The organism is Paenibacillus sp. NPDC093718, assembly GCF_050279985.1.
Classification (GTDB): domain Bacteria; phylum Bacillota; class Bacilli; order Paenibacillales; family Paenibacillaceae; genus Paenibacillus_AQ.
In genome coordinates this window covers 1-43,970 of sequence record NZ_JBNNUS010000021.1, presented here as the reverse complement: position 1 = coordinate 43,970, position 43,970 = coordinate 1, and the positions used below count along the sequence as shown (strand labels likewise).

The window sequence follows — 43,970 nt, the reverse complement described above, 5'->3', positions numbered from 1 at the left end:
CATCGCAACCATGACAGGGATCGAACTTACCCCTTGTATTAGAAGTATGTGGAATTTATATTTAGATGGCTTTTTGCTCTTCAGAAGGTAAAAAAACAAGCAGTATATGCCTATAGTCAATACGTGGTTATTCCCAGCCTAAATAGAATCATTCATAACGTATATGGCATGGCATAACGACGCAATATATTCAACTAAAGAGTAACGATAGCTCAATAAAAGCAAGAAGCAGCCGATTAACTTGGATCGGCTGCTCTTGTTCAACTAACGGGCAGATTACCGTAAAAGATAAGCCTTTAACAGCAGGTTTTTGTATCTGACCGATGACTATATCTTATAAACATTAAAGTAATCCCCTGGAGGTGATAAGTGCAAATATGAAAAAAGTCACCGAAATGACAATGATCTTGTACAATTAGACATCGACTCAACAAAAAGACGTGACTAGACTGAACGTTCATAGTGATCAGGGGATTCCACTACACGTCTCATGCCTTAATAAAATCCATCTTTGTCGAATCTAAAATTTAAGATGTATATAAAGAATTTGATTATCATTATTAGTCCAAAGAAATGATCTTCTCGAATGATGTACCAAGAAGCTAAGAGCATTAGAGTCTTTAAGATTATCTGATAAGCTCCAACCACTTGGGGTGAAAAGAAAGTCCTGATTCTTATAACAACTAGAAATGAAAGCAAAACTATCATCGAAAAATTTGAATCTTTCAACATTAATTGAATCTCTGTGCATTATCTCGTATATGTTAACATCATTTGTTTGAGGTATTGGATTATAATTGGAATCCGATAACATGAATAACTCAGTAATTATATCTGGTTCTTCTTTATTTATATTGATTTTATTAAGGTATTGTAATGTTTCCTCACGAATATATTGTAAAATGAGCTGCTTTATAGTGTTGTCACAATATGCGACCTTTACATCTTGAAAATGAATGGCTAATTCGTTTTTTGCAATTTCGTAATCTTCCTGGTTTGTGATAGGTATGTACACGACATTCGTTTCCCCTGAAGAAAGGGAAAGGCGCAGAAAAAACTCTGCAAGTGGTGAAATATGAATTTTATCGCTGTAGGCTGGGACTATCCTTTTTATTCTAAGCATCTCGTCACTGTGGTTATTATTCCCACCCTTTAGCAACTCTTTTTTTTCAAGAGAAGATAATTTTCTCAGCCAATGCAAATTACTCACTCCAATCTGTGTAGAAAAAAATAGTAACCTATGATCATAGGTTACTATTTTTGTTCGATTTAATTAATCCAGAAATTAGATGGATCATATCCACCAGGAATGTAGACACCATTTTCAACACAAGTAAATGATCCTGATAATCTTGCTCGATAATAACCTGGTTCACTAGTGAAGAATCCTACATTACGTATTGTTGCCATTGGGGGGGTAACGCCATATTCAAATCGATCACTGTCAACGACATTCCATTTGAAGTTTTCCCACTTTTCATAAATTACATATACTGCTGAATATTTAATGAGATCGCCAGATACTGTGATAGTCCACGGGCATTCCGCTGTATCCCCAGACACTGTACAGAGTATTGTTCCGAAACCGCTTGCCATCGGGCTGATTTCTGAGTTGGAATTCTCCGGCGAAACGTTCTGACTGCCCGAGTTAATTTCTGACTCAGGGATAAATATTGTTGAGCCTACATTATCTTGGTCTGAGTTTTGAATAATTGTCTCGTCAGCAAAAACAGGAATTGCACTAATGGTTAAGAAAAGAACAACAGTAAGAACGATGGAAAAAAACTTTTTCATATAATAAATCCTCCCATTTTATGTATTGATTTTCTAAATTACAACCTCCTATCATTTAATAATATATTTATAATGCAATTCTAATTTATGGAAATATTCTTGTCAACAATTGTAATTAAAATTTGTGGTAAAACAGTGACAAGAACATGGTACCCTTGAAAGTTGCTATTTTTGCGGCCTTTTTTGTTTTATCGGTACAAGCTCTTGTCTCGAGCCGAGGACAAGAACTTGATCCGATTACCGATTTGACACATATCCAATTAAAATTCGACAGCTCTTTCATTAACCTAACGAGCAGATTAGCTAAGGAATTTGAGAATTTGATAAGCGCCAATTGACGTTATACTAACGGGAAACGATAGTTGAATAAACGACCAAGACTAAGCTGCCGGCGTTGATCGGCAGCTTCATTACGCTAACGGGCAGGATAGGTTAGTTGAAGAAACATGTTTTCGCTTTGTTCATCAATCGGGCCATATTTTTAATTAAGGATAGTTGTTATTCATTTGGGCAAAATATGATTTCTTAAGTCTTTTTAGGTGGAGGGATTGACGTGAGACTTCGGATTTTATTACTACTCACTCTCATCTGTTTTCATTTTTCGCCGATAGCCAGTGCAGAAGCCCCACTAACAGCTGTATTTGTCCGTGATCATCAGTTATGGCTCAAAAAGGATGGTCAAGAAATACAACTTACGAAGGACCGATATGTGTATTCTCCGAAATGGTCATATGACGGTCGTTTCATTGGATTTATTGATGGTGATGAAAAGGGGGGGAAATCGGATTTATTCATTTATGATACAAAGGAAAAAGAGATCTACCAACCTTACGTAAGGGTCGAAACATCCGACTTTAAATGGTCCCCGAACAAAAATCAGTTGGCCTACACGGATCATGGTCTGTTAAAGGTGACAAAAATAAAGAATGGCCGGCCGCAAGGATTTGAAAATGTCTCATTAGGCGTTAGTGGTTTTGAATGGTTTCCGAACGGGAAAGAATTTATTGTTTCCTCACAATCCAACTTACTTCCTACAGGATGGAGTCCAATTCCACTTTATAGAATTCCAGTAGATGCAAATCTTGCTAAAGGTAAAATAAAGCCTTTTTATACGATTCAAACTAAAGTACCTGACTTGTTTGGGATTGATGCCGATTATTTTAAGTGGAGTTCTGATGGGAAGTGGGTTAGCTTTTTAGTTCTTCCTACAATTTCTTGGTCCATGGATAGTAATACGTTAAGTGTTTTATCTTCACAAGGAAAACACTTTCAAGCATTGGGGAAAATGTTAGGGTTTAAAGACTGGTTTAAGTGGGCTCCTTCTGCCAATCAATTGGCTTATATTTCAGGAGAAGGAAGATTTTTTATTGAAAACAAGACAACGACGATTGCCGAAATACCAACATTTAAACAACAAGAAGAACACACACCTAAAGGATTTGTAGACCTTGATCTGGAATGGTACTCTAAAGATTTGGTAATTGTGGCTCGTGCGAAAGAGAACAAGGAGTGGGAAGAAGGACGTCCACCAACTATGTTCACATCACTTTACGCTATAAACATAAGAACAGGAGAGCAAAAACAATTCTCATTTCCAGGGAAGAATGAACTTGACGAAGATCCTCAAGTTGTCGGGCCATACCTTACTTGGTTTCGAAAGATGACAGAGCAACCTAAGGGTGATGTATGGGTAAAAAACACTTTAAATGGTCAAGAGCATATATGGCTTAAAAATGTGGATTACGCTCCAACATTTTTAACACCGTAGTAAAGTTCATTAGTATATGCTGAATAAATCTTATTCAGCAATCGGCGCGATTGTTTAATAAGCATCTCTTTCTTATTCAACTAACGGGAAACGATAGCTCAATCAAAGTAAGAAGGCAGCAGATCATTGTGATCGGCTGCCTTTGTTAAACTAACGGGCAGATTAGTTCAATCAAGCCACTATACTTTGGGAACAATTAACTTTGAGATCTCGCAGGATAAGACGCATCAATTGCCTCTACAGTCTATGCACTTATGACTTCTAACAGCTGTCTCTGTCCTCGCCAGGCGTTATCTCCATTCAGACCTCGGCACCTTAATTGTTAGAAACAAAGACAGCCTCTATTCTTGTTATTTATTTTGAAAGGATAGCCCCGGAAATATCGTATAATCATTAATTTCAATTATTCCCGATTTTGTCATTGATTTAATTTTGCCCTGACCGATTTCAATATCCCATTCTTCTCCAAAGAGCTTTTCTTCATTAAAGATCACTCTTACTCTCACCTTAAACGTTTCTTTGGATTGCTGAGCATCGACAATCTCATAATCAATAATGGACGGATACATACCGCCGATGGGGATCATGTCAAATCCCTCAACAGAAATTGATTTGATTAACTCATCATCACGAGTATCAAAACCAGCGATATAAAGCGCGATAAGATTTTTGACTTGTGACCAGCCACTACTAGATATATCAAGGTTTTGATTCCAAACATCTTCCTGTACTTCTGACCTACTACTTTTTATTGAAACTGTTTGATTCTTCTGGTCCCAACTAACGTTAGCGCCCAATGCTTTTGAAATGACGCTTATTGGCACCATTACTCGATTGTTACTCATCTGTGGTGCAACATCCGTTTTAATTTGTTTGCCGTTTACGACGATTTTGATTGTTCCTTTTGCAAAAGCCATACCAACCGTTGCGGTTAAAGCAATTACTATTGCAAATAACGAAATTATTAGCTTCTTTTTCATCAATATACCTCCACAATAAATATTGTACATAATAAATATGGGAAAAAATGAATATAGTTCCAATCTTACAACCTAATTATATTTAAGCATTTATTGTAAGTCCAATAAAAAAATCGAACAATAATTGCTGAGAACGGGTTCTAATTAAGCAAAGGATAATTGCGTGTAAGGGTAAATTACCCCATAAAAGTATGTGAGATAAGTGAGGAATTGATTAGAGTCTTCTGTTCTTTAAAAAAATGGATACTAGGTAGTTTTATTCTCCACCTATCACAAATTCGCCAATAATGTTCTTCCCAGTTTCATCATAAAGTGGTACGGTCCTGGAACCTTGGTTGTTTTTGGTATATTCAGTAGCCTCGCGAGGGTTACTTACATGAGATTCAAGCTCAGAAGTGTAGATATACCCTTCAGTTCCATCTATACCAATTGCAGCGATTAAGTCCGGTTCTACGCCATATAACTCATAAATATCTGCTCCGTAAGTAAGTCCATATTCATTTACTGGATAAATATCTTTTGCTGACATGGAGGATTGATTTGGGGTAACTGTCTGTTTTGTTACTGTTGATGAGTTATTAGGGTTTACTGCCTGTTGTGGTACCGGTGGAGAGTTTTTAGAGTAAACAGTTTGTTGCGTCGTCAACAAGAAATTTTTATCTAAAGATAAACTTTTAGTATAAAGGATAATAGCAACACAGCTAAATGCAATGACGGAAATTAATATAATTCTGTTTTTCTTGTTCATCCTACTTGAGCCTCCTAAGTACATGTTTGTAAAGATGTATCAAATAAGATCAAAACTGAGAACTGCTCAGATAATACAATTATTTGTAAATATATCAATAAACACCTCTCTAAGCTTGCTGTGTTTTTAATGATGTACCTAATATATACAACGTAAAAAGCTACTTTTTGGTTATGATTTACAGGTCATTAAATCAAATTGCCTTGCATTGGTTTGTGCAAGATTTTTGATAACCTAGTGAAGGATGGACCTACATTAACAGTACTTGTCATTCGGTTAAAGAAAAAACATCGAGAGATGTAATATTTGAAGCCAAATCGGTTGCACGTACATCACCTCAGTACCATCAACGCCTTGCAATTAAATAATCAGGTTCCTCACCATTCGGAGCTAGTAAGCCAGATCCAAAAGTTTCTTCTTCCTCATTCACTTCAACTTTTAGAGGCAGGGCTGGGGCGAGACCTAGAATTCGGTCTTTGCATGACTATAGTAAGTGCTTTTTCCGGTTACATGCGAGTCTCAACCATAAAACCAGAAATACCTTGAGCATTATATGTAAAACCATTTGCTGCAGTTAAAGTTCCGTTATATGAATTGAGTCTGGGTTGCTCCGTAATAACTGGTAGGAAAATAACCAAGACCCTCGGTACATTTAATAATGTATCTGCCTGCATGATATAACGCCAGATTGGTTCGCTATGAGTCAAATCGACAAAAAAAAGATACGAGCCGGTTAAACCGGCTTGTTTCTTTTTTCGTACATCTAAACTCCCAAGAATATCGTACCTAATAACATGTAAATGTAAATGGAGAAGAAGGCAAATACATTCATAATGATTAAGGCTAAATCTTTGTTAAAACCCGCTTTTCTGTAGGATAAGAATGAAGAAATCGCACCTATAGGTGGAAGGATATACGTTGAAGCTAACCCGATGCCATCAAGGGGATCACCGTAATACAGAAAAAATCCGTCGATGAGTACAAGTAAAACCGTAATAGCAAGAGTGGCAATTGCAATCGCACGTCCAGCCTGAATCTTCATCATTTAAAACCCTCCATTCCCGATACTAGCAATTCATTTTATGTCTAATTGATTTTATGGGTATACATGGAATTCCTACTTACTTTTTACTTGAAGATAACATCAAAAAAATTTCAAGTCTAATTGAAATAAAAAACAAGACAAGTTAATAACTGGTCCTGAATGTATATAACGTAAAACGCTATGTTTTGGTTATGCTTATCTGTTAATGTAATTCACTCAACAAAAGTTATTAATTTAACTAAGGATATCCCAGTAAGATAGGATCATAAGTTCTGTGTCAGAAAAACTAATAAAGACAAAGAATACCCAATATATTCCTGATTTTTGGATTGTCGGATTTAGTGGATAAAAGCAGAACCAGTAAAGAACAGGTTCTGCAAAGAAAAATCCCGAATAATATTAACTGATAAATATGTTGATTATCTTTTCAACGTTGAACCCAAGAACGACTTCCTTTTTGCTCCTTTTTATGTCACCGTATACGGAACACCTTTAATCTGACTTTTCGGCTCCAGATCTGTCATTGAAGAAACATCGACCTCCTCGAACTAATGAAGTTCGGCTTTTTTGTTTTAAGGGAACAGGTTCTTGTCCCAAGCTGTGGACACTAACTTGTTCCCTTTGCGGTAAGGACAAGAACATGCTACTTTTAGCGAATTAGACACATATCTAATTATAATTTGTAAGACATTAAATAAGCTAACGGGCAGAAGGCCTTTAACAGTAGGTAATTTGTATCTGACCGATGACTATATCTTATAAGGTGATATTAAATTAATGGAATTCCCGGAGGGTAATAAATGCCTATACGATAGTTCGGTAAAAGTAAGAAGGCAGCCGATAAACGTGATCGGCTGCTTTTGTTCAACTACCGGGCAGGATAGCGTAATAATTTTGTTGAATACCTCTATACAACGAGGTCGCCGAGGAAATAACAACTTCTAAAAGATGACGCAACTGAAAGGAGATGGATGGAACATATTCACACGTTGGTAATGTATTTCAAATGAATGCCAATTAATTTAACTTCAGATTACAATAATAATAAAAACTGGGAGCGAATTTATGCATAAAAAAAAGCATTGTTAATATGTTTATGTTTGTGCTTTCTAACTGCTTGCAATAGTTCTAAATCTGTTTATGAGATTTTAATTGGTGTTGTTAAAGAGGTTGATGTAGAAAATAAAAAAATCCTTGTCATTTCTGGATTGAAGAAAGAAGATTTACATGAAGATTACAAGGTATTAATAGAATTGAAAAAGTATAAAGAAGTACTATGGGTAACTGGAAATGATCCTTCTAGGTTTACAATCGGTGAGGAAGTTGAGATATCATTTAATTCTATTGAAGATTCATATCCAGGACAGGTCACTGCAAAAAAAATCACTAAGCTAGATCATTAGATGATAAATTGGATACTAAGAAAAATAAATAGGGGACCCATTCTTCCGTGAAATTCAAACCGTTTACTATGAAATCGGTGAGGGTAATTCAGTAGACAACAACATGAGGCTGTTCACGTTAAACACTTCGATTGGGAGCGCATTTATCACGTTGATGAGTACATTAAACTCCTCGAAACTTTCTCTGGACACATACTTATGGAGGAATAGAAAAGCGACAGTTTTTCAACGAAATCCGAATTCGCCTTTATAAAGTCGGTTCGCCGCCACTGGGGCGCTGTTCTCCATGTCGCCCTTCGAAAAGATTGACAATGGAGAAAATGGCATTTCATTTGTTAAACTAACGGGCAGGGTAAGTAAATAAGTGAATAGTATAAACTAGTGACAGTTCGCAATCTTCCACAATTTGAAATAAATACGGAGGTGGATTTTATATGATTGGTTCGCAACGGCATACAGTTAGTTTGAGTTCGTACAATCCAAATTGGAAATCGTTATTTGAAGAGGAAAAGGAAAAGATACTTGAAGAAATTAATCAGTACGTAGTTGATATTCAACATGTGGGAAGTACGTCGATTGAGGGACTAGATGCGAAGCCTATTATTGATATTGCTATTGCGGTAAGTTCCTTCGATGAGGTCGATGAAATAGCTCACGCATTGCAAAAAATAGGTTATTCGCGTTTGAAAGTAAAAATTGAAGGTAAAGTAATTTTTGCTAAAGACACGCATGCAGGACGAACTCATTACTTGCACATAGAACTCCATAATGGGATCCATTGGGATGAACATATAACCTTCCGCGATTATCTCCGATCTCATCCTGAGGCCGTTACTTCATATATGCAGTTAAAACACATTCTGGCTATAAAATATTACAATGACGTAAAGAGTTATACCGAAGGTAAGAGAGAATTTGTTGACGATATAATAAAGAAAGCGAAGCACACTGATATTTAAATTAACGGGGGAATTACGCTGGATACCAAAAGATTTAATTTGTACGAATTTCCTACGATGATTTTAAAAATGTGAAGAAAATACACGTTAACGAGCAAGAAAATACTTAGGAGGTGCCGTTCCTGAAGAACATACACGAGCAAAGTATGTCCTTATGATGGGATTTTTTTTGTTGTAAGGCAGACCAAGATATTTGGAGGCAATTGGCAGAATGGAGCAAAATAAAGGAATGGGTTATACCGCTTAGCATTGACGAGCAAATATTTTATTCCTCGAAGTATCGATGAACAAATGGATATACGTAATAAGTTCGGCATAATATTTGTTGGTAGATTAAACATACAGAAGAATGTCCACGCTTTACTAAAAATATTAAGCTCTGTAAGTGAAAAGGAAGTCGTCCTGGACACGCGCCCTGTAAAGTATTGAGAGGAGGTTCCTTCCGTTCCTTGCATCGGGTGCAGGGAATTATTGGAACGCGCATATCATGTCGTTTACAGGTTGGGGGATGCAGCTGTATAACATTACCTTCGGGCAGTACGCTCTCATACTCGCGGCAATGATACTTGCACTAAGTGTCGGCACGGCATGTTTCGCGTTTATACTTGCGAGGTTCAGTGCGAATGTTGTAATGATGATGATTAAGGCCGTTCCGGTCGGTGTTGCGCTTGCGGGAATAACCGTACTATCAGTCAACATGGCATTATCGTATAATAATATCGTTTTTAGTAAACTCTTCCTTGGTAGATTTGATATGCCGGAGGTTATCGTATGCGGTTTCGTTGCCATTATCGGCATGATTACGGCGATAGTTGTGACGATACGGGAGAGGTATGTTGATGTAGCTTAAGACACAGAGGATAAATGAACTTATTTTATATGGCGAATTAAAAGGGAGATATTATGAAAAAATCTATTAAGCTTTATAATTTTGGGCTTAACATACCACGGCGCGTTGCCAGAGCGTGGACTCCATGTTTCTTGCAGCAGCCATTTTTCGTTAAAATGTTGGCGGTTCCCCAATAATGAAATCGATATGCAAGGGAAGAATCAATTTTGAATAAATATGATTTCAAAGAAGAAATTTTGATTAATGGAAAAGTAAAAATGTTTAAAACATCGCAAGCCAGTATTCGACTAATTTCAAATGAGACTTTAAACGAATGCGCTTAAATTTGAAGTTAAGAATTAAAACCAAACCGAATAGAAGCAAGAAGATTTTTGTCGAGGGACAAGAACTTGTACCGATTGCCGTAAAGGACAAGAAGATGGTCCGATTACCGATTAGATAGTTGTCTAGGAACTGCCGTAATGGAATTGAACCAAATTTGGGAAAGGGCCTACTCTACGGATCAGGCGCACAAGCGTAGAAATGAGGAAAATCTGACTCCACTAACACTTGGAGATAATAGTGGCCATGGGCATGGAACAAATACGCCCATTAAGTCGGTGTCGGTGAGGAACAGGAGTAACATGTCGGACGACAAGAACATGAAGTAAATAAGTCCTTGTCATTTAATGCTTGTTTCAGAAAAAATCAGTATTTCCAAGCAATTATTTGGTACATGTATACCTAAAAGTACTATTTCATCTGATTTAATTTTTTTATGTAACTTTGTTTGCTTTATTGGTGTTTACTAAGTTGAAGGAAATAACCTCCATGCAAGAAAGAGGATCATAAATCATATGGAGAAGTGAACGTACACATGGTTATATTACAAAAATAAAAAAACGAAGGAGAAGTGAAGATGTCTAAATTTATAAAAACCATAACTTTGAGCACGGCTATAATCCTCAATAAGCCATGATTTTGAAATTATTCTTTGCTTTACTTCTTAGTATACCGTTTACGATTATAAATTTCAGTGCATACCTAAAAGGCAACACACCTTCAATTATGAACTTAGTGAGTACTATTCTCTTTTTAATTTTGTGGATGTCATGGGGAGGTTACAATAACTATAGGGACAGACTGAGCATTCGTTTTCTTAAGTTCAGCTCCATTTACTGTCTTGTCTCTATTGCATGTGTTTTTGTAATGTATCATATAGATTCAATACTTTTTTCAATACCAGTAGGAATAATTATTTTAGGACCCGTATATGGGTTAAGGTATTTCCTACCCTCGGTTTCATATGAAACATTCGGATACATCTGTGTAACAATAGTGTATGCTGTCAGTTTGATTGGTTCCTTTATAGGATATGTAACAAGTAAAAAAGCAGCACGAGAGTAAACAGTAATAAATGTTCGAGGTTTTATTCCAAATTTTAACTGAATAACAAATAGCATCTTAGAAGGGGTGAGTGATCATGAAAGATAAGAAGTATTTAAGAAGAGCTACAATCATTGCAGCAAGTTGTTTTGTATTAATGAGCGCATTTTTTATAATCAGAGAACTTATAGATAATAAGCAAGTTGTAGACTCGACTGCTAATGACACCACTCCACCAAAAAAAGCAGATTGGCAAATTGAATACGAAAGAAGAGCTCGAACGGAACCAGCGGAAAGGGTAGTAACTGAATATGGAGATTTTTATTATGCACCTTTTCCAAAACAATTTCCAGGAGATGAAGCCGCTAACCTAGATATTGATGAGGAAGTGACCGAAGATACAAACCAGGTAATAGAAAGAGGTTATTTTTACGAAAAAAAATAAAAATAACGTATCCGGTTTTCTCCGGTCTAACATTCAAAGATGAAGGATTAGAAAGTGAAAAGGTTTTGTTTTATCGGTACAAGTTCTTATCCCGAGCCAAGGACAAGAACTTGTACCGATTGCCGTAAAGGAGGAGAAAGTTGATCTGGTTATTATCGTTTGTGTAGTAGGAGGTTGTACTGGGTACCAAAGCACATTTGCTAAAAGCACGATTAATCAAAACCCCGCAAATTCTCCTAACTATCCTGAAAATGAAAATGGGCAGACATACGGTTCTGTTAAAAAAGCTACTTCTGATTCTCTTCATTTGGAGATTCGAACCTCCATTTCGATGCTACGAAGCTCCAATTTGGATGTTCGATAAAAACCAGTATTGGTAGTCAAAATCAAATCAATTTCAAAAAGGTATAATAGAGATGGTATAATATTCATACGGACTTAAAGTGCGGTGGAGCGATCAACGGCGTAGCCTCTCGTAAAGGGGGTGATGCCATGATCGCCCTTGTGGAGCTGCTTGACATACTCAAAGGTGTTGCGGCCGCATTGAGCATTTTGCTCAGTGTACGGAAGCTGTACCGATGGATTCGTCGGAAGCTAAACAAGCGAAAAACCACCGTATAATAAGGTTGGAGGCCTGATTACGGTGGTTTTTCGTTAAGCTATTAGATTAACTTAGCGCGCCGTGGGTTCCACAGCCTTTGGTCCTGAGTCTTCACCGCTGCAACGGTGGAGGCTCTATTTTTATTATAGTAAAGAATTCATCAAATATACCTTGTAGTATATACCACATATATATGATATAAACTGGTGTACCTTTATAATAACACAAAAATGATAAAGACTAAAAGAGTCTTTCGTGATCAGGGCTACTTCGATCATAATCGTTGCACACCAAACATGATTAAAATACATTTGAAGACCAGGAGGGTTGATCCTGGTTTTTTTTATTATTTGAAAGGCAAAGGAAACCCACCGTGCGTCGGTGGCTATCGGATTAAAAGGTGGCAAGTCGGAATCGCCCAGCTGCCCAAATCCGCAGCTGGATGAATCCACTTGCCGGCGAAGCATCTCCTCGATGCGAAAACCTTCTTGAAAGATTTTGGCCGTAAACGCTCTCCACAACATTTCCGCTGCGCCTTGCTTCGCTTCAATCTAGTGGAACGAAGTAAAGCTGCAGGTCCGTGGTTCCCCACCGACCTGTGCATGTTAATTCAAGAAGTAACCCCCAGTTTGATTCGCGTTGATGTCCCCTCAGCTAAGTTGCTATTCCTGTCGTTTTTCTTTGAACACATCCGAAACGTGTGTCGTATCCGTTGATCATAGCAAACCACGCAGCCATCCTCCGAGCAAGGGTGGCTTTTCTCTTTCGAGAATGCCATCCCTCCGGGCAAACCCTTGCACTCCGGAAACCTGCGCGGTAAGGGCGCTATGACGGCTACGACACACGGATGTTTGCTCTTTGAAAACTCCATACACAAATGCATCAGCTGCAGATGGAAAACTGCTCATCAAACCAAAATCAAAAGAACGCTCATCGCCGCTTGGCTAGGCCGGCACGAAGCCGGATGTTCACCGGGGCCGACAGCCTCAAAAACCTGAATCAGGAGGAATGAGGATGCCAAACAACGTTTACGGTTCTGCCGCACTTCGGGCGCTCAAGGTTTCTCGGAAGAATCCAGCGGCGATGAAATTGTACTTTAGCTTTATGAAGAAAATGCTCGTTCATTCAGCATGAGTGAAAGATTTATCCTGTCAAAAAAAAGTGACATTTCATAACTTAGTGGAGGTTCTATGTATACACAAGCCATTGACTTTGACCGTCTTCGTGAAGAACGCCTGCAACAGGAATATGTGCAAACCATGCATCGGTTGCAGCTGAAATATGATCAAGCAGCTGCTGTTGGTGATACGCAGCGAATGGAAATTCTCGCTGAAGCAATGGATTCACTGTAACAGCAGAGTGCTTTGGTCGTCTGAAGCTCATCGATCAGACGGGCATAACAATTACTTATCAGGAGAGTTGTCATATGAAAAAGTGCTTTGTTTGTACTTTGAAATCTGAATTAGGTCATATCGTCGTTAATGTTTGTAAATCATGTTATGCCACCCGCGAGACGGAAATCTTACGGGATTTGGTGACGATGGATGGTCCCGTTCAAAACATGCTTTGTCAGTATTGTAATGAGGACGAGAAAACACCTTCTATGGAACGGATCGAACCTAATTATACTCATAATGGCATGATCTATGTTCCGGATATTGAGCTGGATTACCGCGGATTTGTTATTCGGGCAAAATTGGATATGGGGGACACGCCTTGGCAAGTGAACGGAAATTGTTATCGAAAAGGCTATGTGGTTGTCAAAGATGGATGCAATCCCATACCGGGATCCGGATGGTTTCACTCCATTATTGAAGCCAAAGCCGGGATTGATATTTTCTTAGAAGTAAATGGGGATGTTGATTCGTTTCATCGAAGATGGTCTGAACTACGAGGGCTTAATCGGTACTTTGAGCTTTAAAGATTGACTGTCTCGGAACAGGTAGGGTAGGCGAAAAACGTTTCGTGCAAATGCAGCGGAAAGGTGGAAAACAAATGAACAATACAAACAGTGTTTCACAGCAGGAACGGGAAGCAATGATCCAAGAAAATATAGCCGAAATCGGAATGATGATTGGTTTTCTTATCGCTACGGACGCGCTGCCTAAAACGGATTTAGATCTCTCTAGTACGGATATTAGCCAAAAAGTTATTTCATGGGCTAAAGAATTTGAGGATACGCACCAAGGATCTGATTATGACTTCTATCATACGATCACTGAGCTGGGCAAACCTGATGGGTATCTTGATGCGATCGATAACTTTACGGATCTGAAGCTTCGGGAGGCAGGCTGGCTCACGGAAGAATACATTTTGGATACGGCGAGGTTTTGGAATTCCCGCACATAATTAAGGTGCTCGACTACTGTGAAGTTTAACTTCTCGCTATATCGCCCAGCCATGAGCAGGGCGATATAGCGAGGAAATCTACAGGTAGCGAGGAAATCTACAGGTAGCGAGGAAATCTACAGGTAGCGAGGAAATCTACAGGTAGCGAGGCAAGGTCCATATAGCTTGAAAACGAATGGATTTGAAGAATATTTAAGGAGGGTCAATCCAATGGAAGGCCAATTTTCATGTACTAAATGTAATGGCTCCGGAAAGGTTCGATGGAGGCATGTCGCCAATGGAGTTTGCTTTAAATGTGGAGGGGCTGGAACGTTGAATTATAACCCTCATCCGGATTTTTCTGATTGCCCAGACGAAGTGGAGGACAACGGAGAATGGCATTACCAGATGAGGCAGGAGGAAGGGGAGAAAGGGCTCTTAGAATGGGCCTTATCCAACCGATCCACTCTATATGAAGATGACTGTAATTGGTGAGGGGAGTAACTATGAGTGAAATTCGCATTTACTATCGGTCATCGCCACGGAAACCTATATTGCTGCTCGGTTACTTTACAAACAACGGGGCTAAGCATGCCAAGATGACCGTAATCCACGACTACCTCGGTCGGTATCCCAAAGGTGAGAAGATCAAGGTGCCACTGGATGGAGTGGTCTACCATGTAAGAATTCATAAACACGAGCTTCAAGCGTGGACGGAGTCGAAGACTGAGCGAGTCGAAGCTTTCATGCATCGAAAAATGAATCGTTATTTCAAGCGGAAAATTGATCAGCTTTTAGGTAGCTTCTCCTTATAAATCCACACCGCAAATCGTAAAAGGGGCGAAAAATGGCATGGCCGTGAAATTAGTGCGTAACATGATAACCGGTTATCACCGTGAAAATACTCGGATCTGGATTGAGCCTACATCATTGGAAGCAGCCGGCTTTGCAGTTGGACAGGGTGTGAAGCAAACGATTACGCGTGATGCGATTATTTTGACTCGTAGCGATTCCATGGAGCGCACGATTTCCAAACGCAAACGTCCCAGCTGGGCTCATCCTCGGCCTTTGTTCGAAGCATGCAGTAAAGAGGTAACGGCTGTCATCCATGCTCGGGAACGAATTGATCTGCTGATTAGTGACGGAATGATTGTCATTCGCCGGGAACGTTCCTTTGATCTGTTTTTCGTAGAGAAGCCGATACTGCAAGGTGTGGAATTGCAAAAGCTTCGACTGTATTCTGCGCCGGCTGGAGGAGGCCTCGCAACATCCGCGCTTTGTGATTCTGGTTTTTACGAGGCAGTCGGTGGACTGGATATGTGGCCGGCTGCGATAGATGCCTACATGCATAATTTCAGAGGAGGATCTGTATATCTGGGGGATTTGACCCGGAAGCATACGGGCTATGTTCCTTCTGCTGACGTATGTTGGTTGTCACCTAGCTGTGTACGATATTCCTCCATAGGTGTAATGGATGGTGGTGTTACCGAAGGACATGGTCCACATTATGCCCGTTTGGTTCTTGCTTCTGGTGCCAGTGTGGTTATGATTGAGCAGGTTCCACAGTATTACAAGAGCACTTCATACGCGCAGCTGAAGAAGCTTTTACAACCTTTCTTTCCTTATGTACATGAGAAGGTGATTGATGCGTATGCTTTGGGGTCGGTAGCTTCGAGGACTCGAGGGTATGCTGTATTCTTTCGTGAAGAGACTGATTTTGAATGGCCGCAGCTGCCGAATCTTCCAGAACATCGGCGAATGAATGTTAAGCAAGTGCTTGGGAAGGATTGGGAGGTTGGCGATTGGCGCCCAATTGAAGGCACGACGATGGAAGGTCTTTTGAAGAAGTCGGGGAACAACAATTTTAAAGCTGAAAAGAATCACACATTGGTTAGTCTGGAGAGTAAAAGGGTGTCTGCGTTCCCTTACTCATATGGCAAGGTACAAGTGACGTCTAGTTATTTAAAGCATCCCGAGAAAGATTGTTGGCGAATGTTCCGTTCGGATGAGATGATGCGACTTATGAATATCCCAGATTCCTACGAGTTTCCGGATTATATGGGGGAATCTGAACGGGTTAAGTTGATCGGTCAGAGTGTTGATGGATACGTGGTAAAATCGATCGGCATATCGGTAATAACTGCTATGATGGGAACCCGGTACCGATCCATGGTATCTGATTCTCGTGAATCTGATGAGTTTTCACATCAGCTGATTCATGAAGCAAATGGTCAGGTGGCATTCCCTTATTAAACATGTATGTTCCCCCAGCTCGTTCAGTCGGGAAGGGCAAGCGACTTACCGGCTCTAAGCAGCAGGCTGCTAAGAGCCGGTAGATTCCATTGCTCTTCTAATCCTCCTTTGCGTTCCGATGATTGTAGAAAACCTCAGTATATCGCGTTTTTTGGGTACTGTTGTCGATAGTAGAATGGTAGAATTATACTGAAGAAAGCTTGATAGAAAGGAATGATCATGGGGACATGAATTTTCCTTCTTTAATAATTTCAACTGAAGCGATACGAGAAGGACTTACTACTCTAATAAATGAGTACATAAGAATTGAAAAGTCATTAACTGGCCTAAAGTATCAACAAGAATCTAATTTCGTTCGTGGGCAAATAGCTGCCATTACCTCATTAATTAATGATACGTGGGAAAGAAACCTTCATCAGAGCTACTTTGTTTATCTAAAATATTTGGTTGAAAAATATTCACTTCAAGGTGTTTGGAGAATTAATGAACTTGGCAATTGAAACAGTCAGACGTAGCAGCAGGGTAAGCTAGTGGCTTTTCAAAGACTGTGTATACCTAATACTGATTACGGGGGATGGAAGATGGCTTTCATAAGGAATTTATCGATGGGCGAGCTCGATTATTTGATCGATTCATTAAACAAGAATAACGAAGATCCAAATTATCATATTCTTTATCCTAAAGTTGAAGAGGCCAGGCAGCGCGTTCTTTTAAATGAAGAGTCTTCTACAAATTGGTTTTTCTTGGCTAAAAATGATTCTAAGCCACTTATGGAATTGGTCACTTTACCGCAGCATATTCAGGAGAAATCCATTCAAGAGCTCGTAGAATTGTCTCCGGATACTCACATCAATACTCGCATTTCAAATGCATTGCATCGAATGGGTTGTACGTCGGTTGCGGAACTATTACAGAAGACGCCATATGACCTGAGATTTGTTCGGAATTTTGGCGTTGGTTCTCAGAAGCATTTTGCAGAGCTTTTGTGGAACCTACAGGTAAAGAACAGAACTAAATAGGCGAAAAGCATCTGGACCTAAAATCCAGATGCTTTTTTTAGTTTCAAATTACAGATCGTGTACTGCAAATCCAACTAAAGTAACGCGAGAAGCTAAGGATGTACAGGTTGATTCAGAGAAGGAAAACGCCGGTTTCCGCACAAAAGATACCTTCGCAGTCGTTTCGTTATTCTGCATTTCAAATCGCACACCCGTAAACATAACGTAACCACCATCCTAGCCGGCCACACCGAACCTCTTCGTACAAGGGCGGCTTTGCCGGTCTTTCAGACAGACCCTTGCACTACGAGAACCGGTGTGGCAAATAAGCTATGACGGCTACGTTATACTGGTGTTTTAGCTCTTTGAAAACTTCATAAATTCACAAAAGCTTCAGCAGGCGTTTCATGCGCTTAACACCGGTAAGACCTTAAAAGATTCCGCTCATTGCCGCTTTGGCTAGGCCGGCACATAACCAGGTGTTTAGGATATGTAAAAACTCATTTCGTTGATTCTATAGGGACCAGCCTGAAGATTGGTTCTCATATTATAAAGGGGGCGCTACCATGATCAGAACACGGCGTGCAAAAAACTCATGTAGAGGAATATACCTTCAGGATCGTCAGTTAAGCCATACCGTATTTCAGCCAGGTACTCATTTTAGATATGTCATTGACCGTGTTAATCGAAAGATCATCATTCTACCTTCTGAGTCCCCAGGTAATACGGTATCCAAACGTGAGCTGAAGCATAGTGTTAAGCCGGTGCTTGATATTCGAAGCAAGCAGGTTCTGGATGCTTTCAAGGATTGCGCTTATTTACAAGTTGATATCTATGAAGAAGAAATTGTTGTTCGAGGTTTCGTTGCGGATGCAGATGACCCGACCAGCCAACATGCTTCAGATCCAATCAAAACGAGTGACAAAAAAATACGAGGTATTCAGGATTTCCTTCGAGTTAAGCAAACAGCTGAGTTTGTTATATCCAGAGACGAATTTCAGAAAGTCACTGATAGGTATGGTTCTAGCCTCGATGTTGATATCCCATATAAGAGTATACGGCAGGCTCTTCAGCATCTCCACATCCCCTTACAAATAGACAGTTTGTTTTCAGGGGCTGGTCTGATGGATTTCGCCTTTGCTCAAGCTGGTTTTGACATCGCATTTGCGATAGAGAAAGATGCCGATGCTGTGCGAACGTATCGCCATAATCTTGGGGATCACATTCACCATGGCGACATTACCCAAATAGATCGATCATACTTTACTTCTCCAGTTATGATCGGGGGATCACCATGTCAGGGTTTTTCTAATTCAAATCGAAATACCAATTATCTCGATAATCCTAATAATCGTCTGGTACGAGAGTATATTGAGGCTGTTAAATCGAATCAAAATTGCAAGGTGTTTGTACTGGAGAATGTGCCTCAAATATTAAGTGCCGGCAATGGCCAATTCAAAGATGAGATACTGGACGAGCTCAAAGAATTTGAAATCCAATATGGTGTGATGAACGCAGCAGACTTCGGATCTCCCCAACCACGTAAAAGGGCAATTTTTATCGGATCTAAAATAGGGGAGATCAGGTTGCCGAACGCAGAAAGCAATCAACGAGAAAAAAATGTTCGCTTCGCCTTTAGTAACCTGGATCCGGACGTCCCCAACCAGGCTGATATATCCAAAGTAAATGCCAAGACCCTAGGAAGGATTCGAAGCGTTCCAGAAGGAGGGAATATCAGTCATATTCCGGATGAGATTCGTCCCAAAGGTACTCACTCGAACCAGTATAAGCGCCTTGAGTGGGACGAGCCGGCCGTAACGGTCGTGATGCCTCGGAAGGCGATGCTGCTACACCCTGAAGACGATCGGATCCTTTCCGTGAGAGAGTGTGCTCGGCTTCAGGGGCTGCCGGATGAGTTCATCTTTCAAGGAGGACTAACTGCCAAGCAGCAACAAGTGGCTAACGGAGTGCCAGTTCAGTTAACGAAGGCAATAGCACATGTCATTCGAAAAGCTATTAATGCATTCAACAGTTCTTTTACCTCGAAGTTAAAGATAGCCAGTGTATAAGAAACTGGCTTTTTGCGTAAGGAAGGACCGCCGCGTTGCGGTCCTGCGGATTATATGTTGGCCAGAAGAACACTGGCCGGACGACGCATGTCACGAGAAGCTAAAACCTTCATCAAAGCCTCAAATGACTTTTCTTATATTTGGAGTTGTATATTATATACAACTCCAAATATATATGTTCCTAAAACACTTGACTCCAAACGATATACGTTGTATCCTAATTTCAGGAAATGATTAAATCGTGAGGGAGCGATGTTCATGAGTACGGATAAAGTTGCTTTATTGGAACAGAAGATTGATGAATACGGACGTAAGATCAAGTCATTAGAAGATCAACTGCAAGCAGTGATGCGAGCCATTGATATGAAGAATGACGTACCTGAAGACCGTGAATGGGTATCAAATTCGGCCGGTGACTGGTCTATTAAGGTTGTCTATCCTGGTATTTACACACAAACTCATGAATCATATCCGACCGCTGGCTTCCCAAAAAACCGCAAAAAAACAGCAGAACAAGTTACCCCAGGACAGATGATGTTTATCTATGCTACTAACCCAGTGAAACGAGTAATCGGGATGACCAGGGTTACCTCAACGATGAAAGAAGTCGGTGGCCAGTGGCCTTACTCCGTTGATCTTGAATGGGTGCTTGGACCAAAGCAAGGCATTACCTTTGCTGAAGCCGGCTTAGATATTCGCCCTCGCATCGGTGATACGCTCTATGCCATTACTGAAGAGGCTGCTCATCGCATGATTGATCTACTTGAGAAGCAACCGGATCTTACAGAAGAAACCATTGCTTACCTTTCAAGTGAATATAAAACACAACTAAAAGTAGTCACTCACAAGGATGCAATCAAAAGACTTCGTGAGGCTGGCATGGATGAAGTAGCAGATGCTCTGGAGGACTTCAAAGCTGATGATGGTAGTGTTCGAGGATGGGATGAAAAAATAGAACGGGGTGACTTATACCGTCGTTACCCCAAAGCCCGTGAAATCATTTGGCCGGAAGAATACGGGATTTGAAGGCCTCCTTATTGATCATATGGAGATCAAAAAATTAATGATATTAAAAAAGAGAGATTCCAACTCAATGGGGTCTCTTTTTTGTTTATTCTTTGTTGCGGCCATCCCGGTTTTGACCGGAAAGTCCCAAACCGATGTAGGAAGACTCGAGGAAGTCGCCCAGGGTTTGAATCGCAGGTTAATTCCTCCAGCTGTCGCTCATGGCTCCTTACGTTTTCTTCAGGCACATCCGAAACGTGTGTCGTATCCGTAGATCATAGCAAACCACGCAGCCATCCTTCATGCAAGGGTGGCTTTTCTCATTCGAGAACGCCATCCCTCCGGGCAGATCCTTGCACTCCGGAAGCCTGCGCGGTAAGGGCGCTATGACGGCTACGACACACGGATGTTTGCTCTTTGAAAACTACATACGCCAACGCTTAACCGGCAGATGGAAAACTGCTCATCAAACCAAAATCAAAAGAACGCTCATCGCCGCTCGGCTAGGCCGGCAACCGAAGCCGGATGTTAGGTAGAGGAAAATCAGTTACGGGAGATGATTTGTATGTATATTGCACAATTACCAGTCAAGGATCAGAAGGAGATTGCTTTCAAGCTGAGAAACAAGCTAATCGCTGAGGGCTATTCAGAAAATGAAATCACTCAGGCAGTTAAGGATGGGATGAATAGCAAGGTTTCTGATGTAACTTACCTGATTGACTAAGATTCTTCCCCTAAATAAAGATGGATCCATCAAAGGAGATGAGATTTAATGTTGAGTCACAATAAAGTAAATGATTACGTGGTGGCTGCTACAAATGACACGAATGCAGAGTTAGATCAGTTTCTTCAGGATTTATTGGTTTTGATTGAGTTTGGCCAATTTGATGATGAGGTAACACTGCATATATCAAAGGATCAGCTGGTGGATCATCTGAATCAATCAGTTGAAGAAGTAGCTGGATTGAGACCATTTGTTAATACTCTGCTTATCAAAATTCAGAATAATGAGTTTGAACCAGAGGAAAACGAGAATTATACAGTTGATTATTCAGAGGAGTGGTAATGATGGTGAAATTTCGTGCTAGTAGTTTGAAAGGCCGAGTTAAAGAATTTGCGGCATATATTGTAAGCAATGCGGATTTTGATGATAAAGTGTGGCTTGTTGAGAATTCGTTTGTTTTGGATGGTAGTTATCTCGCTCAATGGAGGCGCATGTTCCCCCAATTATTGAATAGTCCAGGTTTTGAGAATGCCATGGACAAGATCCTTCTTTTTTTAAAGGAGGCCGGGTATGAAATTAGTGAGACCCATGAGCTTAATTTGGTGACATTGGGATCACTGTATTGATGATTTGCTTAAAGCTGAGAAGCCGCCAGTTTGGATTAGTAACAATATATAAGAGCAAAGGGAGGCCGGTTGGCCTCTTTTTTGTATAAGCCAATGGAAGTACCGCCTGCGTGGCGGTCCCGCGGATTCAATAGGTGGCCAGATACCTGGCCCTCGATGCAACCTCTACGGTGAAAAAACCTTCTCAAAAGAATTGCATGATTTGCTCACCGACTGATCGTTTGATCATTCGATACGAAGCCAAAGACGATTTGATTCGCTGTCTCATCCATGCTGCAGCTGTAACTCCTTACGTTTTTCTTCAGGCACATCCAGAACGTGAGTCGTATCCGTTGATCATAGCAAACCACACGGCCATCCTCCGAGCAAGGGTGGCTTTTCTCTTTCGAGAACGCCCATCCCTTCGGGCAGACCCTTGCACTGCGAATATCCCCGTGGTAAACGCGCTTTGACGGCTACGACACACGGATGTTTGCTCTTTGAAAACTACATACGCTCACTGCGCCTGCAGAAGGAAAACTGCTCATCAAACCAAAATCAAAAGAACGCTCATCGCCGCTTGGCTAGACTGGCCCCCGAAGCCGGATGTTAAGGGGTTTGAATCCAAATAGGGAGTGAATGTCTTGATCGAGTGTATTCTGAAAAAAATTCAAGCTAAACGATCCAATAGTCGCAGCACTAAGGCGGACATCAAGCGGATAATCTCAGCCATGAATACGGGCTGCTGGGAAGCCGTTTATCAAAGCCGATTGTATAAAAAATTCAGTGGAGAGTATTGTGAGCTATTGCAATACGTCCACGGTGCGACGGAGGGGAAACGATGACCTATAACGACTTTGATGCCTTGTATCCAAGGCAAGATCATGGTTTTGAAAGCGAACTTTCAAGTGAAGTTGACGAAAGCTTTATTGATTGGCCGTGGGACCCGGACGACTTTGTGTCCGGTCCTTTTATCGAAGAATAACAACGAAGGGTCGCATCGGGACAAGTTCTTATTTCACACTTCTAGGGGGATGAACGGATGAAAAAGCCAGTCGCCGCACTGTTCGAAATTAACGATAACAACGAACTCGTTATGAGCTGTAAAGGGCCTGTGGGCGAGAGTCATTTTGTATTCTCGGTACCGGAAGGATATACCCCTTCTGACCATATGCCAAATCATACTTGTGATGAATGGATGTATCGTATCCAGGATGCGAAAGCTTCCGGTGAACTCTCAGGAGATCTTGCGGATAAGATGATTTTGAGCTTGCAGCGACTGCCGGACTTATCCCCGAATCAAAAAGTGTGTGTTTCTTTTAGTCTGGGCAAAGACAGTGAAGCTGTTTCTATTTTGGCAGCGATGAAGTATGACAAGGAACAACTGATGATGCTGTTTGCAGATACGGAGGATGAGTGGCCCGAAACCTATAATTTTCATCCAATTTATGAATCATGGATTGGTATTCCCATTACGCCTCTGAAGACGGAAGGGATCCATCGGCTTTTACGTGAGCGAATGCCCTTTTGGCCAATGATGGGGAGGCGGCACTGCACCAAAAATTTAAAGATGCTGCCGCAACGGGATTACCTCGATGAGCAGGGCTTTGATCAAGTACGGAAACAGGGGAGAGCCAAAATACCACCTATTGCACGTTTTCGGGATAAGACCCCGATCGAAGTCAAACAGCCGGCGCCCCTCATGTTATGTGGCGAGAGATGGGCTGAATCTGAAAATCGCTCCCAACTCCCCTATGAATCCAGGGATGACCTTATCCTTCGATACACACAGCGTCCGGTTTTGGAATTTACGATTGAAGAAGTCTGGGAAATGATATTCTGGGTCCGGGCACCCTTTAACCAGGTCTACCATTATGTTAAGCGTTGTGCATGCGCCGGTTGCCCATTTGCTTCGAACAAGGAGATTGAGATCTTAGGTGAACGGCATCCGCAAATGTTAGAGGAGTGGTGCGTAACTGAAAAGATCATTGGCTACCCGTGGAAGAAAGTCGGATTTCGTTCGATTTATATGAAACTGGTTAAAGAACGAAGACTTGGAAAGTATAAAGTTTCTGTATTGGAAGGTACAGAGAAGTACTCGGCACCGGCAAGATATCATCACCTCGAATAAAGGAGAGATCGCATCATGAGTACATTTGTGTCATAAATTTATGACATAAAGTTACCATCTTGGTTGGAGACAATGACACAAAGTTCCCCCTTTTTAATGGTGCTTTGGAAACTATACAGAGTCTTCGCTCCAAAACCACGAGTGTATGTGTTAGAAACAAGTAGAAGAGGGCAAAATAGAGGGACAATTCGGGGGAATCCTCTCAAAAAACAAAAAACAAGAACGCACGTCCCTTTTTACAAACACTTACACAAAATCAAGATTTAGCCTTTTAGTAAGTAAAAGGCAGGAATCTAAAATTGTATCAAATTTAATTGGTCTTAATATGATATTTTATAAGATTTTTCATTTTTTATTTATGGAATATCTTAAATAGACTTCATGAGGAGTGTTGAGATAATGGCGATTAACTACACCTATTCCACATGGAAGAGAATTCCTGCCCAATTGGAGCCGTATCATATTATAAGAACCGGGGCAAGTAATGTTAAGCCGGAGACAATTTTAAGACCAGTGCATAACACAACTTATATGGGTATCAATGGTGGTTTTTTTGCAGCTGATGAAGGTTATAATCGTCCCCCAACAGCAAGTAGGTCAATTGCTTGGGCTGAAGAAGATGAAAATCAAACGATTACGGTTGAAGGTAGGACTTTATCTAAAAACTATTTGTATAACGGAACTTCCGCGAATCCTCTTAGTAGAAAGACCTTTTTCATATATAGAAATTCATCTGGGGTATCGACACCAGCATATATGTATGCATCTTCAGCAAATGATGTATTCGGGAATTATGGAAAAGCAAACGTAAGAATGATTGTTGGTGGAACTGATTTTAATGAGTCAAGTTGGGGAACCTCTTATAATCTGCCTTTAAAGAGAACAGCAGTATCATTTCAAGGGACAAGTGTTTACTTGATGGTAATAGCGAGTGCGACTATTCCTGTTTTAAGAAGTGATATTGAAAACATGGGGCTTTCCCCTACAAATACTGTAATACTCGACGGTTCTAACTCAACTCAAATGAATGTTGAAGCAAATGGCCAATGGATTCAAGCCCCTCGGTTATCAGATCGTTATGTATTCAATATGTTACGCTTGCGAAATGCTTTTTAAATACAGAAAAATCCCATCTGAATTAGATGGGATTTTTTACTTAGAAAGGAGATTACTCTCCCCACTTTTTGTAGAACAATATATCCAATAGACCGAAAATCAAAGCACTTATAATAAAGATATAAGCATGCTCAATGTTAAACCACTGAGCGATAAGATATGAGACAACTCCAACTAATAAGAACGTTACTAGTAATATCAAAGAATTGCCTGTAAAGAGATGTACAATTGTTGAAGTGATACCTCCGATAAGTAAAACAAAACAGTAAATAACCGCTGCATACATCAAAATGGCATAAAATAAATCAGTGGAAGATAAACCTGTAGGATCGTTTTTAGAGGTAATGTTAGTCCAGTATGTTGAAGTTAGCAGACTCACAAATACAGAAATAATCAAATAATGGTAAATCCTTTTCTTTGTCATTATAGATTGTCCTTTCCAAAGAGGCATTGATTTCAAATGAATCGTATCATTTTATTTAGACAACTACTACTTACAATTTTGTTTCTTATTATCTTAATATTACCAAATAAAACAGAATCATAAACTCTCGCATATGTGCCAAACATGATATTGAGACATATATTCTATTGATCTATCAATTCAATGGCATTAAAGTACGTCAAATCATTATATAAAAATCCTGTATTGGAAGGTACCGAGAAGAACTCGGCACGGCAAGATATGATCACATCAAATAAAGGAGAGATTGCATCATGAATACAGTCCATGAGCAACTGGTATTTGACTTGGACGGTATTCCTATGGACATGCCCCTGGAGATTAAGCCAGGGGATCCTATCGAGATTTTTCCATTAAACGAGTATGATCATGTCATCTTAAATATTTCTGCCGGTGCCGACTCCATGGGCTGTCTCTTCGAACTTATTAAACAGGGATTGGATTTATCTAAATTGGAATTATGGCACCAATGCGTAGATGGACATGGGGATCAGTACAGAGAATTTTGGGACTGGCCTTGTACGGAATCGTATATTGAGAGTGTTGGGAAGTATTTTGGCGTACCGGTTTATTACCAATGGAGGGATCAGGGGTTATATGGGGAGTTGATGCGCGAAAATCGATTGACTGGAGATGTATTCTATGAAGAAGATGGCCAGACTGTTCGCCTTCCAACAACCAAAGGTAAGAAGAGCACAAGGCGTAAGTTTCCGGCACAGAGTGCAGATCTTCAGATCCGTTGGTGTAGTGCTGCGGCTAAATCGGATCCAGCCAGGCGCGTGCTGTGTAACACTCCACGGTTGAAGGGGACACCGATGAATCCTAAAAAGATACTCTTTATTACCGGTGAGCGCCGATCTGAGGGAGGTAACCGGGCGAATTATCATAAAGCGGAGAAACATATATCCAGCACAAAATCCCGTATCGTGCACCACTGGAGACCTGTCATAGATGACTGTAAACATAAAATGTTTGAGCTGCATCGAGCGTTTAATATCATGCCGCATCCAGCCTACTATCTTGGATTTGGTCGAGTGTCTTGTATGGGGTGTGTTTTTTCTACAAAACATCAATGGAAGGCCATTCAGCATATCGCTGCTGAACGTTTTCAGCAATTCGTGGATACCGAAATCGAAATTGGTCATACCGTCAACGTGGATATGAATCTTATTGAAAAAGCAGCCAAAGGAGCGCTCGAGAAAGTCCTGCCATTGGAGGATCCGCGGTTACCAGGTTGGATTGATCTTACGCTGAGTCGATCATTCGGTGTAGATGATTTAATCATGAAAGAGTGGGTCATGCCGATCGGCGCAGATCGGGGATGCGAGGGAGGGCCACAGTAGGGCGGGCGGTTTTCAGCGCCCGGGCTGTCCGGTCCGGCCGCATGCCGCCGCCTCCCCGGCCAGCCGGGGCCGGCCTTGCGGCCGGAAGGTAGGTCAAAATTTGATTTTGACCCTTCTATTTCAGCTTTGATAGCTATATTACATGGTATAATAGAGGTACATATGTTCCTGCATTTTTATATCATGAAGTTAGTTGTTCAGCTGCTAACAGGGGCTTGTTTGTATTGTGTACTTCACAAGATCATGATTTCTTCCGCAAAAACTAAGAGATGCTTTACGGGTAAGCTATGAATGGAGGTTTGTCTAGATGAAACCATTATCATTAAAGGAATTAGAAGAGATCGGTCGCCTGGCAGCTGATAATGCCAGAAAATCGGCACATGCAGCTGGTACGTTCTTCAGCTATTCAGAGAATGGGAAGATCATTCGTGAGTATCCGGATGGTCGTAAAACGGAGGTGGCATATGACGAACGAGGCCATGTCAAAGAAACTCCTATCTCCTGAAGATCGGCCATCGATGACGGTGTTTGCTGGCACAAATGGTGCAGGTAAGTCGGAGTTGACGAACATTTTAAAACATCGGAATCCAGATGTAGTTGTCATCGATGCGGATGAAATTGCAAGAGGATATCGTCATTTACCTCAAAACAAAGCCGATTTTGCTGCCGGACGTGAAGCTGTGAAGCGTGTTCGGGACTGTATTCAATCCGGAAAGTCTTTCTCGATCGAAACGACCTTGGGTGGACAGAATGCAATAAGGCAAATGGAGCTTGCAAAACAAGCTGGATTTAAGGTCAATTTGTATTATGTAGGCCTTGATAATGTAAATCTTCATATCGAGCGTGTAGCTCAACGTGTAGCTAAAGGAGGCCACCACATTCCTGAAGAAGATATTCGCCGGCGATACGTGACTTCACTTGAAAATCTTCCGAAGGCTATGCGCTTGGCAGACCATTCTTATTTGTTTGATAATTCGAAGGTGTACCAGATTCAAGCCGAGGTTTACCGTGGACTGACGAAGTATCAAGTGCCGGCCAATGAAATGACCGCATGGGCAAAGTCGGCGATGAATGAATGGAATAATGCTTTGAAGGAAGTACATAAAGAATTACAAAATGAACAGCAAAATCTTTCGCGGCAGCTGAAGGAAGTCCGGAAAGAACTATACGAGCTTGAAAATCCGATTAGGGCCCAACATGAGTTATCCAAATTAGAGGCTCGTAAAGCAGATCTGGACAAGCGCTATGAGGCCTTAAAACCAAAAACAATGATCGATAAGATACGGCAGCCAAACAAACATGAGCTTGAGAAAGTCGTACAGCGTCAAAACTCGGTTAACCGAGATTTAAAAATCATCCAGCAGCGTATTCCTGGGCCGGCCGAAATGAATGTAATCAAGGCTTCAATTGCATCCACCGTTTCTCTTGTGGAACTACTGGATAAAGCACTGAAAGAATGTACTAAACAGGTGATGGCCGTTGGAAATGAATTATCCAAACGTGAGCTGCACCAAGCCATGTCCCAAGTTCAACAGAAGGACATGTATCAATCACCTAGCATGGAACGTTAGGGGTGCCCAGGATTCTACTTCGAGAAGGGGTGTGTGTCGTATGAGATTTGACTTTTTTAATGATACCGGTAGGGAGGTTCGGATTCACCCAGCCACTTTTGAAAGTGGGTGTGAGGTAAATGCTGAGAAGATTCAACCCTTGGAGATTCGGTCCTTTACGCTATCGTCGGGTACCTACCCTGTGTTAAAACTATGGGATCATGGGGACTTTATGATGATTTATGTAAGGAGTAACCGACTTGACGAGAGTTAGAGATCCAACTGAATACAACATGAACAAATTTGTGAAGAGGATCGATTTTAGCGATCCTCTTTTTGCTTGTCATTCTTTTTAGCATCTTCGAAAGCCCTCATTAGGTTGTTTATGGCTTCGGTTAACGATTCTACCTTTTTCTCAAAACGGATCAGTAGGAAGATGGCAATAAAAATCGCAAAGCCTGTCTAATCCCCCAGTTCGTTCAGTCGGGCAGGGAATGCGACTCACAGGCTCTACGCAGCAAGCTGCCAAGAGCCTGTAGATTCCATTTCCCTTCTCATCCTCCTTTGCGTTCCGAAGCCTTTTGAAAGCCATACCTGTACGACCAGAGCCTCCACATGCGGAGGCTCTTTTTTTTGATGTTTCGAAGATGCAGAGATTGAAGGTTAGCGAACAGATCCTAGTTATGCGATGGCGGCTGTTTCTCTCGTTTTTTCCGCAATCATCCGTGGGCGTGTCGTATCCGTCATGATAGCCAATCATCCAGAACCCCTCCAGGCAAAGGTGAAAAAACTTTTTGGGATTTCGCCAAAAACTTTCTTCATCCCTCCGGGCAGACCTTTGCCTTCCTGGAACCTGCATGATTTACCGTGGCTATGACGGCTACGACACACGGATAAATTGCTCTTTGAAAACTCCATACTCAGCAGCAACTACGCAAGTCAGATCTCTGGTCACAAACCTTTAAACACCGCGCTCATCGCCGCTAAGGCTAGACCGGCCCTCGAAGCCGGATAAGGGGTTAGGCCCCAATCCCAATATCCATAAGGAGGAAAACATACATGAAAAAGACCTCGCTTTCTACTTGGTTTGAAACGTTTTTCGATGAAAAGAACCTGCAGGATGAGATCTACACGATCGAGCACGAAGGACAAATTCACATTATGGAAACATCGGTTGTGATCGAATACATCATTCACCACACAGATTCCGACTCTCAACGTAAAATTCAACAGGTTTTGGTGAAGATGGATTTTCATAATAGGAGCCACAAGACGTTTCATGATTATTTGAAGTTTTTGTCCAAAGCCTATGTTCAACAGTTTGCTTAACCAATCAGATTTTCTAATTCTATTCAATGAAAAGGTAAAGGAGATTGATAATATGTCACAGACAATTGAAACGTTAAATATCTCAGGTAAGGAAGCAAAGAAGCATATTGCTGAAGCACTCAAAATCGTTTTTCCTGGCGTTAAGTTTTCGATGCGGAGTTCATATAACAGTGTTTACGTCACCTGGACGGATGGACCGTTAACGATCGATGTGGAACGTGTTCTGAATCGGTTTGAAAGTTATACCCGCGTGTTATGTGTGACGGATTATAAAAAGGCTACGGGTTATGAGTGGAAGGGGCAGCATTTTATCGGGCCCGAGTTTCTTTCCACGAGCCGGTCATTGTCAGATGAACGGAAGTCCATTCTCTTTCGAGAATTAGAAACCCACGGTTCTCAATGGGGAGATCTTAATGTATCCGTACGCTATGAAGTGGAACGGGATTTGATTCGAAGAGGTCTCTTAAACGGTGTATCCCCCCGGGATCGTCCTGATCTTCTGTTGGATTCGAAGCCGGTGCTAGATAACCGACAGAAGCCCAATATCTCAACCCCTGAAATCAAACCTACTATCGAGCTGCTTCAGCCATTGGATGAGCTAGCTGGTAAAAGGCTCGCTAAGGTATTCCAGTTCCCCATTCAGAAGCCTGTAGATCGGTTAACCCCCGTTCAGCGATTAAAGCTGAAGACGCTGCAGCTCTTCATCGAGAAAGAGGATCTGACTGAGTTGTCATTTGAGGGCGCGGATATTGATCAGCTTTTTGAATTGGTTGCTGAGGAAATCTGCAGTAACTGATTCCAGTCCAAATAGGAAAGGGTTTGGTGATGAAAGATGAGTAAATCATCCGAAAAGATGTTATCCATCGAGAATGAACTGAAGCAAGTTTCCGAATTGCTTGAAATGCGGCGCAGCGAACTCGAACAGCTGGCATGCAGACTCGAACCCATACATCAGGATGTAGTCTCACTTTCTCAGACTTTGGATCAATTGATTCTTCGTTTTATGAAGCTAAAGAGGAAGCTGCTTCAGGAAAAAGCCAAAGAGCCGACTACTAAAAAGTAATCGCCTCTAATGGGGGATGCGTATAACTTCGCAGGCTGTACGCCCCCTAATCTTATCAAACAGGGGAGAGTGTATTCAATGATCACTAATGAGGCTTTGTGGAACTTAATCGGTTTTATTTTATTTTTTGGTGTAATCGCTACGGCTATTTATAATGCAGGGCGCCTGGACAAAGAGGCAGATGATGCGGATGTCTTAACGGAAATGGCATTTACATATCACAGGCAGGTTCAATCTAAGGGCTGTTCGTTTATTTATCCAGGCTCTGAAGGTCAAGTACAAACGGGGAGGATTCATATTCTATTTACAAAAACTAAAACGGAACTACTCCGTAATAATCGGTGCCAGATATGTTTTGAAAGTCTACAAATTTCCAAAAGAGATAGCTTGACTTAGAGTGAACTTAAAGGTGTAAGATGGGACCAAGTCGCAACAAAAGGAGTTCCTTGAAATGAATATTAAAGAAGTTGCGGAAAGAACCGGACTTTCTGCACATATCATTCGATTTTATGAAAGAAGTGGATTGATTCCAAAAATAAAGAGAAACGATAGCGGAATACGAGAATTTACGGATTCTGAAGTAAACTTTCTTATATTTATGGTAACTCTCAAAAAAACAGGGATGTCCCTTGAAGATATTTCGGAGTTTACAAAAGAAGGCTGCATACTGGAACGATTGGAATCCGGAGAGATGCCCAAAGAGCCAGTTAGCAATCGACTTTCGATTCTTATGGATCATCAGAATAAGTTACTTGAACAACAACAAAATATTGAATTACTTATTAATGCCGTAGCTCAAAAAATTTCATTCTACGAAAATTACATTGAGGGCACGGGTAAAAAAGAAACGGAGTATTTTAAAGATGACGGAAAAAAGATATAAATGGGAACAGCGGAAAACGGGTATTGGAAGGATATAGATGGGGGCTTATTCCATTTTGGGCCAAAGATATTAAAATTGGTTACAAGATGATTAATGCTAGGGCTGAATAAAAAGCAGCCGTATCGATTTCAGGTCAAATCAAAGGGCGTGTATGGTTTTGCTGGTCTGTATGATGAGTGGAAGGATGAGGACGGAGAGACACTGCGCAGCTGCACCATCATAACCACAAAACCAAATGATCTGGTGGCAAATGTTCATGATAGGATGCCTGTTATATTGGAGGAAAAAACTGCAGACATCTGGCTGGATCCGGATGTACAAGACAAAGAAAAGCTTCAGGAATTATTAACCCCTTTCCCTGCAGCCAATATGCTGTCCTATCCAGTGTCTGCAGCAGTAGGTAACGTTAAGAATACGGGTTCCGAATTAATAGATGAGATTCCTTTAAACTCAAAATAAAACCCACTCCCATGCGAAAGCTTGGAGTGGGTCTTATTTTATCGAGCCACCAGAACAAGTCTTTCCCCATAATGGCTCGAGGGAGTGCAATCCATTAGCGGCGCGATACTGGCTGACTTGTTTCCGCTAATAATCGGCTTTTTCATTGTCATTCATACTTTTACAAAACGAAACTGTGTTTTCTATCTTGAAGCACGTGCAACCGTAGTTGTCTCAAAGTGGTAGATCTCAGCAACCGCCACAGGCTCACTCGTATTTATCCAAACCAATTGGCGAACGTCCTTCTGTCCATTAAGCAGCAGCTCAAGTCCGCATAGCATGCCGGTCGAAATATGGCCGGGATAAACGACATGAACCCGATCCATTACCTGATCGCCGCGCAGCCTCTTACGGCTGAATGTAAAACCCTTCAACCATAACGCGGTGACCGCGATCTCCTCAAAAAGGAAGCGCAGCGTATTCTCGTTCGGATCTTTGCGGTATTTTCTCAGATGAGTATCCATGGTCTCGCGCACGGAAGCGTCGGACTCGTAGGAATTGTGGAGGTGCCTATAAAGCGCGTCAAACTCGTGCCAACAGGAAGTTATTTGCTCATCCCAAGAAACAAAGGCGAAAGCTGAACGGTCGAGGCAAAATACGTCATTCTTATCGCCGTGTGCAATTCGCCTAAAGATTTTTTCGAAACCCAGCCGCCATTCGGCTTCTCGTTGCAGCAGGCTTAGCCGCTGGCGCGCAGGATTGTCGCTTACATTGTTTAGGTAAACGCCGCTTGTAAATACCAGATCAACATCAATTGTCGGTTCAACCATAAATTTGGCCAAGCCGAACAAGGAATCAAGGATACATGCCGGACTCTGTGCCAACTGTATCCGGGCATGGGATATGGGAACTGTAAGAAGCTGGTTTCGTAGCTCTAGATCAAACATTTTTAAAAAACTCCTTACTTTTAAATTAGAACAACCTTGCCAATTCTCGGGATCCTCCTCGGTTACAGAGAGCTTTGCAAAGATTCCTGTCAGATTCCAATTTCCAATAAACAGCGGTTTCCTACCGTAACTTCACAAAGATACCATATGTAAGTCGAAGCTAGCACCTGTCGTCGTAATTTCATGGGAGGGTTTGCCCGTTTTATCGTCCTACGGTACTTTTGCAGCTGATTAATACAGATTAGCAGTGCCGTTCCCTTCGAAAGTGTTTGGTGGGGCTCTTACAAGAAACCTACACGTACATTCACCCATTAAATATTAATAGTTCCGGGGGGCCCGCCAACAAAACGTGAATTTGATCAAACAAATCGGAATTTCCGTTCTGAATTGTTTTGTGCAAGCGCTGGTTAACCTTCAATCTAAGGAAAACCAGAGCTAGTTTGCTCGGCTTACCAAGTTCCTATTTCCATTGAACCTGATCAGGCAGCGTTCAATCCACATTGCTGTAAAGCCTATCTACGACCGTACGCTTAAAGATGAGCTTGTCCGGATCGCACGGACAAACAGAGAAGCCAACGAAGGAACGACGAATGGTGGACACGATACTAACAATCCTAAGAAGGGGCTGCTGCTCCTATTGCAAGGCGCCACCCGTCTATGTATGCCGTTATTGTTCCGAAGAACATTAAACCTTTAATTATAATATTCCTCCCTTAAGCTAATATTTTTTAACACGAGTGTCCTGTTCGTGCATCCCTTTCAATGTCTGTATAATATTTTTAAATATTTTCCAATCTAATATATTAAAATCTTACAAGATTCGACATGTGTAAATCAATGGGTCTTGAATCCTAGTATTTATCTCAACTTTCACAGAGCGAAAAACAGCTTAATACCTTGCCAGTTATGAATTTAACCATCGAATGGTTTACGTCTTGAAAATAGAAAACAACACTAAGTCATGCTTAAAAAAAAGGGAATACCCAATGAACATGGGGAGTTTGTTATTACTGGAGCTATCGATCTTGAGGGGAATATAACAAGTGTTGGGGGAGTAAAAGCTAAAACATATCTGGCCATAAAGAATTCAGTTCCGGTAATCTTTCTCCCTAAGGGAATGAATTATTCAGAAGCCAAATTAATGAAAAGGCTGATGAAGAGTAATATTGATATCGTCCCAATTCAGAAGCTTGGTGATATTGAGGCATATTGGAAGTAAAGAAGCATTATACGAGATATGTAGCAGCTGCAGATCGTGGCCAATGCATGATACGCCGGGGGCATCGATCCGGAAACGTCCGGACGTGCCGGCAGGAGAAAAGAAGTCGCGGAAACTGAAAAAAGAGCCTAATGAAGGGCTCTTTTTCTTTATATAAACCAGCGATCTATTCACGATTTCTTGTTGCGTTCGTTTGACCTTATCGATACCGATCTGCTTAAGAGTAATGATCAACGCTTTGAATTGGATTATTGGGTACCTTATTGCTAGTTTGTTAGGTTGTCAGTGGGCAACTTGTAATGTAAATGTACTATACAAGCTTTATCTGATCGTGCCGAAAATAAAAAGAAGGGGGAATTATATTATATATGAAAAAACTGTTCTGGATCATGTTTTTGGCGTGTTTCTTGGGTGGCGTAGTATTAACCATTGGTAGCGAAATAAATAAAAAGAGGTATTCTTCATTATCTTCAACGGCAACGGAATCGTTCATTAGCACAATAGGTTCTGATACATATTTAGAATACGTTGGTGAAGTAAGTGATAATGAAGCAGTTCTATGGATGCCTGTTTCCAAGTTTTACACTTACGAAGAAGGAAAGCGAAATTTCGAAAAAAAGGTAAAATCAGATGGATTTTTCTTTTGTTATTTAAAGGATAAAAACCAACTGTACTTTATCGGCAAAGGAAGCAGAAGTATTTCAAAGGATGCTTATGACAAAAATGAGACTGTACAACCACTATATTCAATTTACAGTGAAGAAAAAATTAAAACATTACAATTGGAATTTCTAGAAAAGCACACTAACCAAGTCGAGTTGTATGGAGAGATTAAGTTGTAAAGGCTGATAAATTTTATTCGGCGGAGCTAGTAGGCGGAATTTGTCTTTGGCATAGATGTGCCAATCAAGAAAGAAGGAACTCTCCCAATAGAGAAGTTCAGGCAATTTTACGCTTAAGCAACAAATCGGTACGTAGCGTTTTCATAGCGATTGATCATTAGTTCAATGGAACAGCGACAATCTAGGATTATACTTTCACGTCCTTGACTGTCGCTGTTCCATTTTCTAAGGTCAGTTAAGATATATGGAAACTTAATTCTCTCCTTGAGCATCAACAACTGGATTTTGTCTAATGTAATCCTCCAGTGTGGCTCTCGAATCTTCTGTTAGATACTTTATTGGTACTCTAGATTGAACAAAAACAAATGCCCCAATTGATTCGTACTCTTCCTCTGTGAATCCATTTTGGCCTATGTAAGGGCGGATTTGAATTTTAAGTTGGTTTAACTGTTCAATCAAAAATCCTTCAGCAGACATCTTTTTTCCATCAAACAGCAGCTCAAATTGGTCACCGTCCATTACAGATTTGGAATTAAATGAATTGCTTTTTAGCATCGGAAAAATTCTTACAAGAACATCTGAGGTAGGGTTTAATTCAAATGCAACATAGTCTTTATCGGCTGACCTCATTCTTATGCCTAATTCTGCAGCCGGTAAGAGGGCTTCGTGCTGGTAAATGCTTGATAACTTACTTTTTAGAGTTACATGGCGTAGAATCATACTGCCTCCGTTGTTTAGTTTCTATTGAAATCGCATTAGCTCTTTACGTCTGAGATATATTTCTGGAGTTGTATAGGAATCACGTCCTTTAAGATTATTGGGAGCATTAAAGCGCTTTTACCATTGATTATAACATGCCTATGTTCCCCAGCGGTTTACCTTATAACATGTTCGCAAAAGTCGTATTTTGTACATATGTCTAAGAATCCGGAAATCGTCCTTTTAATAAGTACTTCTTCATTGCCACGATCCCATACTCAGCCGGTTATATTAATAAAAACAGCAGCTGATCTAAACCGATCGCTGCTGTTTTTATTAAGCTATCGTTTCCCGTTAGTTCAACCACCATGAGTTATCAAGAGTTATTATTCAATACTCTGAAACCATTCAGGATGTTCATCTCTAGTTATAACCACCCATAGGGAATTGTGGCAAACAGGAGTATGTTCTGTTCTTCCGTTCATTTAATTTTAGTCTTACTCACCTACCATACCGTCACCATCACGATCATCCATGTATTTGTATAACCAATGATCACTCGTTATTGGCATACTATAACCGGCTGCTTTCGCTTCTTTTATCGTTATCTTCCCGTTACCATTGGTATCAACACTAGAAAGATCATCTTTTGTATTTGGATTAGTCGCTTTTGTGTTAGAACTTTTTGAATCAGAAGGCTTACTGTCTGTTAAACCAAGGGTTTTGTTTACTTCGTCAGGATTCACATTATCAAATTTATCGACAATCACGTTACCCTTTAACGTATAGGTGTATTGATAACTGGAGGGAATCTGCGTTTTCGTGTTCGGGTAGGTGATAATTGCTTCAAAATTAGTAGCTCCACCTGCTTTGCGTATAGCGTCTTCCATATATGCTTGATCACCATGTCGGTTGAGCGTACTATCTTGTGGGGTGATATTATAAGCATTGGATACACCGCCAAGAGAATCAGCTATGGCATGTCCTTCGTCTAAAACAGCACTCTCAACCCCAGGGACCTTTGCTTCATCAGCACAATACCTACCAGACGATGAGACAGGCTCTTTATTGTCATCTTGTAGAATGATTTTATCAGCAATGACACGCACTAGTTGCCCGTGTTCATTTGTAAATGCCCAGTATTTACGCTTCCCGTAACCAACATCCACAACGACGTTAGGTTCACGATGGCCAGACAAATCACAAGCATCCACTTCAATACGTTCGTATCCTGAGAATAGATCGTTATTTGGTTGGGTTGGCGTTTCCTCGACTGCCGGTTCATCAACAACCTTTTCTTCTCCTTTTGGTTCCTTAATGGCCTCGGTAATAGTTCCCTCTGCTTCTTTATCAACTTTGGTTACTTCTTGTATGGCGTTTTCTCCATTTGTAATAGGCGGATCTTCTACATTGGTGCAACCAACCATAAAGATGATCGTTAAAATTAAGATTAAATAGTTCATTTTCTTTTTCAATTTAGGACTCCCCTATAATTTCATACTGTTCATTCTAAAAACGACGACTATAACTTATCGTGTTCTATAATCTTACCATAAAAGACTAATATCCTATTGAATTATCCTGCCCGTTTGTTTAATAAAAGGGCGTCTACTGCCGACGATGAAATCATATCGGGAATGTAACAATGTTCTTGTCATCGGTCGGGAATGTTATCAAGTTCTTGTCATTGTGTTTTGTCAAGAACTTGATAACATAAATATAAAAAGCCGCATAATCAGCAGCTTCTAATGTAACTATGTTTTTGTCACCCGACAGGAATTAAAAACACACCACTCAAAAGCTTAGAATTGTCGGATACTCTGGAGAGGCTCGATGATATGCTTTAGGGGACATTTCTTGTGATACGATTATTGTTCAAGTCCTTCAAAATTGCATCGCCAATCAGACACCCATGCGGGAAAATAATCTAATCGGTGAGCTACTCTCTGTGAAGCAATGTTACTTGCAATTACGTCATAACTCGGTATTTCTCCACGTTCCAATATTTCAAAAGTTAACCTGTTTACAAGATAACTAGCCAATCCCAAATTACGATATTTGGGTAATACTTCTATGCCAATTTGCCACAGTTTTGTACAGGTTTTGCTTGCTCCTGCCATACCAACAAATTCCCCATCTTGCTTTGCAAGCACTGCTAGATCAGTCTGCCAGGGAAGATTCGTATCATATATAATAGCTTCATTGAATCTTGTAACATCAAATAAACTGACCACTTCTTCTCGCTTAATCAGTTCAAATGAAAAAAAATTCGGCGGTGACATTGGCTTAATTCGTTTTACATCAGGCAGAAAGTGCAAGTAAAGACCTCTGATAAATGGTAAGGAGAATATGGTATCCCTGGTTTTGCCCTGCATCTGTGTTTTGGCAATTAACAACCGTTCAGGTGTAGCCGACACTACAATTGATTTTCCCATAGAAAGGATCTCGAAATAACGTGCCTTCCTTGGAAACGGTCTGCATCCTGGATTTTCTTTAGCTTCAACAAAAATAATGCTATCCTTTTCGCCGTTCAGGTCATCGATAGAGCAATTCAGGTCAATAGCAAGTTGTGATTGCACAATGAACAGCATTTCTTTTTGTGTCATAATCATCGTTACCCTTCCTTTCGCTTCTGCAACGCAATTCTTCTCTAAAGATTCAGATTATACTTCTGCTTATGGCCACACTGATGGGAAATCTTTTTCTTGTACCCTCTGTACTATTCTTTCAACACAATTTTCTAGTCCATTGGTAAAGGTATCAACTTCAATATCGTAAGTCTCTTCCTTATGTACAAAGTCCAATTGTGATTTGGATAATCCTATTCTGCGGTCCCCTCTTTCTTTTTCTCGACGTTCAAGCTCTGTTGCTGGACAGTGAACACCCACGAACAATATAGGATACCCGGATAGAATTGCTTTGCAATCCGTTCTTGTAAATTCGTCATGAATAACATGGTCAATAATTAGATTAACTGCTTTATCAGAAAACATGGCGATCGTTCGATGGAAAAAATATTCGGTTTCAACCGAAATAAGCCGATGGTTGTCCCTGTCTTCCATTCGTTCAATGACAAGATCAAAATCGTCGATACTATAATGGTAATAATCAGGTAGCCGTTTAAGTAATTGTTTGGCTAGTGTTGTCTTCCCCGAGCTTGATACTCCATTCAGGAAAATAATATTTCCTCTTTTCATATGTCCCCCTCAGATTACGTCATACTAAATGAATTACAAGATGAACGATAGCACTATCTCCTCCAGCAAATCACAGATTAAAAACTCGTTGAAGTCCTGCACTCTCGTACCAGATGCGTGATCTTTGATAAAAAATAAACCTATCCAGATTGTCGAATTATTTTTGCAGCCTATTTGCCCTTAGTTGAAATATAAAGACAGCCGATCGCGTCGCCGGCTGCCTACGTGTCTATTTCGTTATCGTTTCCCGTTAGCTTAATGTACTCGTTGACTTCGCTAGCTTAATTAAGTCATTTTTGATGAAATAGAAACCATTCATTAAAGGGTAGCCTTTTGTTCTAGATTATGTATGATACGGGGCGCTGCTTCATAAAAGAAATGAACCAATTTTTTCATTTGTTCCACAAAATCTTCACTATCGGGAGCACCTATATTCACTGCTGTTTTTTGACCGTTATATACTTCATTGAATAATGGGATTTCACGATTGTACTTCTCTTTAATATAATCTCTATGAAGTTCACTCATTGCAATAATTATATCGTACTCTTTAAAGTGATTTTCATCAAAAAGCGTTCTTTTGAAGTCAGTGGTGTCTATATTCAATTCATTCATTATATTAAAGTGAATATTGGAATACTTGCTAATATCACTATTTGCTCTTATCCCAGCGGAAGCAACCTTAATTGAAGTCTTATTAATACTACGGAGAAAATCCTTCATACAAAATTCAGCTATTACGCTTCGAGTAAAATTATCGGTACATACAAACATAATATTCATTAAAACCAACTCCATTCTAATGACCATTTTATGGAATTATAGCAAATGAAACAGGAAAATTACCATCAATATTTTTCGATTGATTATTCAACTAATCTGCCCGTTAGTTTAATAAAAAGGCGTCTAATCATCTTTGTTTGCCGGCGTCGATGAAATCATATCGGGAATGTAACAATGTTCTTGTCATCCGTCGGGAATGTTATCAAGTTCTTGTCATTGTGTTTTGACAAGAACTTGATAACATAAATATAAAAAGCCGCATTATCAGCGGCTTCTAATGTTACTATGTTTTTGTCACCCGACATGGATTGTGTCACAATTGGCGTGTTTGCCTCGATCAATCAATTTATCACTCTCCTTCTCTTTTAAATAAAAAAATAAAAAAAGCCGCTGATAGCAGCTTTTATATTATGGTTAATCTTTAATTTTATCCGATAAAGCTTTAATTACTGCACAAAGTTCCTGATCTTTTTGAAGCATTTGAACTATTTTATCGTATGCATGAATAACTGTAGTGTGATCTCGGCCTCCGAACTGTTCACCTATTTTTGGTAATGAAATGTCAGTGAGTTCTCTGGATAAGTACATTGCGATCTGACGCGGAAATGCTACTGCTTTTGTTCTTTTTCGTTCTTTAAAATCTTCTATCTTAATTCCGTAAAATTCCCCTACTCGCTGTTGAATCTTTTGTATAGTAATAGTCTTAGGTCCTACAGACGGTAATAAATTTTTAAGAGCTTCTGCGGCCATTGGGACCCCAATATCCTGGTTGGTTAGGGATGAATATGCTATAACGCGAATAAGAGCTCCTTCTAATTCTCGGACATTAGTGAAAAAATGGTTTGCAATATATAGCATGACATCGTTGTGAATATCAAGTTTTTCAGACTTTGCTTTTTTACACAGAATAGCAATCCTTGTTTCAAGATCCGGTGGTTGAATATCAGTAATAAGGCCCCACTCAAAACGGGAGCGCAATCGTTCTTCTAGCGTTGGGATTTCTTTAGGTTGTCTATCACTAGAGATAATGATAGCTTTACCTTCTTCCTGAAGAGCGTTAAATGTATGAAAAAACTCCTCCTGTGTTTGTTCTTTACCTGCTATAAATTGAATGTCATCAATCAATAAAACGTCTATATTTCGATATTTATTTCTAAATAATTCGCCGCGATTATTCATAATTGCATTTATAAATTCATTGGTAAATTTTTCAGAAGATATATATAGTACTTTTGCTTTGGAATTATGATCTAATACATGTTGGGCAATCGCATGCATTAAATGAGTTTTACCGAGTCCAACTCCACCATACAAGAAAAGCGGATTATAAGCTTTACCCGGTGCTTCAGCTACTGCAAGTGCAGCTGCATGTGCAAAACGGTTCCCTGTGCCTACAACAAAGTTTTCAAAAGTATATTTTCTATTCAATGAAACTTTTGGATCTAGCTTCGTTTCTGTGGATCCAGAGTTCATTTTCAACGACTTACCCTTCTCAGACAAAATCTCTTCATCCTCGATTATTACCTTGACAGTGATATTTCGGTTTAAAGTTTCATTCACTGCCATTCTTATAAGGTTAATGTAACGTGTTTCTAACCAATCTTTCGTAAACTGTGTAGGGGTACTAATAATAAGTTCAGTTTCACTAAAAGTAATAACCTTCGTAGAATTTAGCCAGGTATCAAAACTTGGTTTGCTAATCTTTTTTTCAAGTTCACCCAGTATTCTTTGCCATAGATCTTCTTGGGTATCCTTCTGCACTTATTAAGTACACCTCCACATAATCAGTTCCGTTTAGATATGTTTCTAATACTTATCAGGTACTATCGATGACTTTCTATTTCCGCTTGTTTTTTGATTGAATCAACAGTAAGTGTGAATGCTTCAGCTGCCTTATATGCATCTAATGCATTTTGAAGACGTTTTACTTGTTGATTTAACTCATTCCTATTCTCTTTGACCTTTATTGTTGCACGTGCGACGTCAATAAGCTCTTCTCTTGCTGCTTGCATAGCCCGGTTATGAGCTTTCTCAATTATTTGTACTGCCATATGAGTATAAATCGTTGCAAACTCCTTATCGCCGATCTCTTGCTCACGAGCAGCCAAGTCACTCTCACTGATTACCCAATCTCCGGAGTCGTTTTTCGAAGCGGCTAAACGCCCGTCATTAATCATGTTAAGAATGGTTTTATAATGAACCCCAAGTAACAACGCTGCTTCTTTAGCATTCACTATTACTCAACCCCTTATCTATAGTTATCCATATATTAAGAGATAATAAGAAGAAAGTAAACGAAGAATAATATGTTCCTGATTTCTTTTCTCAGCCTACCAATAATAAAAAGCCGCTCAAGTGAGCGACTTAACTTCGTTCCATTTAAATTTAAATCGTATAATAATGTTTACAAAAATCACAATGCAATTCTATAAATGAACCTAAGCATCTTTTTGGGGGTAGTACCAGCGAAGCTGATACCACCCGCAAAGTAGATGGATATATATGTGAAAAAACGAATCAGAGCTTAAAAATATCATTCAGTTCGTTCCAGTTATCCCCAATCCAGATCATCTCATCAATAAAGCGTCCCATTGTCTTTTCACTGCTATACATCGCATGTACCCACTTGAACTCCTTATACCAGGTAAGTTTAATGGATCGAACGAGTTGCTCATTAGATAAGCTCATATGTACCCTGTAGCCTTCTACATAAGCCTCTACAGCATCCAATCGCATTTGGTCATCTTTAAGAGCACACGATAACAACGCTCGTGAGATATCAAAATCAGGATAAACAAACTGTACTCGATCAAAGTCGACAATATCAGCAACTCCATCCTTGTAAAACAAAAGATTGTCAACATGCATATCCCAATGGGCCCATCCCTTAGCGCATTCATTGAATATATCCATGTCTACTCCGCTAAGTATTTCCATTTGCTTTTGAATGGCTAGTACGTATTTTCCGTGATTTGCTTCCTCTGTCTCATGCAGATTCAACTCTAGTCTTGCAATCATTTTATGTTTGCTCGGCAAATCCCAATGTAGAACTGTGCGTCGAGGCATATGGATACTCATCCATTTGTGCATTCTTCCAGTGGTTTCCCCAAGACTGTACATTTGTTGGAGGTTAGCAGTCCCTGCCTGAATAAGCTCCCCCTTACTGACACCAGTAATCATATAGTCTTCATCGGATTGTAAACGATGAATATACCGATTATTGTACGCATATACAGGCTGACAAGGAATGCCATCACGATACATCAAATCTTGATACCGCAAAGCTTCGTGAACATCTTCAAGTCCTCTTCGGTATCTAACTTTACAATATTTCTTCACGAAATAGGATTCGCTGTCGGTCTTCATGATCCATTTCATATTTCCATATCCCAAGTTATTTGCTTCTACCGATTGAATATGCCATCCAAACTTGCCTTTGAGGTCATTAATGATCTCTTCCTCAATAAGATTTATTGTTCTAGCTACTTCCATAGTGATCACCTCTTCAATAATGGAGTATGCGAACCAAATTGGTTAAGCGCCTTAATAAGATACAGAACTAACGTTCTTATTGATAGTAGTGTATTATCTATCAACTGTAAAGTACTTCCAATAACCGAAAGAGAGCAAAAAAACATGTAGTTATCATTAAATTCCCCATTTAATTACATTCGCTTTGCCGGTGATGTCAGCTTCGCTGGTACTACCCCTTCCTGTGTCACAACCCACGAAAAATACTGTCCAGGATTGGATATTTCAAAATCAAATAACATTGAACATTACATAGTATTTTGTACATATGTCTGTAAACCGGGACCAGAGAAAAACGCCTATCATTATGGAAGGAGATCTATCTCCGCACTGACTGTAACGGCAACTTTTTAAGGCCACTCCTTGCGGAATGGCCCTTACTTTCATATATTGAACGATCATTTCCGTAAAACAGTTGATTCTAGTCTCTCGATTCAAAGTAATTGATCGGCCGGATCTCAATCCCCCATCCAAACTGCTCGCCCGATGCCACTTG

Annotated in this window: 46 protein-coding genes and 1 pseudogene; 32 read left to right on the top strand and 15 right to left on the bottom strand. The window is 40.3% G+C overall.

What is annotated here, in order from left to right; translation table 11 throughout:
- Positions 1-520: 520 nt before the first annotated feature.
- Entirely contained in the window at positions 521-1,201 is a 681-nt protein-coding gene (locus tag ACQKPA_RS32465) for a hypothetical protein (protein ID WP_427496396.1), read from the bottom strand.
- Between the two features lie 68 nt (positions 1,202-1,269).
- Positions 1,270-1,794, bottom strand: coding sequence for a hypothetical protein (locus tag ACQKPA_RS32460; protein WP_427496395.1), 525 nt, complete (start codon positions 1,792-1,794; stop codon positions 1,270-1,272).
- A 553-nt stretch (positions 1,795-2,347) separates the two neighbouring features.
- Between ACQKPA_RS32460 and ACQKPA_RS32455 the strand changes: the two genes are divergently transcribed.
- Positions 2,348-3,562 (top strand): TolB family protein, encoded by a 1,215-nt coding sequence (locus ACQKPA_RS32455; protein WP_427496394.1) that lies wholly within the window; start codon positions 2,348-2,350, stop codon positions 3,560-3,562.
- Positions 3,563-3,912: 350 nt separating this feature from the next.
- Here ACQKPA_RS32455 and ACQKPA_RS32450 read toward each other — a convergent pair whose 3' ends face one another.
- The 3 genes from ACQKPA_RS32450 to ACQKPA_RS32440 form a co-directional block, all read right to left on the bottom strand.
- Positions 3,913-4,542, bottom strand: a complete 630-nt coding sequence (locus ACQKPA_RS32450; RefSeq protein ID WP_427496393.1) for a copper amine oxidase N-terminal domain-containing protein — start codon at positions 4,540-4,542, stop codon at positions 3,913-3,915.
- A 256-nt stretch (positions 4,543-4,798) separates the two neighbouring features.
- Positions 4,799-5,290, bottom strand: coding sequence for a hypothetical protein (locus ACQKPA_RS32445; protein ID WP_427496392.1), 492 nt, complete (start codon positions 5,288-5,290; stop codon positions 4,799-4,801).
- 763 nt (positions 5,291-6,053) lie between these two features.
- Positions 6,054-6,335, bottom strand: a complete 282-nt coding sequence (locus tag ACQKPA_RS32440) for a hypothetical protein (RefSeq protein ID WP_427496391.1) — start codon at positions 6,333-6,335, stop codon at positions 6,054-6,056.
- A 1,100-nt stretch (positions 6,336-7,435) separates the two neighbouring features.
- On the opposite strand from ACQKPA_RS32440, the gene ACQKPA_RS32435 reads away from it, so the two are divergent.
- From ACQKPA_RS32435 to ACQKPA_RS32325, 23 genes are all read left to right on the top strand, one after another.
- Positions 7,436-7,738 (top strand): DUF3221 domain-containing protein, encoded by a 303-nt coding sequence (locus ACQKPA_RS32435; RefSeq protein ID WP_427496390.1) that lies wholly within the window; start codon positions 7,436-7,438, stop codon positions 7,736-7,738.
- A gap of 434 nt (positions 7,739-8,172) precedes the next feature.
- Positions 8,173-8,697, top strand: a complete 525-nt coding sequence (locus tag ACQKPA_RS32430) for a GrpB family protein (RefSeq protein WP_427496389.1) — start codon at positions 8,173-8,175, stop codon at positions 8,695-8,697.
- A gap of 487 nt (positions 8,698-9,184) precedes the next feature.
- A complete protein-coding gene (locus ACQKPA_RS32425; RefSeq protein ID WP_427496388.1) occupies positions 9,185-9,547 on the top strand; it encodes a hypothetical protein in 363 nt (120 codons plus the stop codon).
- Positions 9,548-11,009: 1,462 nt separating this feature from the next.
- A complete protein-coding gene (locus ACQKPA_RS32420) occupies positions 11,010-11,357 on the top strand; it encodes a hypothetical protein (RefSeq protein WP_427496387.1) in 348 nt (115 codons plus the stop codon).
- 492 nt (positions 11,358-11,849) lie between these two features.
- Positions 11,850-11,978, top strand: coding sequence for a hypothetical protein (locus tag ACQKPA_RS32415; protein ID WP_427496386.1), 129 nt, complete (start codon positions 11,850-11,852; stop codon positions 11,976-11,978).
- A gap of 1,170 nt (positions 11,979-13,148) precedes the next feature.
- Positions 13,149-13,310, top strand: coding sequence for a hypothetical protein (locus ACQKPA_RS32410; RefSeq protein ID WP_427496385.1), 162 nt, complete (start codon positions 13,149-13,151; stop codon positions 13,308-13,310).
- 74 nt (positions 13,311-13,384) lie between these two features.
- Complete coding sequence (locus ACQKPA_RS32405; RefSeq protein WP_427496384.1) at positions 13,385-13,879, top strand: hypothetical protein; 495 nt, start codon at positions 13,385-13,387, stop codon at positions 13,877-13,879.
- A gap of 74 nt (positions 13,880-13,953) precedes the next feature.
- The gene (locus tag ACQKPA_RS32400) at positions 13,954-14,307 is read left to right on the top strand and encodes a hypothetical protein (protein ID WP_427496383.1); all 354 of its coding nucleotides are present in this window, start codon (positions 13,954-13,956) and stop codon (positions 14,305-14,307) included.
- Positions 14,308-14,792: 485 nt separating this feature from the next.
- Positions 14,793-15,101, top strand: a complete 309-nt coding sequence (locus tag ACQKPA_RS32395; protein WP_427496382.1) for a hypothetical protein — start codon at positions 14,793-14,795, stop codon at positions 15,099-15,101.
- A gap of 37 nt (positions 15,102-15,138) precedes the next feature.
- Positions 15,139-16,539, top strand: a complete 1,401-nt coding sequence (locus ACQKPA_RS32390; RefSeq protein WP_427496381.1) for a DNA cytosine methyltransferase — start codon at positions 15,139-15,141, stop codon at positions 16,537-16,539.
- Positions 16,540-16,766: 227 nt separating this feature from the next.
- Positions 16,767-17,039, top strand: coding sequence for a hypothetical protein (locus ACQKPA_RS32385; protein ID WP_427496380.1), 273 nt, complete (start codon positions 16,767-16,769; stop codon positions 17,037-17,039).
- A 105-nt stretch (positions 17,040-17,144) separates the two neighbouring features.
- Positions 17,145-17,558 carry a DNA-directed RNA polymerase subunit alpha C-terminal domain-containing protein gene (locus ACQKPA_RS32380; RefSeq protein WP_427496379.1) on the top strand — a complete coding sequence of 138 codons (414 nt, stop codon included), beginning with the start codon at positions 17,145-17,147 and terminating at the stop codon, positions 17,556-17,558.
- Between the two features lie 545 nt (positions 17,559-18,103).
- A complete protein-coding gene (locus ACQKPA_RS32375; RefSeq protein ID WP_427496378.1) occupies positions 18,104-19,606 on the top strand; it encodes a DNA cytosine methyltransferase in 1,503 nt (500 codons plus the stop codon).
- A gap of 258 nt (positions 19,607-19,864) precedes the next feature.
- Positions 19,865-20,632, top strand: a complete 768-nt coding sequence (locus ACQKPA_RS32370) for a hypothetical protein (RefSeq protein WP_427496377.1) — start codon at positions 19,865-19,867, stop codon at positions 20,630-20,632.
- Positions 20,633-21,176: 544 nt separating this feature from the next.
- Positions 21,177-21,335 (top strand): hypothetical protein, encoded by a 159-nt coding sequence (locus ACQKPA_RS32365; RefSeq protein WP_427496376.1) that lies wholly within the window; start codon positions 21,177-21,179, stop codon positions 21,333-21,335.
- Positions 21,336-21,383: 48 nt separating this feature from the next.
- Complete coding sequence (locus tag ACQKPA_RS32360) at positions 21,384-21,677, top strand: hypothetical protein (RefSeq protein WP_427496375.1); 294 nt, start codon at positions 21,384-21,386, stop codon at positions 21,675-21,677.
- Complete coding sequence (locus tag ACQKPA_RS32355) at positions 21,677-21,961, top strand: hypothetical protein (protein WP_427496374.1); 285 nt, start codon at positions 21,677-21,679, stop codon at positions 21,959-21,961. The genes ACQKPA_RS32360 and ACQKPA_RS32355 overlap by 1 nt, the downstream gene beginning before the upstream one ends.
- Positions 21,962-22,781: 820 nt before the next feature.
- Positions 22,782-22,925, top strand: a complete 144-nt coding sequence (locus tag ACQKPA_RS32350; protein WP_427496373.1) for a hypothetical protein — start codon at positions 22,782-22,784, stop codon at positions 22,923-22,925.
- A gap of 57 nt (positions 22,926-22,982) precedes the next feature.
- Positions 22,983-24,071, top strand: a complete 1,089-nt coding sequence (locus ACQKPA_RS32345) for a phosphoadenosine phosphosulfate reductase family protein (protein WP_427496372.1) — start codon at positions 22,983-22,985, stop codon at positions 24,069-24,071.
- 399 nt (positions 24,072-24,470) lie between these two features.
- A complete protein-coding gene (locus ACQKPA_RS32340) occupies positions 24,471-25,187 on the top strand; it encodes a hypothetical protein (RefSeq protein WP_427496371.1) in 717 nt (238 codons plus the stop codon).
- A 717-nt stretch (positions 25,188-25,904) separates the two neighbouring features.
- On the top strand, positions 25,905-26,993 hold the full coding sequence (locus tag ACQKPA_RS32335) for a phosphoadenosine phosphosulfate reductase family protein (protein ID WP_427496370.1): 1,089 nt from the start codon (positions 25,905-25,907) through the stop codon (positions 26,991-26,993).
- A gap of 307 nt (positions 26,994-27,300) precedes the next feature.
- Positions 27,301-27,498, top strand: a complete 198-nt coding sequence (locus tag ACQKPA_RS32330) for a hypothetical protein (protein WP_427496369.1) — start codon at positions 27,301-27,303, stop codon at positions 27,496-27,498.
- Complete coding sequence (locus ACQKPA_RS32325) at positions 27,458-28,564, top strand: zeta toxin family protein (RefSeq protein WP_427496368.1); 1,107 nt, start codon at positions 27,458-27,460, stop codon at positions 28,562-28,564. The genes ACQKPA_RS32330 and ACQKPA_RS32325 overlap by 41 nt, the downstream gene beginning before the upstream one ends.
- Before the next feature lie 300 nt (positions 28,565-28,864).
- On the opposite strand, the gene ACQKPA_RS32320 is transcribed toward ACQKPA_RS32325, so the two are convergent.
- Entirely contained in the window at positions 28,865-28,993 is a 129-nt protein-coding gene (locus tag ACQKPA_RS32320) for a YvrJ family protein (protein WP_427496397.1), read from the bottom strand.
- Positions 28,994-29,602: 609 nt separating this feature from the next.
- Here ACQKPA_RS32320 and ACQKPA_RS32315 point away from each other — a divergent pair.
- From ACQKPA_RS32315 to ACQKPA_RS32290, 6 genes and pseudogenes are all read left to right on the top strand, one after another.
- Positions 29,603-29,872 (top strand): hypothetical protein, encoded by a 270-nt coding sequence (locus tag ACQKPA_RS32315; protein WP_427496367.1) that lies wholly within the window; start codon positions 29,603-29,605, stop codon positions 29,870-29,872.
- A gap of 52 nt (positions 29,873-29,924) precedes the next feature.
- Positions 29,925-30,668 (top strand): LPD29 domain-containing protein, encoded by a 744-nt coding sequence (locus ACQKPA_RS32310; protein ID WP_427496366.1) that lies wholly within the window; start codon positions 29,925-29,927, stop codon positions 30,666-30,668.
- Between the two features lie 36 nt (positions 30,669-30,704).
- Entirely contained in the window at positions 30,705-30,935 is a 231-nt protein-coding gene (locus tag ACQKPA_RS32305) for a Spo0E family sporulation regulatory protein-aspartic acid phosphatase (RefSeq protein ID WP_427496365.1), read from the top strand.
- A 78-nt stretch (positions 30,936-31,013) separates the two neighbouring features.
- The gene (locus tag ACQKPA_RS32300) at positions 31,014-31,331 is read left to right on the top strand and encodes a hypothetical protein (RefSeq protein WP_427496364.1); all 318 of its coding nucleotides are present in this window, start codon (positions 31,014-31,016) and stop codon (positions 31,329-31,331) included.
- A gap of 55 nt (positions 31,332-31,386) precedes the next feature.
- Complete coding sequence (locus tag ACQKPA_RS32295; RefSeq protein ID WP_427496363.1) at positions 31,387-31,818, top strand: MerR family transcriptional regulator; 432 nt, start codon at positions 31,387-31,389, stop codon at positions 31,816-31,818.
- Between the two features lie 23 nt (positions 31,819-31,841).
- Positions 31,842-32,277 (top strand): annotated as a pseudogene (locus ACQKPA_RS32290) (SOS response-associated peptidase).
- A 182-nt stretch (positions 32,278-32,459) separates the two neighbouring features.
- Here the strand turns inward: ACQKPA_RS32290 and ACQKPA_RS32285 are convergent.
- Entirely contained in the window at positions 32,460-33,203 is a 744-nt protein-coding gene (locus ACQKPA_RS32285; RefSeq protein ID WP_427496362.1) for a hypothetical protein, read from the bottom strand.
- Positions 33,204-34,164: 961 nt separating this feature from the next.
- Here ACQKPA_RS32285 and ACQKPA_RS32280 point away from each other — a divergent pair.
- Together ACQKPA_RS32280 and ACQKPA_RS32275 are read left to right on the top strand one after the other, a co-directional pair.
- Positions 34,165-34,422 carry a S16 family serine protease gene (locus ACQKPA_RS32280; protein WP_427496361.1) on the top strand — a complete coding sequence of 86 codons (258 nt, stop codon included), beginning with the start codon at positions 34,165-34,167 and terminating at the stop codon, positions 34,420-34,422.
- 368 nt (positions 34,423-34,790) lie between these two features.
- Entirely contained in the window at positions 34,791-35,264 is a 474-nt protein-coding gene (locus ACQKPA_RS32275; RefSeq protein WP_427496360.1) for a hypothetical protein, read from the top strand.
- A gap of 252 nt (positions 35,265-35,516) precedes the next feature.
- Here ACQKPA_RS32275 and ACQKPA_RS32270 read toward each other — a convergent pair whose 3' ends face one another.
- From ACQKPA_RS32270 to ACQKPA_RS32235, 8 genes are all read right to left on the bottom strand, one after another.
- Positions 35,517-35,984: a hypothetical protein gene (locus ACQKPA_RS32270; protein WP_427496359.1), complete on the bottom strand. Its 468-nt coding sequence runs from the start codon at positions 35,982-35,984 to the stop codon at positions 35,517-35,519.
- Positions 35,985-36,460: 476 nt separating this feature from the next.
- Positions 36,461-37,438 (bottom strand): DNA/RNA non-specific endonuclease, encoded by a 978-nt coding sequence (locus ACQKPA_RS32265; protein WP_427496358.1) that lies wholly within the window; start codon positions 37,436-37,438, stop codon positions 36,461-36,463.
- Between the two features lie 393 nt (positions 37,439-37,831).
- On the bottom strand, positions 37,832-38,575 hold the full coding sequence (locus ACQKPA_RS32260) for a GNAT family N-acetyltransferase (RefSeq protein ID WP_427496357.1): 744 nt from the start codon (positions 38,573-38,575) through the stop codon (positions 37,832-37,834).
- Between the two features lie 63 nt (positions 38,576-38,638).
- Positions 38,639-39,160, bottom strand: coding sequence for a chloramphenicol phosphotransferase CPT family protein (locus ACQKPA_RS32255; protein WP_427496356.1), 522 nt, complete (start codon positions 39,158-39,160; stop codon positions 38,639-38,641).
- Between the two features lie 318 nt (positions 39,161-39,478).
- A complete protein-coding gene (locus tag ACQKPA_RS32250; protein WP_427496355.1) occupies positions 39,479-39,943 on the bottom strand; it encodes a hypothetical protein in 465 nt (154 codons plus the stop codon).
- Positions 39,944-40,357: 414 nt separating this feature from the next.
- Positions 40,358-41,704, bottom strand: coding sequence for a chromosomal replication initiator protein DnaA (gene dnaA, locus ACQKPA_RS32245; protein WP_427496354.1), 1,347 nt, complete (start codon positions 41,702-41,704; stop codon positions 40,358-40,360).
- 62 nt (positions 41,705-41,766) lie between these two features.
- On the bottom strand, positions 41,767-42,177 hold the full coding sequence (locus ACQKPA_RS32240; RefSeq protein WP_427496353.1) for a helix-turn-helix domain-containing protein: 411 nt from the start codon (positions 42,175-42,177) through the stop codon (positions 41,767-41,769).
- Positions 42,178-42,460: 283 nt separating this feature from the next.
- Positions 42,461-43,435 (bottom strand): phosphotransferase, encoded by a 975-nt coding sequence (locus tag ACQKPA_RS32235; protein WP_427496352.1) that lies wholly within the window; start codon positions 43,433-43,435, stop codon positions 42,461-42,463.
- Positions 43,436-43,970: the final 535 nt, after the last annotated feature.

What these genes read in the sequence shown, in the direction of transcription:
- ACQKPA_RS32415 (WP_427496386.1), top strand. Translation starts at nt 11,850, where the DNA reads ATGATCGCCCTTGTGGAGCTGCTTGACATACTCAAAGGTGTTGCGGCC.
- ACQKPA_RS32330 (WP_427496369.1), top strand. Translation starts at nt 27,301, where the DNA reads ATGAAACCATTATCATTAAAGGAATTAGAAGAGATCGGTCGCCTGGCA.
- ACQKPA_RS32260 (WP_427496357.1), bottom strand. Translation starts at nt 38,575, where the DNA reads ATGATTATGACACAAAAAGAAATGCTGTTCATTGTGCAATCACAACTT.
- ACQKPA_RS32375 (WP_427496378.1), top strand. Translation starts at nt 18,104, where the DNA reads ATGATCAGAACACGGCGTGCAAAAAACTCATGTAGAGGAATATACCTT.
- ACQKPA_RS32285 (WP_427496362.1), bottom strand. Translation starts at nt 33,203, where the DNA reads ATGTTTGATCTAGAGCTACGAAACCAGCTTCTTACAGTTCCCATATCC.
- ACQKPA_RS32325 (WP_427496368.1), top strand. Translation starts at nt 27,458, where the DNA reads ATGACGAACGAGGCCATGTCAAAGAAACTCCTATCTCCTGAAGATCGG.
- ACQKPA_RS32370 (WP_427496377.1), top strand. Translation starts at nt 19,865, where the DNA reads ATGAGTACGGATAAAGTTGCTTTATTGGAACAGAAGATTGATGAATAC.
- ACQKPA_RS32235 (WP_427496352.1), bottom strand. Translation starts at nt 43,435, where the DNA reads ATGGAAGTAGCTAGAACAATAAATCTTATTGAGGAAGAGATCATTAAT.
- ACQKPA_RS32255 (WP_427496356.1), bottom strand. Translation starts at nt 39,160, where the DNA reads ATGAAAAGAGGAAATATTATTTTCCTGAATGGAGTATCAAGCTCGGGG.
- ACQKPA_RS32295 (WP_427496363.1), top strand. Translation starts at nt 31,387, where the DNA reads ATGAATATTAAAGAAGTTGCGGAAAGAACCGGACTTTCTGCACATATC.
- ACQKPA_RS32385 (WP_427496380.1), top strand. Translation starts at nt 16,767, where the DNA reads ATGAATTTTCCTTCTTTAATAATTTCAACTGAAGCGATACGAGAAGGA.
- ACQKPA_RS32350 (WP_427496373.1), top strand. Translation starts at nt 22,782, where the DNA reads ATGACCTATAACGACTTTGATGCCTTGTATCCAAGGCAAGATCATGGT.
- ACQKPA_RS32395 (WP_427496382.1), top strand. Translation starts at nt 14,793, where the DNA reads ATGAGTGAAATTCGCATTTACTATCGGTCATCGCCACGGAAACCTATA.
- ACQKPA_RS32315 (WP_427496367.1), top strand. Translation starts at nt 29,603, where the DNA reads ATGAAAAAGACCTCGCTTTCTACTTGGTTTGAAACGTTTTTCGATGAA.
- ACQKPA_RS32430 (WP_427496389.1), top strand. Translation starts at nt 8,173, where the DNA reads ATGATTGGTTCGCAACGGCATACAGTTAGTTTGAGTTCGTACAATCCA.
- ACQKPA_RS32460 (WP_427496395.1), bottom strand. Translation starts at nt 1,794, where the DNA reads ATGAAAAAGTTTTTTTCCATCGTTCTTACTGTTGTTCTTTTCTTAACC.
- ACQKPA_RS32410 (WP_427496385.1), top strand. Translation starts at nt 13,149, where the DNA reads ATGTATACACAAGCCATTGACTTTGACCGTCTTCGTGAAGAACGCCTG.
- ACQKPA_RS32270 (WP_427496359.1), bottom strand. Translation starts at nt 35,984, where the DNA reads ATGATTCTACGCCATGTAACTCTAAAAAGTAAGTTATCAAGCATTTAC.
- ACQKPA_RS32390 (WP_427496381.1), top strand. Translation starts at nt 15,139, where the DNA reads ATGGCCGTGAAATTAGTGCGTAACATGATAACCGGTTATCACCGTGAA.
- ACQKPA_RS32280 (WP_427496361.1), top strand. Translation starts at nt 34,165, where the DNA reads ATGCTTAAAAAAAAGGGAATACCCAATGAACATGGGGAGTTTGTTATT.
- ACQKPA_RS32345 (WP_427496372.1), top strand. Translation starts at nt 22,983, where the DNA reads ATGAAAAAGCCAGTCGCCGCACTGTTCGAAATTAACGATAACAACGAA.
- ACQKPA_RS32425 (WP_427496388.1), top strand. Translation starts at nt 9,185, where the DNA reads ATGTCGTTTACAGGTTGGGGGATGCAGCTGTATAACATTACCTTCGGG.
- ACQKPA_RS32335 (WP_427496370.1), top strand. Translation starts at nt 25,905, where the DNA reads ATGAATACAGTCCATGAGCAACTGGTATTTGACTTGGACGGTATTCCT.
- ACQKPA_RS32420 (WP_427496387.1), top strand. Translation starts at nt 11,010, where the DNA reads ATGAAAGATAAGAAGTATTTAAGAAGAGCTACAATCATTGCAGCAAGT.
- ACQKPA_RS32275 (WP_427496360.1), top strand. Translation starts at nt 34,791, where the DNA reads ATGAAAAAACTGTTCTGGATCATGTTTTTGGCGTGTTTCTTGGGTGGC.
- ACQKPA_RS32365 (WP_427496376.1), top strand. Translation starts at nt 21,177, where the DNA reads ATGTATATTGCACAATTACCAGTCAAGGATCAGAAGGAGATTGCTTTC.
- ACQKPA_RS32400 (WP_427496383.1), top strand. Translation starts at nt 13,954, where the DNA reads ATGAACAATACAAACAGTGTTTCACAGCAGGAACGGGAAGCAATGATC.
- ACQKPA_RS32310 (WP_427496366.1), top strand. Translation starts at nt 29,925, where the DNA reads ATGTCACAGACAATTGAAACGTTAAATATCTCAGGTAAGGAAGCAAAG.
- ACQKPA_RS32360 (WP_427496375.1), top strand. Translation starts at nt 21,384, where the DNA reads ATGTTGAGTCACAATAAAGTAAATGATTACGTGGTGGCTGCTACAAAT.
- ACQKPA_RS32340 (WP_427496371.1), top strand. Translation starts at nt 24,471, where the DNA reads ATGGCGATTAACTACACCTATTCCACATGGAAGAGAATTCCTGCCCAA.
- ACQKPA_RS32355 (WP_427496374.1), top strand. Translation starts at nt 21,677, where the DNA reads ATGATGGTGAAATTTCGTGCTAGTAGTTTGAAAGGCCGAGTTAAAGAA.
- ACQKPA_RS32440 (WP_427496391.1), bottom strand. Translation starts at nt 6,335, where the DNA reads ATGATGAAGATTCAGGCTGGACGTGCGATTGCAATTGCCACTCTTGCT.
- ACQKPA_RS32300 (WP_427496364.1), top strand. Translation starts at nt 31,014, where the DNA reads ATGATCACTAATGAGGCTTTGTGGAACTTAATCGGTTTTATTTTATTT.
- ACQKPA_RS32445 (WP_427496392.1), bottom strand. Translation starts at nt 5,290, where the DNA reads ATGAACAAGAAAAACAGAATTATATTAATTTCCGTCATTGCATTTAGC.
- ACQKPA_RS32405 (WP_427496384.1), top strand. Translation starts at nt 13,385, where the DNA reads ATGAAAAAGTGCTTTGTTTGTACTTTGAAATCTGAATTAGGTCATATC.
- ACQKPA_RS32450 (WP_427496393.1), bottom strand. Translation starts at nt 4,542, where the DNA reads ATGAAAAAGAAGCTAATAATTTCGTTATTTGCAATAGTAATTGCTTTA.
- ACQKPA_RS32305 (WP_427496365.1), top strand. Translation starts at nt 30,705, where the DNA reads ATGAGTAAATCATCCGAAAAGATGTTATCCATCGAGAATGAACTGAAG.
- ACQKPA_RS32250 (WP_427496355.1), bottom strand. Translation starts at nt 39,943, where the DNA reads ATGAATATTATGTTTGTATGTACCGATAATTTTACTCGAAGCGTAATA.
- ACQKPA_RS32380 (WP_427496379.1), top strand. Translation starts at nt 17,145, where the DNA reads ATGGGCGAGCTCGATTATTTGATCGATTCATTAAACAAGAATAACGAA.